A 56,133-nucleotide genomic window follows, 5' to 3' on the forward strand; every position below is an offset into this window, starting at 1 on the left:
CCCCCCCCCCCCCCCCCCCCCCCCCCCCCCCCGCCGCCCGCGCCCGCCCCCCGCCCCCCCCCCACCCCCCGCCCCCCCCCCCCCCCCCCCCCCCCCCACGGTGAGCCAGGACGACGAACGGCCCGGCACCCTCAGCGGGTGCCGGGCCGTGTGCGTGCGGCGGGACGGCGGTCGAGTCGGGGCGCCGCCCAGGAGCCGGGAGCGGCGCTCAGACGACCTGGTGCAGCCAGGTCACCGGGGCGGCGTCGCCGGCGTACCGGTAGGCCTCGAGGTCGGCGTCCCAGGCCGCACCGAGCAGCTGGTCGACGCCGTGGCGGAAGGCCTCGACCGAGGTGGCGGTGGCCGCGAGGTGCCGGAGCTGCTGCTCGCTGATGACCAGGTCGCCGTTGGCGCTGACCGGCGCGCGGTGCACCCCGTGTCCGGGCACGTAGGACATGCGCTCGCCGTCGTTGCCGTGGCTGGCTTCCTCGGTCACCTCGAAGCGCAGCATCGGCCACTGCTTGAGGGCAGCCACCAGCTTGGCTCCGGTGCCGGGAGCGCCCGTCCAGGCGATCTCGGCACGGTAGGAGCCGTGCGCCACGGGCTGGTCAGCCCACGTCAAAGACACCGGCGCGCCGATGACGCGCTCGAGCGCCCATTCGACGTGCTGGCACAACGCCTTCGGGCACGCGTGCACGAAGACGACACCCTGGGTTGACCGTCGCTGCACGGCGCACCTCCATCGACTCGACTGGTTCGTCTTCCCCAACGGACCTGTCGTGCTCGGTGGCACTGCGTTCGCACTACGGCGGCTCCAGGAGCAACCGGTCGTCAGTCTGCCCGACCGATCACGCACCGCGCCAGTGCGATCTGAGGCGAACGAGACGCCTGGGGCCTGATGTGTCCAGTGGGACGAGTGAGGTGGGCGACGACCACGGCTTTTGCAGCGCGAAGTGGACGATCAGGGCAGAAAGTGTCCATCCCACGATGTGGACACTGCCGCACGTCCGGGGCGCTGGGAGGCCCTGCGAGGAGTCTGCCGGTCAGGCCCGGTGCCGCGCCAGGGCCTGCGCCTGGGCACGCCGGTTCAACCGGGTCTGCACGGTCAGCGCGAGGGCGACGAGCAGACCGGCACCGAGGGCCAGCGCGGCCATGGCGAGGGCCCCGTCGTCGGGCGACAGCAGCGCGCGCTCCTCGGTCTGCCACGGCCACAGGGCGCGCAGCGAGCCGACCATCAGGCCGGTCATCAGCGCCAGCGTCAGGGCGTGGTGGGAGCGCAGCGCCGCCTGGAGTGCCTTGACGAACAGCCCGAGCCCGAGCGCGGCACCGAGGGCGAAGGCGCCCACGTAGCCGAGGTCGCGGGAGTTGACCGCCGCCAGGGTGGGGCCGTACAGGCCGATGGTCAGCAGGATGAACGAGCCGGAGATGCCAGGCAGCACGAGGGCGCAGATCGCGACGGCGGCGGCGAGCACCACCACCGGCAGCGGTGGGTCCGCCTCACCGCCGGGCGGCAGGCCGGTGAGCAGGAAGGCGGCGACGGCGGCCAGCACGGCCACGACGACGTCGCGGGTGGCCCAGCGCCCGACCATCCGGGCCGGGGCGACGATGGAGAACAGCACCATGCCGAAGAACACCGCCCGCGCACCCACGGGGTGGTCCTCGATCAGCGGCTCCAGCACCCGGGCGCCGACCAGGACGGCGACGGCCATGCCCGCCAGCAGCGGCAGGATGGTCCACCAGTGGGCGCGCCCGATCTCCGCCCGTGCGTCGGCGACCCGGCCGGTGACGGCGAACCGCAGCGCGGTGACCACGTGGCCGGCGCCGTCGATCAGCCGCTCGTAGACCCCGAGGACCAGGGCGACGGTCCCGCCGCTGACGCCCGGCACCACCTCCGCGGCACCCATCACGAGGCCGCGGGCCACGTGACCGGGCGCGGTGCGGAGGCCTCCGTCGGGGACGGGGACCGTGGAACTGCCTGACTCCTCTGGACGCACCTGGCCCAGGCTAGTGGCGGCCCGACAGCCCGATCGGGATTGCGGCGAGCGTTCGAGTTGCGCGGTCCTGAGATCCTCCAGAGATGCACCGCGGACGCCGCCGGCCGATCGCAGCGGGAGCGTGCCTCGCACTGCTGCTGACCTCCTGCGGCGGCGGTGAGGAGGCAACCCCGGAAGCGGCGGCGAGCACCGGTCCGGCGCTGGAGTTCGTGAGCCAGCCCGACCTCGTCGCCCCCGACCTGGAGATCGACCAGCGCGGGCCGACCCGCTCCCCCGACGGGTCCCTGGTGTTCCTGGGGCCCAAGAGCGAGGGCGCACCGCTCACCGGGGTGCTGGTCGTCGACGACGCCGGGGAGCCGGTGTGGGTCCACCCCACCGACGGGCGCGCCTACGACGTCCGGGTCCAGGACCTGCGCGGCGAGCCGGTGCTCACCTGGTGGCGCGGCGAGAGCCCCGTCGTCGGCCTGGGGGCCGGGGAGTTCGTGCTCGTCGACGAGTCCTACGAGGAGATCGGCACGGTCACGACCGGCGGCGACCTCGATCCCGGCCAGGCCGACTTCCACGAGGGCCGGCTGACCGACCGGGGGACGATGCTGCTGACCGCCTACGTCAAGCAGGAGCACGACCTCAGGCCGGTGGGCGGCCCGGAGGACGGCTGGATCTGGGACGGCGTCGTCCAGGAGGTCGACGTCGCCACCGGCGAGGTCGTCTTCGAGTGGCGCGCCCTGGACCACGTGCCGCTGGAGCAGACCAGGAGCGAGCTGCCGGAGGACGGCGGCACCGAGGAGAAGCCCTTCGACTGGTTCCACGTCAACTCGGTCGCCGAGGACGCCGACGGGTCGCTGCTGGTCTCCGCGCGCAACACCTGGGCGGTCTACGACGTCGCGCGCGGCACCGGCGAGGTCCAGTGGACCCTCGGCGGCGAGGCGAGCGACTTCGATCTCGCCGACGGCGTGGAGTTCGCCTGGCAGCACGACGCCGAACGCCAGGCCGACGGCACGCTCACCCTGTTCGACAACCAGTCCGAGCCGGACGTCGGCCCGATGTCCCGCGGACTGCGGCTGGCCCTCGACGAGGAGGCGATGACCGCCACCGTGGTCACCGAGTACCTGCCGCCCGACCCCGACCGGCTGGCCGGCAGCCAGGGCAGCTTCCAGCAGCTGCCGGACGGCGACGTCCTCATCGGGTGGGGTTCGCGGCCGTTCTACTCGGAGTTCGCCGCGGACGGCACGCTGCGCTACGACGCGGCACTGGGCGGCGGCGACAACTACCGGACCTACCGGGCGGAGTGGACCGGCCGCCCGACCACCTCCCCGGACGCGGTGCTCGCCGACGGACGCGTGCACGTCAGCTGGAACGGCGCCACGGAGGTGGCGTCGTGGCGGCTGGTGACCGGGGACGACGAGGCGAGCGCGGTGGCCGGCGACCCGGTGCGGCGTACCGGCTTCGAGACGGCGATCCCGGTGGACGGCGACCCGGGGTACCTGGCCGTGGAGGCCCTCGACGCCGAGGGGACCGTGCTGGGCAGCACCGTGCTGGGCGGCTGAGGGCGACCGCTAGCGTGAACGCCCTGGGGCGGTAGCTCAGCCGGTCAGAGCATGGGACTCATAATCCCTGGGTCGTGGGTTCGAGCCCCACCCGCCCCACCACGAATCACCAGGTCAGCGGCCCTGCTGCCAGCCACCGCACCGGTGGTTCGATGCCCTGGGCCAACGCTTAGGCCAAGACGTGGCCGCAGCCGGGCGCTCAGACCCGATCTGTCCATCGCTGCCCCTCCCTGCTGGCTCTTGCTGCCCGGGTGGTCCGTGGGTCAGGATGGGTGCACCGCTGTCCCGTACGGACTGCACCGCTGCGCGAACGCTGCTCGAGACTGACTTGGTCGAAACCGCGCCGCTGGTGATTGATCGCGAGGGCGAACAGCGGCCGGGCATTTCGGCGGGTCCTCGACGCCTTACCCCTGGCCGGTCAGTGGCACATCCGACAAGCGTCGGTGTGTGCCCGACCGGCCTTCGCTGTCTCTAGGGCACTGCACCGGCACTCCGCCAAGGAGCAGCCATGCCCACCACTTCCACCAAGCCCCGCGCCGACGACCCGTTGTGGTCCGACGAGCGAGCCGCCGAGTACCTCGGGGTCTCTCGCGTGACCGTCCGCCGCATGCGTGCGGCCGGCGACCTGCCCACGGTCAAGGTGCGCGGCGCCGCCCGCACCCCGCGTAGTGCCGTCCTCGCCTACGTGGCGCGCCAGATCGGCTGAGCCCCGCCTGTCACCCGCGCTGCCGCCTCCACACGGCAGCGCGGGTGACGAGCATCCCAGGATTCGTCTCTCAATACGCGGTCGCACGGTGGACGGAAGTGCTCGCGGAGTTTTCCTGCCCAGTAAAGCCATCCCTCTGTGTACTGGGTTAACCGGACAACAAACCATCCGGGCACAACCAGGGAGGCATTCGATGATTCGACCCAAGGGAAGACCACCCCAGGCGAATGCGGCGATCAAAATCATCCTCACCGACTACGACCGCCGCCGAGTCGACCAGTTCTGCCGACTGATGAACGTCGGCTACTCGGAGTTCTTCCGCCTCCTCCTGGCGGGCGCGTTTTCACTGGCGCAGCAGGAAGACGAGCAAGCCGATGGACCGATGGAGGCCGTCAAGTGACGTACACGCCGAATCTCCGTGCACTGGAAGCAGAGCTGACTCGACTCCGCGATGCGCTGACGGCAACGGACGACGAACTGCTGGTTCTGCGTGACCGCGAGAAGCGCTTGGCCGCTCTCGACGAAGAAGGCACCGCAGACCTGGCCGCCGAGTACGGATTGGACCGCTGACATGCCGAACCGAACCCCCGCCCAAGCCCGGGTCGCAATCGACCAGCAGCTCTTCCTGAACAGCGCTCAGGAGCGAGCGGCACGGATGGAACTGGAGCGACTGATCGCCGAGGTCACAACCCCGATCGCCCGTGGGGCGGACAAGAACATGCGGGCGCTCAACGAGGAAGCCGGCGAACTGGCGGTGGCCGCCACCCAACACGTGGATTCGGTCGGCAACCTGCTCGCCCGGATGCGGCGGCGTGAGATGACCACCAAGGAAGCGCGCCAGGAACGGGACAAGCTGCGCCGCGAGGAGATGCGGCTCAGTCAGCTGTTGGTGTCGATCACGAAGACGTACGAGTCGGAGCTCTACGTCAGGGACCACCCCGAGGACGTCTTGAACGTTCTCTACGACCGCTACCCGACGCTGCTACCGCCGCATTTCCCGATCTGACAGACCAGACGAAGAGCCGGGCAGCGGCAGTTTCACGGCTCCTGCTGCCCGGCTCTTTGCGCCAACCAAGGAGGCGTCCCGATGGCAACAAGAACGCTACCGCAAGCACATGCGCTGGCCCAGCCCGGTTCTGCGGTCACCCGACGAGAAATCTTGCTGGTGCGCGGATCTCATGAGATCGCGCCAGCACCTTTCAGCGCACCGTCGACCATTCGTGATCTCGTTGCACGCTGGGTCGAGATAACGCACGATCGCTCGATGCCAATCGACCTTCTCCGCGAGGAAGCGCGCCTGGCGATCTACGGCGAAGCGGACAACCGCGCGGAGCGCATTCAGTGGCAGCGGTGGGCCGACGAAGACATCGCGGCCACCGTGAACGACGGCGCGGTACGGATCGTGCGCCAGCCCAAGCGAGACCGCCGATGACCGCCGCTCAGGCGGTGCCCTTGCGCCTGCAGCAGTTCCTCGACCGGCTGGACGGCGTCACGGGTTGGTATCCGCAGTGGAGCGCTCGCTGCCCGGCCCACAGCGACCAGCACGCATCGCTCAGCGTGGGTGTCGGCGATGACGGGCTGGCGGTGGTCACGTGCCACGGCGGCGCAGATGGTGGCTGCGACTGGTCGGCCCTGCGCCCCGCCCTGCTGGCCCGCCGGGTGCCCGAGAAAGTAGTGCGTGGCAGCAACCCGCCTGCGCCCGCTTCTGGCGACCAAAGGCCCGAGCAGACCCGGCCGCTGGCGAGCCGGCGAAGGCAGAGCAGGCGACTCGTCGCTGTGCCGGATCAGGACGCCGTTGACCGCTTCGTCTGGGCCATCAGCGAGGAGCAGATCCAAGACGTCAGCCAGTGGCGTGGCATCGGTGAAGCCACGCTGATTCAGGCGGACCTGGGGTATGACGCACATCGGGAGCGGTACACGCTGCCGATCCGCGACCTCCGCACTGGCGAGCTGGTGGACGTCGAGTTCTGTCCAGCAACGGGGTCACATCGGAAGTGGCTGCAACGGCCAGGGGGTCGAGGCCGTCTGTTCGCGCCTCTCGGTCTGCGCGACGACATCCGGGTCGTGCTGTGTGAAGGCGAATGGGACGCCCTGGTGGCGGCCGAGCGCGGCTTTAACGCGGTGGCGACAACGGGCGGGGCGGGCCAGCCACCGGCCGCAGAACTGCTCGAACCGTTGCGCGGCCGAGAAGTCGTCATCGCGTTCGACTGCGACGACTCGGGCCGAGCCGGGGCAGTGAAGCTCGCGACCGCGCTGGCTGCGGTGGGCTGCCGGGTGGCTGTCGCGGATCTCGGCCTCGCAGACAAGGAGGACATCAGCGACTTCTTCGTCAAGTACGGCAAGACCGCCGCGGACTTCGCGGCGGCGCTGGACCGGGCAGACCCGTGGGTCGAGCAGGCCACGGACGAAGAGGCAGAGCAACTGCCGGGTGGCATTCAGTCGGTCGACTGGGCCGACTTCTGGGCTACCGAGCCCACGCCCATCCGCTACCTCGTCGACCCGCTGATTGCCGACGGCGAAGTTACGCGCGTCTACGCCCAAGCCAAGGTCGGCAAGAGCTTGCTGATGCTCGAGTGCGCGGCGGGTCTTGCCACCGGCCGTGGGGCGCTCGGAAAGGTGACCGGCGAATCGGTTTCAGTCGTCTACGTCGACCAGGAGAACACCCCGGACGACTGGAGGACGCGGCTCTCGGACATGGGCTACGGCCCGGACGATGACTGGTCGTCCCTGCACTGGTTCAGCTTGCAATCGTGGCCGCCGCTCGACACGGCAGCCGGTGGCGCTGAGCTGTTGCGCGTCGTTCAGGAACGCGGTGCCCGGCTCGTCGTGCTGGACACGCAGTCGAAGCTTCTGGAAGGCGAGGAAGACAAGTCCTTCACCGGGGCCGCGTTCTACCGGCACACCCTCCTGCCGCTCAAGCGCCTCGGCGTGGCTGTGGTGGTGATCGACCACGCGGGCAAGGACGGCAGCAGCCCGCGTGGGTCGTCCACGAAGCAGGACGACGTGGACACGATCTGGCGGGTCGAGAAGGCGGGCAGCGGCCGCGTACGTCTCGTCCGAACCCACGGCCGCAAGCGGCATGCGGTGGACGACCTACGCCTGGTGCGGGAGGCAGACCCGCTCAGGCACATCCCGCAGAGGCCGAGCCAGCCCGCACCCGTCTCGGGTGGCGATCTTGCGTCTAGCGCCACTCATCTGGACGAGAAGGTCCGCGACTGCGTGGCTGCCTTCCACGGCTTGGAGCCGGCAATCGACCCGGCGAAGACGAGCCAGCGCCAGGCCCTCGACCGTCTCCGAGCGGACGGCTTCAAGTGTCGAGCAGCCGACGCGCGAGCGGCTTGGAAGGTCTTCGTGGCCGAAGCGAATCAGTCGTGATGCCGCTTTGGCGAGCGCCCATATCGGGTCCCGTGGATGGGTCCCGGGCGGTGGCAGCAAGTGGGTCCGGGACTCTGGTCCCAGGTGGGTCCCGCCGAGGCCGGCCCAGCGGACTCGGGTCCCGTGGCCCCTGCAGCGGGGGTGGGTCCCCCCGCCCCCGTCCCTTTAGGGGCGGGGACCCACCACGCGGGCCGGACTCAGTAGTGCAACGGACCAGGCACGGACTTCACGAGAGAGGGACCTCATGAGTAAGGGCAATCGAACGCGGCGGAAGGAACTTGGGCTGTTGCCCGAGCCGGGGAAGTGCGTAGCAAGGAACCGCCACGGGAACCCGTGTCGGCTCGCACCCGTGAAGGGCGCTGCGGTCTGTCACAAGCACGGCGGGTCCGCTCCACAGGTGCGTCGTAAGGCCGCTGAGCGCATCGCCAACGCCAGCGACATCGCGGTGCTCCAGATCCTGCGGCTGATGCAGGAGGAGAACACGCCTGCCCCGGTCAAGCTCGCCGCCGCGAAGGACCTGCTCGACCGCGCCGACGTGAAGGGCAAGACCACGGTCGAACTGGAAGTGAAGCCATGGGAGCAGTTGCTCGACGGCGTCGTTGGTGAGGTGCCTGCCGACACTCCCTATGCGCCGTTCGCGGACCTGCACGAAGCTGACCCGCTGGTGGTGGAAGCACACCGCGTAGACGCCGAGCGCGCGTTGGAGAACCACGCCCCGGACGACAAAGACTGGTCTGCCCCTTGGGCGAGCGGCGCTGAGCCGCCCCCGCCTCCCATCGCCAAGCGAGAGCCGGCGAAGCGGGTGCTCGACGGCGATGACGGGCCTCCCCCAGCGCGCTACTCCCCCACGCCTCCACCACCCAAGCGAGGACGAGCAGGTCGGCTGCATCGCTGAGCCGAAACGGACGGTTCGACCTCGGCCCACTTCGGCGTCACCCCACCGGCCCCTTCGAGTGGCTGCCGCCGAAGGTCTGAACTTCGGCGTCGCCGCTCTACAGGCTGAAGGTCCACTGCCCAGGAGCCCCAGGAGGCCCAGTGCACCGCCACGCCACATCACCCGCCGCCGCCCGTGCCGACGCGCGCCCGACCATCCCGACCCAGACGGCCCAGAACGCCTCGGCTGGTGACCCAGTCGGCACTGCTGGTCTGGCTGACGCAGGCAGCCGACGGTGGCGCGCTCTGCTGGGCTGCGGTCACCACGTCGATGTAGTGGACCTCGGCCCCGGCCCGGCTGAGGCGCAGACGTCGGTCGAGTGCCCGCGCTGCGGCGAGCGGCAGCCGGTGGACATCTACCCGCTGACCGCTCTCAGCGACCCGGACAACGTTGGTTGGGTCGTTGTCGAGGACGAGCAGTGAACGTCGTCGCCTACCTACGCGTATCGACAGATGAACAAGTCGCCAGCGGCCTCGGCCTCGACGCCCAGCGCACCGCCGTTGAGGACGAGGCCACCCGACGTGGCTGGCAGGTCCGATACGAGGTCGATGAAGGCGTCAGCGGCAAGCTGCGGAACCGCCCTGCCCTCGACCGCGCGCTCGCCCGGCTGAAAGCCGGCGAGGCGCAGGCGCTCGTCGTCGCGAGGATGGACCGGCTCGGCCGAAGCGTCATTCAGGCCAGCGACGTACTCGAGACGGCCCGCCGCCAGAAGTGGGACCTCATCGTCTTGGACCTGGGGATGGATCTGACTACTCCGCACGGCAAGGCGATGGCCCAGATGCTCGCCGTCTTCGCTGAACTGGAACGCGAGATGATCAGCGCTCGGACGAAGGCCGCTCTCAGTGCCGCCAAGGCCAGAGGTACCCGGCTCGGCCGCCCACGCCAGATCGACCCAGCACTGCTGGCCCGAATCGTTGCCATGCACGCGGCCGGGTCGAGCTACCGGCGGATCGCCGCAGCTCTCACCGACGAAGGCGTGTCGACGCCCACCGGCCGCGCCAGGTGGAACCCCGGCAGCATCGGCGGCTACTTGGCCAGCGCCGCCCTCGACCCCGTCGAACCCACCCCTTCGACTGTGGAGGTGGCCTGAGATGGTCCAGCGCATCCCCACCCGCACTCCCGGCGTCTACAAGGTCCACCGGGGCAAGGGCACGGTCTACGTGGCCCGCTGGCGCGAGGTGCACCCGACCACTGGGAAGGCCCGCGTCCGCAGCAAGACGTTCGAAACGGAGGTCGCCGCGCGCCAGTTCCGAGCGAGCGTCACCCACGCCCAGGCAACCGGCACCTACGTCGATCCGCAGGCCGGGCGGGTGACGTTCTCCGACGTCGCAGAGCAGTGGCTCGCCAGTGCCGCCACCAGCGGGATCCGTGCACAGACGGTCGACAAGTACCGGAGCAACCTCGCGAACTACGCGTTGCCGGTGTTCGCCAGTCGCCGCCTGGACAGCATCACGAGCCGGGATATCGAGCTCTGGCTGCGCGGGCTCCGCACCACCCACGGCGAAGCGCTGATGCCGGCGACGGTGCGTCGAGCGTTCTTCCCGCTACAAGCGACCTTCCGATACGCGCGGCGGCACAACGTCATCGTGAGCAACCCCTGCGAAGCCGTGATGGTGCCGAAGGTGCTGCCCACCGGCCGGGAGAAGGTTGAGGGGCACTTCCTCAGCCGCGCTCAGGTCGCCGCCCTGGCCGCGCAGGTCGCGGAGACGGACCCGGTCTACGGGCTGTTGGTCCGTTTCGCTGCTGGGGTCGGCCTGCGAACGAGCGAGATAGCCGGGCTGCGCCTGCGTGATCTGCGACTGGCCCGCCGAGAGGTGAGCGTCGAGCGAACTGCGAAGAACCTGCCTGGCACCGGCTGGGTCTTCGAGGAACCGAAGAGCACTCGGAGCCGGCGACGGGTGCCGATCCTCGATGACGAGCTGCTACACGACCTGAGCCAGCACCTCGCCGCTCACCCACGGCGGGATGAACTCGACGCCCCGCTGTGGCCCGGCCGGGGTCGTGGCGGCATGGACTATGGCTCGGCAGGCGCAGACCACCTCTGGAACGCCCAAGCGTTCTACCGCAACGTCTACCGCCCGGCGGTGGCCGCCGTGGGCCTGCCTGCCGACGCCCACACCGGGGTGCGCTTCCACGACCTGCGGCAGCCAGTGGCTCGCAGACGGGCACGACATGTTCAGCGTGAGCCGGTGGCTGGGGCACAGCTCCATCGCCTTCACGGACGCCGTGTACGCGCACGTCGCCCAGGCTCCGGACTACACGGCCGCCGTCGAGCGGACCCGGAGGGCGCGTGGGCTGTAGACGTGAGCGAGACGATCTAGTTGACGAACCAGCCGATGACCCGGCCAGTCAGCACGAGCAGGCAAAGGAGGGAGAAGCCCAGGAAGAGGACCTGCCCCCAGCTCCCTACCCTGCTGAGGTGCCGCTGCAAGAGACGCCACTGATGCCCCAACACTGGCAGCACTACTCCTAGCAGGCCGCCCACGAGGCCGAGCCAGGTGAGAGCAGAAGCCAGATCGCTGGCCGCGTCGCGATACAGCGCGGTCAGGGCCGCCAGCTCGCCACACGCCATGAGAGCGACGAAGTACAGCATCCCGATGATTTGGGTGGCGTTCCACCGAGCCGGGTCATCGGGGTCCGCCCCAGGGTCGTATGAAGTGGGCAGCCGCAGGAGCGCCCGGCTCTCGAACGCCATCGCTAGAAATAGGGTTGGGATGACCTGGGCAGCGGTGGCGTAGAAGTCCACGACGCGGATCCTTGGGTCAGTCCCGCGCCGCGAAGGTGAGGCCGGTGCGGTCGGGCGTGAAGTCGTAGGGCACGCGGTCCGCGAACGCGTCCAGGTGCGCCTGGCAGACGAGGATCGGCGGGTGGGTGGCACCGAGGATGCCGGTCACAGCCTCGGCCTGGCAGCCGGTCACTCGGCATGTGTGGATGATGGTCATGCCTCGATGGTCGCCCGCCGATCCCCGACCGCTCTGACGACGCGCCCACGGAGTCCACGCCGCGTAGTCGCCGTCCCCAACGTCGATGCGTTGGCTTCGGCACCGCTGAGATGTCAGTCCGTGCATCTACTCTGACGGCAACCTAGTTCGAGGGGGAGCGTCTTTGCTCTACAGCCGACGCAAGCGCCAAGAAGCCTTAGCCCGCGAAGAGGCGGCCGGGGCGTCGTTCTGGACGGCGAAGTTCGAGGAGCCCGCGCGCGTAAAGCTGTGGCACGCGTTCTCGGACACATCCGATGAGTGGATCATCGAGACTGCGTCGCATGCCCGGAACCTGATTTGTCGCGAAGAGGGGCGCTTCTACCTCACCGACGCGCGCCGGGTGGCTAGCGAAGACTTCGCTCAATACCTCTTGACGTGCCCCGACGAGATGGTTCCAACATGCATCGAAGCGATGCGGCAAGCTTTGCTTGAGCGAGCAAAGGGATCCTGGCAGTTTCAGGACAGTTTGACAGCCTTCTCGGATGGGGTCAAGGTGATCCTAAGAGAGCACCGCATCAGCTTCGATCTGATCGAAGGCCAGATGGTCGAATTCGCTTCTCAGGAGATACATAACGCGGTCGTTGAGCCGACGCTGCGACTACTTTCCGGCCGCCGAGGCTTCGAGGGTGCAGAGAAGGCGTACAAAGAAGCGCTCGAGGAAATCAGTCACGGCAAGCCTGCCGACGCGATCACCGACGCGGGCACTGCTCTTCAGGAGACGCTTACATCGCTCGGTTGTGAGGGCAACGCCCTCGGCCCGCTGACGAAGTCGGCGCGGAAGAAGGGCCTACTTGCCCCTCACGACGGACCGATGACTGAGGCAGTCGAGAAGTTGATGCACTGGGTATCGGCCGACCGCAGCACGACGGGTGACGCGCACGGAGCAACATCACCCAGCACCGAGGACGCGTGGTTGATCGTTCACCTCGTCGGAGCGCTTGTCCTTCGCTTGGCTGCGGGCCTGCCTCGGTAGCCACTTTCCGCACGAGGTCTGGCAGGGCTCTGCACCGTGGGCTGTACCGCCACGGAAGGGAGCCTCAGCCATGCGACGTCGTCGACCGGGCACGCGCTCAACGCCTCGACAGCTGACCGACGAGGACGGGCAGCCGGTCACCTTCGCCACGGCTGGCGACCCCACGCTGGAGGAGCGTCGCCGGTACGCGCTGGCCGTGCAGCGGGCGACCACCCCGGTGCCCCTCTCCGCCGAGCAACGAGCCGAGGTCGACGCGATCGTGCGGCGCCGCCGCCAGCTGCTCGGCGAACTTGGCGTCTACGTGCCCGACTGACCGGCCACCGCTGCCCGTCTAGGCCGTCTAGGCCGTCTATGCGGCTTGCCCGGTGCTGCATGCACGCAGCGTCGCCTACGACGGGCCCTGAGGAGTGGGGCGGCGGCTTGACCACTCGAACCCGCACGGCCAGGCGCTACTCGAGCCAGCCAATAAGCTTCTCGACTGCAAAGGACAGCCTGTATGCCGTGTTCCGATCAACCCTTCGGCCCGTGTGAACGATCTGATTCCTCAAGTCTGTCAGCTCCCTAAGCTGCCGATACAAATCTGGATCCTCCACCTTCAAAGATCGCTCAATGGATGCCTTGGCAATATCGGAGACGAGATCCGGAACATTTGACTTCGTCTTGAGTAGCAGCTCAACGACAGCACGCTTCTCGGCTGGGGTTTGTCGGAGTATCGCCTTCTTCGTCGCGATCTCGGCGGCCATGGCTGCGGACAGCACCGCACGCTGACCGTCCACCAGGTCCGATTCGCGAGCAAAAAACCGGGCATCCGCGAAAAGCTCCAACTCAGGCGGCACGTCCTCGTCCGCGTCCAGCCTGCAACGAATGCGCTCTAGATTCTCAATGCTGGCGCCAATCTCACCATGACGCATCGTGATCGACTGCTCCTCACCAAAGGCGATAAGGAGACCGCCTTGCTCCAGATCGCGGAGGTAGCTGCGACCGTACTGCATTGAGGGCTCGTCGCCTGTACCCAGCCAGGACTGCGCCGTCTCCACGCGCAACCACGACATGAATCGAGTGATCTCGCGGTTCGATATTTCGGCACCGCGGTACCACGACTTTTCAACCTCGTCGCGGATGTCTTCGAACGGTAGAGTTTCCTTGTCATGCATGGATCCGAAGCCCGGAATGTCGACGACTACTAGCATGATATTCAAGGCCCAGATTCGCGGCGTGCCCTCAAGTCGAGGTTGCTCCGGAGACAACGCGGGAACGTACGGCGTCTCAGACTCCCGTGATTCATAGAAATCTCGAGGAGTTCGCGGGAACCTCAGCGTGACCGTTGCATCGCCCCGGCTGAACGTGTAGCTGGTGCCGAGCGCCTCCTCTTGGATCAACGGTCCGGGTAGCGCGTACCTCGTTTCGACTCGATGCGTCGTGGCCTCCAGCTGCGTCTCGGGCACGTCTGGAGCCTAGAGATGGAGATGGCGGACGTTCCCGCTGTCCCGCCAGACTCGGAACCGGCGTGAACCGGTGTCGAACGCTGCAAAGCTGCGGTGCACCATGAGGCGTGACCCAACGTTTGACCCAATGAGCTACGGCGATCAGGGATAATCAGGCACTCCCTGCCTGCGCGTCGAACCAGGCCGTTTCCGCAGGTGACAGGCCGAATCCCCAGGCCAGCGGCGTGCCGGCCAGGCCGCCTGAGCGCCCTCATAATCCCTGGGTCGTGGGTTCGAGCCCCACCCGCCCCACCACGAATCACCAGGTCAGCGGCTCATCCGGCCGGCCGGCTGCACGTCACACGCCGCGGGCACCCAGCAGCCGCGAGATCTCGGCAGCGGCGGCCATGGCCTGCGGGGCGAGCCCTTCGATCGACGTCCCGGGGTGCTCGAGGGCGATCGACGAGATCGACAGTCCGTGCGTGGCACGGCCCGTGCTGTCGCGGATCGCCGCCGCCACGCACACGGTGCCGTCCTCGTTCTCGCCCAGGTCGACGGCGAAGCCCCGCTCACGCACGACGTCGAGCACGCTGCGGAGCGAGGCAGCGTCCCGGACTGTCGCGGCCGTGCGCGAGGGCAGCCCGGTGCGCTCGGCGTAGTCGTTCACCTGGTCGTCGGTCCAGGTGGCCATCACGGCTTTCCCCATGCCGGTCGAGTGCATCGGGATCGCCAGGCCGACGCGTGAGCGCATGCGGTAGGGCTTCGACGAGTCGGTGCGGATGACGTAGATCATCTCGTCGCCCGCCCGGACCCCGACGTGCACCGTGCAGTCCACTTCGGCGACGAGGCGGTCGACCACGGGCTGGGCGACGCGGGTGATGTCGGTCTCGGTGAGCACGCGGCCCGCCAACGACATGAACCGCCTGCCCGCCCGGTACCCCTGCTCGGCGTCCCCGGAGATGAACCCCTCCTCCACGAGCGTCGCCACGAGACGGTGCACCGTCGACTTGGGCAGGCCCGTGTGGTCGACGATGTCGGTGAAGCGCTCCCGCACCAGCGCCGCCTCGAGCACCTGGAGCAGCTTGTGCGAGGCGTTCGAGGGTGACTCCCGCCGATCGCTCAGCAGCTCCACCCTGGCTTCTCCGCTTGCGCTCATCTCGTGTACCCGCTCGCTCGTCAGGTCAGCTCGGTGATCTGCACGTGGTCCATGTCGTCGAACGACTGGTTCTCGCCGGCCATGGCCCAGACGAAGGCGTAGGCCTGCGAGCCGACGCCCGAGTGGATCGACCAGCTCGGCGACATGATCGCCTGCTCGTTGGCGACGAGCATATGGCGCGACTCGCTCGGCTCGCCCATCAAGTGCAGCACGCGCGCCTCTTCGGGCACGTCGAAGTACAGGTAGAACTCGGTACGGCGCTCGTGCGTGTGCGCCGGCATCGTGTTCCACATGTTGCCCGGGTGCAGGCGCGTGACGCCCATGACGATCTGGCAGCTGCGGATGCCGTTCTCGTGGATGACCTGGCGCAGCGACCGGCGGTTGGAGGTCAGCTGGTCGCCGAGCTCGCGCACCGTGCCCTCGCCGGGGCGACCCAGCTGGGACGGGTACTCCGCGTGCGCCGGCGCCGAGAAGCCGTAGTACTTCGCCGGGTCGTCGGCGGAGTCGGAGGCGAGGACGACGTCGCGCGTGCCACGACCGAGGTACAGCACCGCCTCGCGCTCCATCGGGTAGGTCTCACCGCCGGCCCGGATGGTGCCGGGCCCACCCACGTTCACGATGCCGATCTCGCGGTGCTCGAGGAAGTACTCCGAGCGGATCTCGGGGATGGGGGTCAGCTCGATCTCGGCGTCGGTGGGCACGACGCCGACGGCGACCACGCGGTCGTAGTGCGTGGGGATGGTGACCTGCCGGCCGGCGACCAGCAGGTCCTCGATCAGGAACCGGTCCCGCAGGTCCTGCTGCGAGAAACCAGGGATCTGCTCCGCGGCGGCCGGGCCGCGCATCGACGAAGGCACTGCGTCTCCTTGAGGGGTTGTCGGACGAACGGACGGTGCGTCACTCGACGAGGCCGGCCAGGCGAGGCAGCCACAGCGACACGTCGGGGACGAAGACGACGATGAACAACATGACGATCAGCACGACGAGGAACGGCACCATCCGCTTGATGACCGGCTCGAGCCTCGTCTTGGCCACCTGCGTGCCGACGAACAGCACCGGTGCAGACGGTGGCGAGATCACGGCGATCGACAGGTTGAAGACCATCATGATCCCGAAGTGCACGGGATCGACGCCGTAGGAGACGGCGATCGGCAGGAAGATCGGCACGAAGATCAGCAGCGCCGGCGTCGGGTCGAGCGGGATGCCGATGACCAGGAGCACCAGCATCATGATCAGCAGCACGACGACCTTGGAGTCGGTCCACCCGAACAGCGACTCGGCGATCAGCTGGGGCAGCCGCGCGTACGTGAGGATGTAGCCCATGATCGACGACACCGCGATCAGGAAGATCACGATGGCGCTCGTGCGGCAGGCGTCGTAGAGGATCCGGTCGAGGTCGCGCACCTTGATGGTGCGGTAGATGAACGACAGCACGAGCGCGTAGACGACCGCGATCGCCGAGCCCTCGGTCGGGGTGAAGAAGCCGGCGACGATGCCGCCGATGGCCACCACGATGAGCCCGAGCGAGGGCAGCGCCTGCAGCACGGTGGCGAAGAAGACGCCCCAGCCGGGGAACGGCTGGCCCTTCAACTCCGGGTGACGGCGCGCGTAGAAGTAGACGACGCCCGCGCACGACAGCGCCCACAGGGCACCGGGGAGGTAGCCGGCGAGGAACAGCGCCCCCACCGAGGTCCCACCGGCGGCCAGCGAGTAGATGATCAGCGTGTTGCTGGGCGGGATCAGCATGCCCGCCGGTGCGGAGCTGACGTTCGTCGCGGCCGACATCGCGGGGTCGTAGCCGCTGCGCCGGAGCATCGGCGTCATGGTCGAGCCGACCGCGGCCGCGGTGGCCACCGCCGAACCGGACACGGTGCCGAAGATCGTGTTGGCGATCACGTTGCTCTGCATGAGCGAAGCCGGTGCGCGCCCGACGAGCACGCGGGCGAGGTTCACCAGCCTCTCGGCTATCCCGCCGGTGTTCATGATGACGCCGGCCAGCACGAAGAAGGGGATGGCCAGCAGGGCGAACGAGTTGGCGCCGCGGAGCATCTGCTGGGCGGAGGTGATGGCGCCGTTGTCGAAGCCCGCCACCAGCATGAGGCAGACGGTCGAGGGCAGACCGATCGCGATCGAGACCGGGGCCCCGAGAGCGAGCAGGACGACGAGGCCGACGATGAGGATCAGCCCGATGACGAGTGGATCGATCATGCGGTCGCTGCCCCCGGGTCCTCGTGGAAGCCCTCGCGTCCGGTGAAGTCACGGGACAGGGCGTGGGCGATGTGCAGGAACAGGTAGAAGGTGATCAACGCTCCCGAGATGGGCAACGCGAGCGAGAGCTGGCCCTGCGTGAAGGGCAGCAGCGGGTTGGTCTGCGCCCAGGCGGTCCTCGACTGCTCGATGCCGCCGAAGATCATCACGTAGCCGACGAAGGCGAGCACCGCGAGGTAGGCGAGGACGTCGACGATCCGCTGCCAGAGGACCGGCAGCTTCTCCACGAGGAAGTCCATGACGACGTCCGCCTTCTCACCGATCGCGATGGAAATGCCGATCAGGCTGACCCAGACGAAGGTGTAGCGCGCTGCCTCCTCGCTCCACGCACTCGGTGCGCTCAGGACGAGGCGGGTGAAGACCTGCCAGACCACGAGCAGCACGAGCACGGCGAACAGGACGACGCAGACGGCTCGCAGGGTGCGGTCGAGCCAGCGGCGGACGACAGTCATGGACTTCCCACTGGTGGAGGGGACGGACGGGGTCAGCCGCGCGCGGCTTCGATGGCGTCGTAGACCTGCTGCTGACGCTCGGTCGTCACCAGCTCGTCGTGGAGCGGGAGCACCGCTTCACGGAAGGCGTCGGCATCCGCCTCGACGAACGTCGCGCCGGCCTCCTCGGCCTCGGTCTTCGCGGTCTCGACCGCGTCGTCGAAAGCGGCGAGCTCGGTGTCGATCGACTCGGCGAGCAGGTCCTCGAAGATCCCCCTGGTCTCGTCGTCCAGCGAGTTCCACGTGTTGGGGCTCGCGATGAGGTAGTCGGGCATCATCAGGTGCTCGGTGTAGGAGTAGTACGGCGCGACCTCGTCGTGCGAGAGCGACGAGTAGATGAGCTCGTTGTTCTCGCCGCCGTCGATGACGCCGGACTGGATCGCGGTGTACACCTCGTCCTGGGCCATCGGCGTGCCGACGCCGCCCATGAGCTCCATCATGCGGACGTTCGTGTCCGAGCCGATCACCCGGATCTTGAGACCGGCGAGGTCGTCGGGCGTCTCGACCGGCTTGTCCGTGTACACGTTGCGCACACCACCGTGGTAGGCGGCGAGCACCTCGATGTTGTCCTGCGAGAGCGAGTCGTACAGCTCGCCGACGATCTCCTGGTCGTTGAGCACCTCGAGCTGGTGCTCGGGCGACTCGTAGACGTACGGCAGGTTGACCACCGAGAAGTCGGGCTCGAGGCTCTCGAGCAGCGAGCCGGCCACGAAGGCGAAGTCGATCGTGCCCGACTGGACCTGCTCGATGGTGGCCTCCTGCGCGCCCAGCGTGCCGTCCGGGAAGAGCTCGAGCCGGTAGCGGCCGTCGGTCTGCTCCTCGAGCTTGTCGGAGAGCTCGAGGATCGCCTGGGCCTGGGGGTGGGCCTCGTTCTGGTTGAACGCCACGCGGAACACCTGGGTGTCCCCGCCGCCGCCCTCACCGGAGTCGGAGCCGCAGCCGGCCAGGGTGAGGGTGAGAACCGCTCCAGTCGCGACGACGCTCGCGATGCGCTTGTGCGCAAGCATGTGGACTCCTCTTCGAGTTGACACCGGGCACCTTTGCGCCGGCGCTTCGACCTCGGGTCACTCTACGCAGACGGAACAGCGTTTCGCGAGATGGAACTTTTGACGGAACTGTGTTCCACTTTTCCGAGCGGCAGCGTGCAGCGCGTGTGTCGACGGCGCTCGGAGAGGGGACCTGGTGGGAGCTGGCGAGTACACGGGCGGAGGGCGATCCGCCGCCTACACGGGTGCGGGTCGCATCGAGGTGATGCACAACGCCGTCACGGGACCGCAGCCAGGCCAGGTGCAGATCCGCGTGGCGTACTGCGGCATCTGCGGCACCGACCTGCACGTCCTGCACGGCGACATGGACCACCGGGTGAGCCCGCCGCAGGCCATCGGTCACGAGATGAGCGGCACCGTCGAGGCCGTCGGCGACGGGGTCCAGCGCGTGCGCCCGGGTGACTCCGTCACCGTCATGCCCCTGGACTGGTGCGGCGAGTGCCCCGCCTGCCGCGCGGGCCACCAGCACATCTGCCACCGCCTCGCCTTCGTCGGCATCGAGACCACCGGCGCGATGCAGGAGCTGTGGACGGTGCCCGAGTCGATCGTCGTCCCCCTGCCCGGCGAGGTGTCGCTGAAGCACGCCGCTCTCGTCGAGCCGCTCGCGGTCGCCTCGCACGACGTGCGCCGCTCGCGCCTGGCGGAGGGCGAGACCGCGCTCGTCATCGGCGGCGGGCCGATCGGACAGCTGATCGCCCTGGTCGCCGCCCAGGCCGGCGCGCGTGTCGTGCTGAGCGAGCCCAACGCCGACCGTCGCGCCTTCGCCGCCCGGCACGGCGCGACCGTCATCGACCCGGTCACCGAGGACCTCGCCTCCCGCGTGCAGGAACTCACGGCCGATGCGGGAGCCGACGTGGTGTTCGAGGTCGCCGGCGTCGCCGCGACGGCACTCGAGGCCACCGCGCACGCCCGCACCCGGGGCCGGGTCGTCATGGTCGCGATCCACCCACGCCCCGTGCCGATCGACCTGCACCGGGTCTTCTGGCGCGAGCTCGAGCTGATCGGCGCACGCGTGTACGAGCGCGAGGACTTCGAGCACGCGATCACCCTGATCGCACGGGGGGCGATTCCCGCCGACGAGCTGATCAGCGCAACCGTGCCGCTCGACCGCACGGCCGAAGCGTTCGAGAGCCTCACCCGCGCCGAGTCGATGAAGGTCCTCATCGATGTCCAGCACTGACCGCTTCCCACCGACCGACCCCCAGACGGGAGCACCAGCATGACCGCGATGTTCGACCTCACCGGCACCACCGCCGTCGTCACCGGAGCGCGCCGCGGCATCGGCTTCGCCATGGCCGAAGCACTCGCGGTCGCGGGTGCCGACATCATCGCGGCCTCCGCCGGCCAGGAGGAGGACGGCGGCGAGATCGGCCGCCGCGTGCGCGAACTCGGCCGCGAGTTCGAAGGGCACCGCGTCGACTTCCGCGACCGCGAGGCCGTCACCGCCTTTGGCGCGGCCGTGGCCGGGCGCACCGACATCCTCGTCAACAACGCGGGGACCATCCGCCGCTCCCCCGCTGCCGAGCACCCCGTCGAGTGGTGGGACGAGGTGCTCGACGTGAACCTGAACAGCCAGTTCGTGCTCACGCAGCAGATCGGCAGGTCGATGATCGAGCGCGGACGCGGCAAGGTCATCTTCACCGCGAGCCTGCTCAGCTTCCAGGGCGGGATCAACGTCCCCGGCTACGCCGCGGCCAAGTCGGGCATCTCCGGACTCACCAAGGCGCTCGCCAACGAGTGGGCGCCGCTCGGCGTGACGGTGAACGCGATCGCCCCCGGTTACATCTCCACCGACAACACCGAGGCGCTGCGCGGCGACCCCGACCGCGCGCAGGCGATCCTCGCTCGCATCCCCGCCGCCCGCTGGGGCCAGGCCAGCGACCTCGGTGGCGCGACGGTGTTCCTCGCCTCGGCCGCCTCGGACTACGTCACCGGGGTGATCCTCCCGGTCGACGGCGGGTGGCTCGGGCGATGAGTGGCGACCACCCGCTGTTCACCCACCGAGTGGTGCCGCTGGCCTCCGTCGCGCACCCCGACACGATCGAGGCCATCGGCGAGGGTCTCGTCGCCGGCGGGCTGCCCGTCGTCGAGGTGGCGCTGCGGGGTGAGTTCGGCATGACGGCGGTGCGGCGCCTCGCCGAGCGCGACGACCTGCTCGTCGGCGCGGGCACGGTGCTCTCGGTCGAGCAGGCCCGCGCGGCCGTCGACGCGGGCGCTCGGTTCCTCGTGAGCCCCGGCCTGGACCTCGAGGTCGTCGCCTTCGCGAGTGAGGCCGGCGTGCCGATGGTGCCTGGGGTGATCACACCCACCGAGGTGCAGCGCGCCCGCGCCGCGGGTCTCACGCGACTGAAGCTGTTCCCGGCCGGGGTGTTCGGCGGGCTGTCGCTGATCGACGCCTACGCGTCGGTGTTCCGCGACATCCGGTTCATGCCGTCGGGCGGCGTCTCCCCCGGCAACCTCACCGACTACCTCTCCCGCGCCAGCGTCTTCGCGGTGAGCGGCAGCTGGATCACGCAGGCCGCGGCCGAGGGTGGCGAGGCTGTCGCCGCACGCGCCCGCGAGGCCGTCGAGGTGGCCGGGTGAGCACCTCCCCCGCCGATGTCGTCGTCGTCGGTGAGAGCCTCGGCCTGCTCGTCGGCGAGCAGACAGGGCGCCTCTCGCGCGGCGACCGGATGCGGCTCACCTTCGGTGGTGCGGAGAGCAACGTCGCGATCGGGGTGTCCCGACTGGGCGGCTCGGCCGCCTGGATCGGTCGCCTGGGCACCGATGCGGTCGGCGCGATGATCGCGCGTGAACTGCGCGCCGAGGGCGTCGCCGTGCATGCGGCGACCGAGTCGGCAGCGGCGACCGCGCTCATGCTCAAGGAGCGCGTGCGTCCCGGCGCCAGCCGCATCACCTACTACCGGCGCGGGCAGGCGGGCAGTCGGCTGTCACCGGCCGACGTCCCGACCGACGTCGTGACCTCGGCGAAGGTGCTGCACGTGACCGGGATATCGGTGGCGTTGGGTGCGGGGCCGCGGGATGCCGCGACGCACGCCGCGGATCTGGCCCGCGAGAGCGGCACGCTCGTGTCGTTCGACGTGAACCACCGCGCGACGCTCGTCGATGACATCGAGCAGACGCGACGCGGCTACCTCGCGCTCGCCGGACGCGCCGATCTGCTCTTCGCCGGCAACGACGAGGCGGAGCTCCTCACCGGGGAGAGCGACCCGGAACGGCAGCTCGACGCGATGCTCGCGCTCGGCGCTCGACAGGCCGTGGTCAAGCTCGGCGAGGACGGCGCGATCGCGGCGACCGCGAACGGCGACCGCCTGCGCCAGGCCGCGTTCCCGGTGGCAGCCGTCGACACGGTCGGCGCGGGCGACGCGTTCGTCGCGGGCTGGCTCGCCTCGTTGGTCGATGGCGGCGACCTCGACGCTCGGCTCGACACCGCCATCCGCTGCGGAGCGCTGGCCTGCCTGACCGAGGGCGACTGGGAAGCCGCACCGACGCGGGCCGACCTCACCTCGCTGGACGCGAGCGACCTCGACCCCGTCTCACGTTGAGGAGCTCCCTGGGGGCGTTCACCGCTGTCCGGGGGGTCCATCCGGCTGGACCACCGACCGCGGGAACGGGCTGTCCTCGACGGTGAACTGCCCGAACGTCGCGAACAGCATCAGGCCCGCAACGGCGCCGACGGTGAGCAGCGACGCCCCCACCCGCCTCGGCTGGCTGAGCGACGGCATCGGGCGGTCCTGGGGGCTGGTCACCCGTGGATCTCATCCGCTGACCGTCACGCGCGGTAGCCGCAGCCGCCGAGTTCCCCCGTCCCGGCGTCACCCCACCGGGTCCGGGCCGCGGTCGAGCCGACCGGAACCGTCGGTGGGAGCGGGCAGGCTTGCGCGCATGGTCGCCTTCTTCGTCCCCCGCTCCGCCGACGCCGAGCAGGCCGAGCGCCTCTACGACGCGCTGGCCGAGTTCGCCGGCGTCGAGGCCGCTCCGGCCGCCGAACGGGTCCGGGCGATCACCTTCCGCCAGGACGACGCCGTCTGGCACGCCGAGGTCGGCGAGGAGCTCCGCGGCGAGCGGACCACCCGCCTGCTCCGCCGCGGTGAGGTGCTCGAGCACACCGAGACGCTGACGTCGGCCTCCCGCGTCCTGGCGATCTACCCCGGCTCCCCGTTCAGCGTGGTCACCGACGCCCAGCCGATCACCGGCGCGCCGTCCGAGTGGGCCAACCCGTTCACCGCCGTCCCCGACCAGGTCACCCGGTTCGACCGGCGGTGAGCGCGCCTCAGCCGGTGGCCGGCACCGCCCGCGCCCCGCGGGCCTCCCGGCTGAGCAGCGGCACCACCGCCAGCGCCAGCAGGCCGTAGAAGGCGGCCAGCTGCCACCCGATCGGCCAGACGAGCAGGAAGAAGGTGCCCAGGAACAGCAGGTGCAGCGTCACCAGGACCACCCAGGCCACCCGGCTCCCCCGCCAGGCCAGCACCGCCAGGAGGGCGTCGACGGCCAGCCAGGACAGCGGGACGTCCCCGCTCGGGTCGCCGGGCAGCTGCGCCACCAGCAACGCGGCGGCGTAGAGACCGGCGAACCAGGCGTAGGGCGCACGCAGCGGAGGCACGCGCCCACCTTGGCCTGCGGCGACCTGGACGGCAATCACCCGGTCAGGCGTGCCCGGCCTCCCGCAGGGTGGCCACACAGGCGCGGTGCAGCGCCCGCTGCCGCCGCACCCGGGTCAGCAGCCCCGGCGTCGGCTCCAGCTCACGGGTCGCCGCCGGCACCACGTCCACCAGTGCCCCACCGGCCAGCCGCCCGGTCGTCACGTGCACCGTCCACCGCTCGGCGTCGGGCACCGAGACCTCCTGCCCCACCAGCGTCGCCGGGCCGGAGACGGGTGGGGCGCCGTCGACCACCAGCGGGTCGGCGGCCCACTCCCCCACCCGGACCGTGCCCACGCGCAGCCCGCCGTCGTCGACGGCCAGGACGACGTCCGCCGGCCCGTCCCGGCGTCTCGTCGGGGCGACCCGGACGTCGTCCAGCAGCAGGACGAGCCGCGGCAGGTACCACCAGTGCTCCCGGCGGAGCATCGCGGAGTCGGCCAGCGCCCGGGACGGCGGGTGCTTGCGCAGCTCCTGCGGCAGCAGGTCCTCGGTGAACAGGCTGCCGTCGCCGTCCTCGACCAGGGTGCACCGGCCGTGCAGGACGAGCGGCTCCCAGCCGGGCCCGGTGAGCCGCGGATCGGAGAGCACCAGGGCGACCGCGTCCGCGGCGGCGACGCTGCGGGCGGCCGCGACCTGCGCCCACGGAAGGGCAACGGCCGGTCGCTCGCCGAGCAGCAGCGGCACCACCCCGAGCGCGCCCGGCGGACCACCGGGGCGCCGCCAGACCAGCTCGGCCAGTCCGGCGGCACGGATCGTCCGCGTGGGTGTTGTGTGCGCCGTCACATCCGCTGTCTACTCTCTCTTCCTGCGGCCGCTCGGGCCGCCCTGCGCTGGAGGTCGTCGTGCCCGCAGTCGTCGTGGCCGCCGTGGTCGGGGTGCTGTTCTTCCTGGGGTACCGGTACTACTCCCGCTACCTGGCCCGGAAGGTGTACGTGCTCGACCCGGCGTTCGTCACGCCGGCGCACGAGTTCAACGACGGCAACGACTACGTGCCCACCAACAAGCACGTCCTGTTCGGCCACCACTTCACCTCCGTCGCCGGCGCCGCGCCCATCGTCGGCCCGGCGATCGCGGTCTTCTGGGGGTGGGGACCGGCGCTGACCTGGATCGTGCTCGGCACCATCTTCGCCGCCGGCGTGCACGACTTCGGCGCGCTGGTCGTCTCGGTGCGGCACAAGGCCCGCAGCATCGGCACCCTCGCCGGGGAGGTCGTCAACGGCCGGGCCCGGGGCCTGTTCCTGGCGATCATCTTCTTCCTGCTGACCCTGGTGAACGCGGTGTTCGCCGTGGTCATCGGCAACCTCTTCGTCGCCAACCCCGGCGCGGTCATCCCGATCGTGGTGGAGATCCCGGTGGCGATGGTCATCGGCCAGTACATCTACCGGACCCGGTCCTCCGCGCTGATCCCCTCGATCGTCGGGGTGGTGCTGCTCTACGCGCTGATCCTGGTCGGCAACGCCGTCCCGGTGTCCCTCGACGGCCTGGCCGAGACACTGGGCTTCGAGCAGACCCGGAACCTGTGGGTCATCCTGCTGTTCGTCTACACCTGGGTGGCCTCGCGCATCCCGGTCTGGGTGCTGCTGCAGCCGCGCGACTACATCAACAGCCACCAGTTGTTCATCGCCCTGGGCGTCATCTCCCTCGGTGTGATCATCGGGCTCAACACCATCCAGGCGCCGCTGGTCAACGACGTCCCCGAGGGCTCGCCGAGCTTCTTCCCGTTCCTGTTCATCACCATCGCCTGCGGCGCCATCTCCGGCTTCCACTCCCTCGTGGCCTCGGGGACGACGTCCAAGCAGCTGGACCGGGAGACCGACGCGCGCTACGTCGGCTACATGGGCGCGGTCGGTGAGGGGTCGTTGGCCACCGGCGCGGTGCTCGCCGCCACCGCCGGCGTCGCCGCCTCCCAGGCCGACTGGCAGGCGCTCTACCCCGACTTCGCCACCGCGTCGGGCGGCGCCACCGGCAACTTCGTCAACGGCGTCGCGGTCTTCGCCAACAACATCGGCATCCCGCTGGACCTCGCCACGATCTTCGCCGCGGTGGTCGTGATCAGCTTCGCCGCCACCACGATGGACACCGGCGTCCGGCTGCAGCGCTACGTCGTCCAGGAGATCGGCGAGCTCACCGGCATCCGGGTGCTGGCCCGCAACCTCAGCCTGGCCACCACCATCGCCGTCCTGATCCCGCTGGCCATGGCGCTGCTGCCGGGTGGCGGGGAGGCCGGTTACACCTTCGGCGTGCTGTGGCAGCTGTTCGGCACCACCAACCAGCTCACCGCCGGCCTGGCGCTGGCCGTCATCGCCGTCTGGGTCACCCGCCGGGGGCGCAGCCCGATCGCGGTCCTGGTCCCGCTGGTGTTCCTGCTGGCGATGACGTCGTGGGCGCTGCTGGTCAACCTGCGCAACTTCGTCCGCGACGACCAGTGGGTGCTGGCCCCGCTGGACGCCGCCATCTTCCTGCTCGCGCTGTGGCTGATCGTCGAGGCCGCCCTGGCGCTGCGCGCCGCCTTCCGCGACCGGCCGACGACGACCGGCGCCGAGGACCGGTCCGCGGTCTCCCGGGAGGAGCCGCGGTGAGCTCCCGGGTCGTGCTCGTCCGCAGTGCCCGGGGCGCGGCCGGGGGCGGGTGCTGCAGCGGGGACGTGCGTCCCTTCGACGCCGGCGGGCACGCCCACGCGGCCCGCAACGACGACCCGGTCGGCGCGGTCTACCGCGCACTGCGCGACGGACTGCCCGAGGACGTCGCGGTCGAGGTCGTCGCCCCGTCCAACTGGTTGTGGCTGGTTCCCGCGCTGGTGGGCGACGGACGGCGCCGGGGACTGCGCGGGGCCGCACTGCGGCGCTCGGTGCGCGCCGGGCTGGCCGTGGAGTCCCTGATCGCCGACGGCGCCGTGCTCGCCTCCGGCGGGCTGCCACCGCCGGACGCCGCACTCGCCGCCGTCCGGACCGAACTGGGCCTGCCCGCGGCGGGCCGGGGTCGGCTGGACGGCGCAGGATGGGGGCGTGCCGATCGCCCATGACGCCAGCTACCCCGCCAGCCCCGACGCGCTCCTGGCGGTGCTCACCGACGAGGCGTTCCTCCGCGAGCGGGCCGCAGCGCTCGGCGCCGAGGTGCAGGAGCTGACCGTCACCGCCGACGGCGACCGGCCCGCGACCGAGGTGCGGCTGTCGGCGCCGACCACCGGGATCCCGCCGGTGTTCGCCCGCTTCGTCGGCGACCGGGTCTCCGTGCGGGAGCGGACCGCCTGGGCGCCGGACGGTGCCGGAGGGCACCACAGCGACCTGGAGGTGCAGGCGGAGGTGTTCGGCCGCCCCGTGCGGGTCACCGGTGAGCGGCGCCTGCTGCCCGATCCCGCCGGTGCGCGCGCCACGGTGAGCGGCGAGGCCACGGTGGACGCGCCGCTGATCGGTCGGCAGGCGGAGTCCGCCGTCCGGGAACTGGTGGGCGTCGTGCTGCGCCGCGAGGAGGAGGTGCTGCGCCGGCGGCTGGGCGCCGGCTCGTGACCGACCGCGCCGGTCGACGCGACGCGGGCAACGATTCCGGATCGGATGCGACCGGAGGGATTGACGAGCGCCCCGGTCAGGGCTCAGGTTGCTCCATGCGCCCTCCGCTGGTCGACGACCTCGCTCCGTTCGAGGACTGGACCGGCGCCGTCCGCGCGTCGCTCACCCACCTGCACCGCACCATCGGCCTCGACGTCTGGATGCTGACGGAGGTGACCGGGGATGAGCAGGTCGTGCTGCACGCCCACCCCCGCGAGGCGGTCCCCGCGGGCACCGCCTTCCCGTGGGCGCGGACGTTCTGCCGGGCGATGGTCAGCGGCACCGGCCCCCGGGTCGCGACCGTCACCGCCGCCGTCCCGGTGTACTCCCAGCTGCTGGCCGGCCACCCCGAACGGATCGCCGCCTACATCGGGGTGCCGCTGGTGACCCGCTCCGGCGAGCTCTTCGGCACCCTGTGCGGCTTCTCCGCACGGGCCCAGCCGCGCAGCATGGCCCGGTTCCTGCCGACGGTGGAGCACACCGCCCGGCTGCTCAGCACGCTGATGCCCGCCGGGCAGGACGGCGGCCAGGACGGCGGCCCGGTCAGCGGCTGAGCAGCTCCCGGGCCTCGATCCGCCGTCGCCCGATGTAGTACAGCGTCGTCCCCTCGGCGACCGGGGTGTCCCACGGCGGGCTGACCGCCAGCTCCCCGCCGTCGCGCAGCGCCAGCACGGTCGCGCCGAACTCCCGGCCCAGGTGCACCTGGCAGTCGCCGAAGGCGGCGAACCGGTGGCCGGCCGGCAGGCGCACCGAGTAGGTGTTGCCGTGCCCGCCGTGGCTCATGACGTCGGTGTAGACGTCGGTGATGCCCGGGTCCAGCGCCTCCTCGGTGAGCAGGTAGGGCATGTGCCACTGCACGCAGGCGATCCGCGGGTCGACGTAGCGCAGGTTGTCCCGGCGCCCCAGGTCGCGCAGGGCGGTGACCATGTGCGCGTCGGGGTTGGCGTGGTTGGCCGCCAGCGCGATCGCCAGCGTCTCGTTGTCGTCGCGGCCGTCGACGATCACGGTGCGCGCGCGGGCGACGCACGCCCGGGTCATCACGTCGATGCCGGTGAGGTCGCCGCGGACGAAGGAGACCGTGGGCTGCTCGGGCACCGGGTGCTCGTGCACGTCCTCCCAGGCGCACAGCACGATCTCCCCGCAGCCCTCGGTCACCAGCTCGGTGAGGATCCGCTCGGTGCGCCCCGGGGTGTACCCCAGGACGACGACGTGGTCGGTCAGGTCCAGTGCCACGACACCCCTCAAACGCTTGCCGCGGAGCGACGACAGGTAGTCGGCCAACCGCGTGAACAGCAGTGTCAGCGTGACGATCCCGCCGACGATGACGTAGGCCCCGACGACGTGCCCGCCGTTCGAGACCGGGAACAGGTCCCCGTAGCCCACCGTCGCCGCGGTGACCACGAAGTACCACCAGTAGTTGCCCGGCGCGGCGATCTCGCTGTCGGCCGGCTCGACCAGGGCCATCGCCAGCCAGCTGGTGAGGAAGACGGCGACGATGACCACCAGCGGCAGCCGCCAGCCGCGCAGCCGGCTGCCCACCACACGGGTCAGCCGGGAGATGAAGTGGAACACGGGCCTCCTGCCGGGTCGGACGCTCGGAGCAACCTAGCGCCCGGCCACCCGGTCAGTCGGTGGGCGCCACCTCGCACGGCACCATCGGGAGGTCCGGCAGCTCACCGAGGACCGCGAGGAGTTCGGCAGCATCGGCGCCGAGGACCACGGTGAGCTGCGGGACGTCGGCCTCGCGCACCCGCTCGCCCAGGCCCAGGGCCTCGGCGAGCACCCGGGCCTCGTCCTCCCGTCCGGCCGGGAACTCGACGGCGGACTCCGTCCGGCCCTCGGCCCGCGTCACCGTCCCGACGACGGAGCCGTGCTCCGTCAGCTGCGCGGTGAGGCCTTCGCCGGCAGCCGGGTCACCCGAGGCGTCGAGGACGTCGAGCGTCCAGACCTCGGGGTCGCACGGCACCGGCTCGGGCGTGGGCTCAGGCGTGGGCGTCGGCTCAGGCGTGGGCGTCGGCTCTGGCGTCGGCGTCGGCGTCGGCTCAGGAGTCGGCGTGGGCGTGGGCGTTGGCTCAGGCGTCGGCGTCGGCGTCGGCTCAGGCGTCGGCTCCGGGGTCGGCTTCGGCTCAGGAGTCGGCTTCGGCTCGGGTGTCGGCTCCGGCTCAGGCGATGGCGTCGGCTCCGGAGTCGGCTTTGGCTCAGGAGTCGGCTTCGGCTCGGGCGTCGGCTCCGGCTGCGGCTCCGGGGTGGTCGCCGGCGCGGGCGGCTCGGGCGTCGGCTCCGGCGTCGGTTCCGGAACCGCAGGCGGGGCCGGCGCGGGCTCGGCGGCCAGCAGCACGGCCGGCGGCTCGGGCTGCGGATCCGGCGTCGGCCGGGTGGACGGCGGAGGGGCCACCGACGCAGGAGCGGGCCCGGGTGCCGGCGTCCCCGCGTACGTGGCGGCCAGCCCCAGCACCGAGGCGACGTACTCGCTGGAGTGGTTGTAGGCGAACACCGCCCGGCTCTGCCCGGCGGTGGTCGACAGGTCGCCTCCCGCGGCGCACAGGTAGCGCGCGGCCGCGGCTGCGGCGTCGTCGAGGTCGAAGGGGTCGCTGCGGCCGTCACCGTCGCCGTCGGCCGCGAACCGTGCCCACGTCGAGGGGATGAACTGCATCGGCCCGACGGCCCGGTCGTAGGTCGCGTCGCCGTCCAGCCGGCCCTGGTCGGTGTCCCGGATCTCCGCCGTCGCACCGGCGCCGGTCAGTGCGATCCCCACGATCCGCGGGACCGACGTGCCGTCGGGCTGCAGCACCGCGCCGGCGAACCGGCCGTGGTTGGACTCGACCCGGCCGATCGCCGCGACCAGCTCCCACGTGACCCCGCACGCCGCAGGCGCCGCCTCCGCCGCCCGGGTGTAGGCCGTGTGCGCCACCGCCGGGATGCCGCTGGTGGCCAGCGGCGAGCTCCCCTGCACCTGGGCGACGGTGCGGATGCCCGCGGTGGACGCCGGGGCGGGCGCGGCCTCGGCCGGCGGCTGCGGGGCGGGCGTGGACCCGGGACGCCGAGGGGGCACGTCCTCGCTCGCCGAGCCGCTCACCCGGGTGATCGAGGCGGCCCAGGGCAGCCCGTCGTCCGCGGCCCCCGGGACGACCGAGCCGGTGCTAGCCACGCCGTCCGGCTGCCCCATGGCGACCAGCAGAGCAGCGGCCAGCCCGGCCGCGACCACGCCGCTGGTGCCGCTGCGGCGCTCCCGGGGGGCGGCGTGCCGTGGCCCGTCCGGACGCCCCGGACCCTGGCCTTCGATCATCGGTGCACGTCCCCCTGTGCCGACCCGAACGCGACGAGGGTCACTCAACGACGACCGGGACAGAGCCGCAAGCCCGTCGTGCGCGGCTCCGGCGCGTCCCACGCGACCCGCCGGTGCCGAGGACCGGTTGACGCCGCCCGTTCACCGGGTAGTCGGCAGGCATGCTGAGCCGTGACCTGCTGCTGACCGCGTTCGACAACGTCGACGGTGCCGTCCGGGGTGTGCTCGACGGCCTGGACCCGGCGCTGCTGAACGAGCGGATCGACCCGGAGGCCAACACCATCGCCTGGCTGGTGTGGCACCTCGTCCGGGTGCAGGACGACCACGTGGCCGAGGTGGCCGGCCGGGAGCAGGCGTGGACCGAGGCCGGCTGGGCCGACCGGTTCGGCCTCCCCTTCGACCCCGGCGCCATCGGCTACGGCTTCAGCAGCGACGACGTCGCCGCCACCCGGGTCACCGACCCGGAGCTGCTGGCCGGGTACTCCGCCGAGGTGCACCGCCGGACGACGGAGTTCGTCCGCGGCCTGACCGACGACGACCTCGACCGCGTCGTCGACGAGCGCTGGGACCCGCCGGTGACGCTCGGCGTCCGGCTGGTCAGCGTGATCACCGACGACCTGCAGCACGCCGGGCAGGCCGCGTTCCTGCGCGGGACCCTCGAGCGCCGCTGACCCGGGGCGCGCGTAGCGTCCGCCGGGTGAGCAGCGCTGCCACCACCCCCGCCGGCACCGACTTCTACGTCCTCGAGGACCTGCTGGAACCGGCGGAGATCGAGGTCCGCGACCGGGTCCGGGAGTTCTGCGCCCGCGAGGTCACCCCGGTGATCAACGACTACTGGGAGCGCGCGGAGTTCCCCCACTCCCTGCTGCCGGGCATCGCCGGGCTGGGCATCGCGGGCGGCACCGTGCAGGGGTACGGCTCCCCCGGGATGAGCGCGGTCGCCGCCGGCCTGGTGGCCCGGGAGTGGGCCCGCGCCGACGGCAGCCTGGGCACGTTCTACGGCGTGCACAGCTTCCTGGCGATGCAGTCGATCGCCATGCTCGGCAACGACGAGCAGAAGGAGCGCTGGCTGCCGGCGATGGCCCGGCTGGAGACGATCGGCGCGTTCGGGCTCACCGAGCCGCAGCACGGCTCGGACGCCGTCGCGCTGGAGACCCGGGCGGTGCGCGACGGCGACGAGTACGTGCTCACCGGGGCGAAGAAGTGGATCGGCAACGGCACCATCGCCGACCTCGTGCTGATCTGGGCCCGCGACGAGGACGGCGCCGTCGGCGGCTTCGTCGTCCCGAAGGGGTCGACCGGCTGGACCGCGACCCGGATGACCGGCAAGACCGCGCTGCGCGCGGTGTGGCAGGCCGAGATCACCCTCGACGGGGTGCGGGTGCCGGCGGAGAACCGGCTGGCGGAGTGCCGGTCGTTCAAGGACGTCGCGAAGGTGCTCGACCGCACCCGGTACACGGTGGCCTGGCGGGCGCTCGGTGTGGCGGAGGCCGCCTACGAGCTGGCGCTGGCGCACACCCTGCGGCGGGAGCAGTTCGGCCAGCCGATCGCCGGCTACCAGCTGGTGCAGGAGAAGCTGGCCCGGATGCTCGCGGAGATCACCAGCATGCAGCTGCTGTGCTGGCGGCTGTCGGTGCTGGCCGACGAGGGCCGGATGACCGCGGCGATGGCGTCGCTGGCGAAGATGAACAACGCGAAGAAGGCCCGGGCGATCGTGGCCGACGCGCGGGACCTGCTCGGCGGCGACGGGATCCTGCTGGAGCACCACGTGGCCCGGCACCACGCCGACATCGAGGCGATCTACACCTTCGAGGGCACCGACCACGTGCAGGCGCTGATCGTCGGCCGGGAGGTCACCGGCATCTCCGCGATCACCGGCCGCCGGTCCGCGCCGCGGACCGCTCCCGAGCCGCCGCAGTCGATCTGAGTCAGCTCACCCGCTGCAGCTCCTGCGCCGTCCGCCGCCGGCACTCCGCGCAGCTGGACCGTCCGGCGCCGACCCGCTCCCACCGCTGCGTCCCCCAGACCTGCACGATCGCACCGCACACGGCGAGTTCCACCTCCCCGTCGAGCTCGTCGGCCGGGCGGTGGGCCTCCACCGCGTGCCAGGACATGGGCTGGTCTGCCGGCTGGGCCCAGGACCGGCGGTCTGGTCGGGCGAAGCCGACGGCGTAGCTGCTCACACACCTGCTGTGCCCCAGGCCACAACCGGTCAATCATCACTGCCACCCGGGGCCGGACGGCGCTACCGTCGGAGGCGAGTCGAGGAGGTGGCCGGTGGACCCGCTGAGCCTGCTGGTGGGCGCTGCGTTGCTGGGGCTGGGCTTCGGCGCCGGGCGGCTGGGCCGGCGACGGAACGCGGCACCGGCGCTGCCGCAGGCGGTGTGCGCCTGCGGGCACCCGCTGAGCCAGCACGACCCGGAGCGGGGCACCTGCCACTCCGAGGTGGCCCGCGACGCCTACACCAAGCGCGGCAAGTGGGCCGGGCACACCTGGGTGGCGTGCAGCTGCCGGCAGTACATCGGCCCGCGGCCGATCGACGAGGTCTTCGCCCCCCGCCTGCTGCCGCCCACCGCCTGACCGGTCACCGGATCAGCCCTCGGGCTGGGCGTCCCGGTCGTGGGCGTAGCGGCGCCGGACGAACTCGCGGGCCAGCAGCCCCCCGCCGGCCAGCAGCAGGAAGTTCACCGCGGCGAGTTCCCAGCCGCTGAGCACCAGGCCCACCACTGCGCCCAGGCACCCCCACGCCAGCTGGACGACGAGGTACTGACCGAACGGACGCCGGCGGAGGAAGGCGCGCGCCTCGTCGCCGGACCGCTGCCGATCCCGCTCGGCGGCCCGTTCCCAGCGGTTGAGCGGTGGCTCCCCCGGCGCGCTCACGCGCCCGTCTCCCTGTCGACCATGCGGATGATCATGATGGCGGCGACCGACGCCCGCCTCCCGGGCCGTCGCGCCGAGTTTGCCGGCGCTGCCGGTCGCGCACACCCACGGCGACCGAGACGACGCAGGGAAGCGGAGGACAGACGTGACCGATGCGCAGGAGTCGACCACCGGGCGGGTGGTGGTGGTGACCGGCGCCAGCGGTGGGATCGGCCGCGCCACCGCCGTCGCCTTCGGCCGCCGCGGTGACCGGGTGGCCCTGCTGGCCCGCGGGGAGACCGGGCTCGCGGCCGCCGCCGACGACGTCCGGGCGGCCGGGGGGACGCCGCTGGTCATCCCCGTCGACGTCTCCGACGCCGCGGCCGTCGACGCCGCCGCCGACCGGGTGGAGGCCGAACTCGGCCCGATCGACGTGTGGTGCAACGTCGCGTTCAGCACGGCGTTCGCCCCCTTCGACCAGATCACCGCCGAGGAGTGGGCGCGGGTCACCGAGGTGACCTACCTGGGGTTCGTGCACGGCACGATGTCGGCGCTGCGCCGGATGCGCCCCCGCGACCGCGGCGTGATCGTGCAGACCGGGTCGGCGCTGGCCTACCGGGGCATCCCGCTGCAGAGCGTGTACTGCGGGGCGAAGCACGCCATCAAGGGCTTCACCGAGTCACTGCTGACCGAGCTCAAGCACGACGGCAGCAACGTGCGGGTGACGATGGTCAACCTGCCCGGCGTGAACACCCCGCAGTTCGACTGGGTGCTCAACCGCCTCCCGGAGCGCCCGCAGCCGGTGCCGCCGATCTACGCCGTCGCGCCGATGGCGGAGGCCCTGGTACACGCCAGCGAGCACCCGCAGCGGCGCGCGTGGTGGGTCGGGACGCCGACGGTGTACACGATCCTGGGCAACAAGGTGTGGCCGCAGTTCCTCGACTGGTACCTCGCCCGCACCGGCTACGACGGCCAGCAGCGGGGCGAGAAGGCGTCGGCGGACGACCCGGTGAACCTGTGGGAGCCCGCCGACGGCGCGGGCGGGCGGGACTTCGGTGCGCAGGGCAGCTTCCCGCACCAGGCGCGCCGCTGGGACCCGCAGATCTGGGCGAGCCGGCACCACGGGGCCCTCGCCGCCGTCGGCACCGGGGTACTGGCGTCTGCGCTCGCGGTCTGGCGCCGCGCTCGCTGACCGCACGGCCGGGGGCCCGGGCGCGGGTTCGCGCCCGGGTCCCCGGACCGGTCAGCGGACGGTGGAGCGGTCCGCGTCGGTGGCCTTCTTGCTCGGCCACATCTTGGCGCCGATCACCCCACCGACGGCGGCTGCGGCGATCGAGAGCCCCAGGCCCAGGGCGGCCCAGCCGGCGCTCGTCCGGGCGACGTCCGCCGCCTGAGCGGCCTGGACGTCGGGCAGGTTGGCCTGCTGGATGCCGGCGACGTCGGTCACCAGGCCGGCGAGGGAGCCGAACAGGGCGCCACCGCCGAACAGCGTCAGGAACACCAGGGAGACCACGGTGAGCGCCCACACCAGGATGCCGTGCAGCAGCCCCTCGGCGAACCCGCGCCACAGCGCGGTCGCCCCCGCGGTCAGCCCACCCAGGAACAGGGCGATCAGCCCGTTGACGCCGCTGAGCCAGTCGGCGTTGCTCCCGCCGTCGTTGGCGCCGACGTCCCACCAGCCGAGGGCCAGGGTGGCCACCTGCAGCAGCAGGAAGGTCGGCACGGCCACGATCAGGCCGGCCCACACCGGGCCCCAGCGCACCCGGTCGCGGCGGGACGCCGCCGGGAGCTCGGGCCGCACCTCGTGGGCGCCACCGACGCCGGGACCGGCGACGTCGGTGCGCGTCGTCGCCCCCTCCCCGCTGACGCCGGCGGGCTCGGCCACGGCGCTATCGCGGACGTTCGTCTCCGTCCGCGGACGACTCTCCGTCATCTCGATTCCTCGTTCCGCTCGGGGTCGTTGACGTCTCAGATGTGCCCCCTGGGTCCGGAGCCGACCACCTGGCACCGAGCTGTCACCGGATCGTCATCCGCGCGGGGAACTCCGTTGCGGCTCGGCGTGGAGGAGGCGGTCGGCTGGTCAGCCGACGCGGAAGAAGTCGAAGACGACGCCGTCCGGGTGGGGCACCCCGGAGCCGACGAAGACCGACGAGGTGAGCACGGCCAGCCGCGCACCCGGGGCGGCGGTCACGGGTCCTCCGGTCGATCGGGGACCCGATGCTCGCAGAGCCGGTGCTGGACGTCCGCGTCGGATGACTCGCGTGCACCGCGACCGGACGGCAGCCGGGGGTGGTCATCCGCGTGACGCGGAGCACAGCGCTGCTGCCTAGCGTTGCCGTGCGCACCGCCACCCGAGGAGAGGTCTGCCATGTCCGACGAGTCCGTGTCCGCCGCCATCGCCCGCGTCGGCAGCCCCCTGGAGCTGCTGCGGAACCGCGCCACCCGGGCGCACACCTTCCCGGTGGCGCCGGAGTTCACCAACTGGCGCACCGAGCAGCGGGCGTGGGTGGAGAGCTGCGCGCTGCTGGACCAGTCCCACCACATGACCGACCTGTTCCTGTCCGGTCCCGACGCGGTGCGGCTGCTCTCCGGCCTGGCGGTCAACTCCTTCGCCACCTTCGGCCCCGGCAAGGCCAAGCAGTACGTCGCGGTCTCCCCCGACGGGCACCTGATCGGCGACGCCATCCTGTTCCACCTCGACGAGGGGCAGTTCGACCTGGTGGGGCACCCGATGGTGATCGACTGGGTGCAGTTCCACCTCGCCACCGGCGACTTCGACGTGACCGCCGAGCGCGACGACAACTCCGCCGTCCGCGCCTCCGGCCCGCCGAAGCTCTACCGCTACGAGCTGCAGGGCCCCACCGCGCTCCCGCTGATCGAGCAGGTCACCGGCGCCCCGGTGCCGCAGACGCGGTTCTTCTCGATGGCCCGGCTGACCATCGCCGGGCACCAGGTGTGGGCGTTGCGGCACGGCATGGCCGGCCAGCCCGGCTTCGAGCTGTTCGGCCCCTGGGACGACGGCGCCGACGTCCTGGCCGCGCTGCTCTCGGCCGGTGCGGACCACGGGCTGGTCCGCGCCGGGGCCAAGGCCTACTCCACCGCCAACCTGGAGTCCGGGTGGGCGCCCGCCCCGCTGCCGGCGATCTTCGGCGACGACCCGCTGCTGGCCGCCTACCGGGACTGGCTGCCGGTGGAGGCCCTCGGGTCGATCGGCGGCAGCCAGGACTCCGACGACATCACCGACTACTACCTCTCCCCCCATGACCTGGGGTACGGCAGGACGATCAAGTTCGACCACGACTTCGTCGGCCGCGCCGCCCTGGAGGCCATGGCGGACCAGCCCCGGCGCACCAAGGTCACCCTCGTCTGGAACGCCGAGGACGTCACCGCGGCGATGGGGTCGCTGGTCGGCGAGGGCCCCGGCGCGAAGTACATGGACCTGCCCAAGATCCGGTACGCCCTCCACCAGGAGGACAAGGTGCTGGTCGGCGGTCAGCAGGTGGGTGTCTCGCTGGACTGCGGCTACGTCGCCAACGAGCGCGAGGTCCTCTCGCTGGCGACCATCGACGCCGCCCACGCCGAGCCGGGCACCCAGGTGACCGTGCTGTGGGGCGAGCAGCCCAACTCGGCCAAGCCGCAGGTCGAGGAGCACGTACAGGTCGAGATCCGGGCGACCGTCGCCCCGGCGCCCTACGTGCAGTTCGCCCGGGACGCGTACCGCGCCCGCTGAGCCTCCCGCCGTCCGGCCCTCGAGGCCGGACGGCGGCGGTCAGCCGGGGTCGACCAGCCCCTCCTTGACGGCGACGAGCGCAGCCTGGGTGCGGGACGTGAGCCCCAGCTTCATCAGCAGGTGGCTCACGTGGCTGCGCGCCGTCCGCTCGCTGATCGCGAGCTCGTCGGCGACCTCCTGGTTGGACCGGCCCCGGGCGACGAGGACCAGCACCTCCCTCTCCCGGGCGGTCAGGACGCCCAGGCCGGTCTGCGGTCCGCGCATCCCCCGCGCCAGGCGACCGGCGACGGCTGCGTCGAGGAAGACCTCGTCCCGGACGGCGGCCCGCAGCGCCGCGTCGACCTCGGCCGGCCCGGCGTCCTTGAGGAGGAAGCCGGAGGCACCGTGCTGCAGTGCGGTCTGGACGCGCTCGGTCTCCCCGAAGCTGGTCAGGACGACGACCTTGACGCCGGGGAACCGGCGGACGACCTCCCCGGTCGCGGTGACGCCGTCCATCTGCGGCATCTGCAGGTCCATCAGGACGACGTCCGGCAGCTCGCCGTGGGCGGCGGCCCGGGCCAGCCGGTCGAGCGCCACCTGCCCGTTCTCGGCCTCCCCCACCACGACCACGTCCTCCAGCGCCTCGAGGTAGGCCACCACCCCGCGGCGCAGGACCGCGTGGTCGTCGACGACGAGCACGCCGATCTCTCCTGGCCGGGTCACGGGACGGCCGGCAGGGACGCGGGCACCGGGAGGGAGAGCTGCACGCTGGTGCCGCCGGTGGGGACCTCCCGCACCGCGACGGTGCCGCCCCAGCGGGCTGCGCGCTCCCGCATCGTCGTCATGCCGAACCCGCTCGATGCTGCGGCGGGGTGCTCCGGCGCGGCAGCGTCCACGCCCCGGCCGTCGTCGGTGACCTCCGCCTCGATGCGTCGGCCGTCGGTGGTCATGGTGAGCAGGACCTGGATGCCGGTGGCGTCCGCGTGCTTGACGGTGTTGTGCACCGCCTCGGCGAGGACCCGGTAGACGTCCTCGACGAGGTCGGGGTCGAGCGTCGCGTACTCGTCCGCCGCGGGCGCCACCCGCAGGCTGACGGCCAGCCCGGTGCGCGCCGCCGTGGCGTCCAGCAGGGACCGCAGGGCAGGCACCAGCCCGGAACCGGCGGTGGTCGCCGAGCGCCGCTCGACCACCATGCCGCGCAGGTCGGCGAGCACGTCCGCGGCGACACCGCTGAGCTCGTCGGCCACCTGGGCCACCTGCTCCGGCGCCGGGGGCAGGCCCCGGCCCACCAGCACGGCCAGCGACCGGGCCTGCATCATCATCGAGAAGACCTGCTGGACCACCGAGTCGTGCAGGTCGACCGCCAGCTTCTGGCGTTCCTCGGTGCGCGCCGCCTCTCGCTCCCGTTCCAGCAGCGACGCGTGGTCCACCGCCATCGCGGCCTGCTCGGCCATGGCCAGCAGGAAGTCGAGCTCGGCCTCCCCGACGACCTGACCGGGGGCGAAGAAGGCGTTGAGGACACCCACGGGTGCGCCGCGGGCCAGGAGCGGGAGGCTGACGAACGACTCCCACCGGGGGTGGCGCAGGTAGTCGTGCAGCGGCGCCCACGCCGGGTCCTGCAGGACCCGGGCGTAGCGATCCGGCAGCACGACGGGCTCCCGCATCGCCAGGGACTCCAGCATCAGGAGCTCGGCACCCGCGGCCCGGCACTCGAGCAGCTTGTCGAAGAAGTCGTGCTCGCGGCCGAAGCCCGCCGCGCCCATCATGTGCAGCCGGTCGCCCGACGAGTTGACGGTGAGGATCTGGACGCCGGCGAGCGAGTCGGTGCGCGCGACCTCCTGGGCGAGCGCTTCGAGGGTCCCGGTGAGCGAGCGTTCCGTGGCGACGCTGGAGGCGACGGTGGCGATCGCCGCGAGCCGGCGCTGCTGCAGCCGGCTCACCGTGACGTCGCGGAAGGAGACGACCCAGCGATCGGTGTCCGGGATGGGGCGAAGGCTGTATGCCAGCTCCCGGCGGGAGCCGAGGACCGGCTCGCAGCTGACGGTCAGCTCGCCGGTGGGGGCCACGCTCGACGACGGCGGGAACGGGGAGCGGGCTCCGACGAGGGTCGACGGGGTCAGCCCGCAGAGCTCGGCGGCGGCGGGGTTGCCGTTGACGAAGACGCCGTCGGCGTCGATGACGGCCAGCCCGTCCGGGGAGTGCGTCACCGCGTCGGGGTGCCGGACGGCCACTGTCGGTGGTCCGAGGTCCACGTTGCCTCCTCCATCGTCCCGGCCGTCGATCGTGGCACCGATGAGATCGTCCGCGTCCACCGGTCTCAGCTCCGGGACCGAGTCGTCGACCAGGAGGAGGCATGCGGACGATCGTCGTGCAGATGATGTGTCGGTGGACGGGTGCTTCGAGGGGCCGGACCGCGACCTGAGCTGGCACATGGTGGACGACGAGCTGCACGCACACGTCAACGAGCAGCTCGCGACCATGAGCGCCTTCCTGGAGGGCCGGGTCAGCTACGAGCTCATGGAGGCAGTCTGACCGCCCGCCGACGAGGACCCGGACGACCCGGCGGTGATGCGGGAGTTCGCCGGCATCTGGCGGTCAGTGCCGAAGTTCGGTGTTCTCCCGGACGCTGCAGGAGGTCGGCCCCGACGCGTCGCTGCGGGCGGAGGTGGACGCGACGAGATGCGGGCGCTGAAACAGCAGCCCGGCGGTTCGGCAACGGCGTCGTCCTGCTGCGCTACGCCGTCCGCCGGCCCTGACCCCCGTCGCGAAGGCAGATCCGGACACGAGAAAGGCCCCCGACCAGCATCGCGCTGATCAGGGGCGTGGAGGCTCCCCCGACTGGACTTGAACCAGTAACCCTGCGATTTGATCTTGACCTAGTTGATCAGTGGCGACCATTGATGAGACAGCCCGTTGACCAGCACTTCCCGGGTTGGATCGCGTTGGGTGAATCTGCTCGTCCTAGCACGTTTTCGATGAGTAAACGATGCCTAGCCGACAGAATCAATCGCATCATGCGGCGTCCACGCCCAGCGGCGTTGACGCCCTGAGTCGGCGCGCAGCCCATCGGCTCGCGGCGAGCACTCGGAGGCTCCTTGACTACGTCGGACTCGGCCAACTGCCCCCTTTGACTCCAGCATCACGCAGCAGCAGGCCGCCAGGCGGGCCACGGAAGTCAGGGACGAGCCGACGGTGTCCTGCCTAACCACGAGCACCCCGGCTTCGAACACCGCGCCCTGCGAGGCTCAACCTCTGACCCGTCACCAACTCAGCCGTCCACCGCGGCACCCTCAACGGTCCCCTGACCGCTCGCCAGAGCCGCGGCCCGCCACATGACCGTCGCAAGCGAGGTAACGACCAACCCTGAAGCCGCCCCGGGGTGGGACAAGGCTCAGGTTTGGCGTCTCCCGCCTGGGACCTGACCACTCCCGCAACGGCGGCCAAACAGGTGGCTGCAATGCCTCACCCGGCGCCCTCGCGGGCCACTGACCTGACGACTCCGCAAGCATCACGCACCGGGCGAATGACTCGTCGACGACGCATCCCTCGGGCACGATCCTTCGAGGCACGCGAGCGCCAGCCAACCGGAGCGACGTAGGCACATCGGCTCGGGCGAAGACACGCCTGCCAACACGGTTCATGTTCGGTCACATCCGCTCCGCACTAGGCTCACAGCATGCGCCTCAGTCGGCTCGTCATAAAGAACTTTCGCAACCTGGTGGACGTCGACATTTCCATGCGCGACGGCGCTGTCATTGTCGGCGAGAACAGCGCGGGAAAGAGCAACATGCTGCACGCCCTCCGTCTCGTTCTAGACCCCCACCTGTCCAGCTACGACCGCCGGCTCTCCGCGGCCGACTTCTCTGACTACTTGGGTTCCGATCCTATGGGCACGGGTGCCACAGTCACGATCGCAGTAGAAGTAGAAGAGTTTGAAGACGACGAGGGTCTTCTAGCCACACTGCACTCATCCCTCATAGCCGGCGATCCGATGCGCGCCCGCCTCACGTTCCTATACCGCCCGAGAGCAGCAGAGTCGTCGGCCGAAGGTCGACCTTACGAGTGGATCATTTTTGGGGGGCAGGACGATCAGAACGTCGTCGGCGGAGAATTGCGGTCCTTCCTACACCACACACACATGCACGCTCTGCGCGACGTGGAGTCCGATCTTGCGTCCTGGCGACGGTCGCCGCTGCGCCCGATCATCGACGAGATCGCAACGAGCGTTCCTGCAGACGCCATGGAGACCGTCGAAGATGCGCTGGCGGCGGCGAACGATGCAATTCGGGATCTATCCCAAGTTCAGGACGCGGCAGTGCGGATCAAAGCGCAAACGGAACTGTTGGTCGGATCAATCCACGCACTCGAGCCGTCACTCGATCTCACCCCGGTCGATCCCACGCGGACTCTGCGCAATCTTCGACTCTTCCTTGACGGGGCCGCCCAGCGCGATCTGAACAGCGCCAGTCTGGGATCCCTCAATGTGTTGTACATAGCGCTTCTTCGACTCGATTTGGCTCGCCAGATAAAAAGCGGTGAGATCGAGCACGCCCTCACAACCATCGAAGAGCCCGAAGCCCACCTGCATCCACATCTGCAGCGTCGAATGTTTGCCGGGCTACTGTCGCAGACGTCTCCCAAGATCAGCACTATTGTTACTACCCACAGTCCTCATATCGTGTCCGTTACTCCACCTCAGAGTTTGGTCCTCCTGAGGCCCGACACAGGAGGCACGCGCGCCTACTCGGCAAGCGCGGCGGACTTGAGTGAGGTTGAATGGAATGACCTGCAACGTTACCTTGACGCGACGCGGTCAGAAATGGTTTTCGCTAAGCGCGTGATGCTTGTAGAAGGTTTCGCTGAACAAGTCCTAGTTCCACTCTTGGCCGGGGGACCGCGCCGCTTGGACGAGGAAGGCATAACAGTGTGTTCAGTGCATGGGACGCACTTCGCCTCCTATATCCGATTCCTTCGTGCGATCGGCACCCCATACGCCGTGATAACCGACGGAGATCCCACTGCTGGACCCGGGAAGACTGGACCGGAACGCGTCGCGCGACTGGCCAGACTAAGCGGAGTCGAGGCGTCGCAAGCGGAGGAGGTTGGACTATTCATGGGCACCGTTACGCTTGAGGCAGATTTGTTCGATACGTCGGCGGCAAACGCCTCTGCGATGGCCGCAGCGGCGGCGAGCTTCGCGACAACGACGACCAAGTCCAGCGAGAACGAGTCCAAGCTACTCAACGGAGACGGGACCGCCTTCGTTAAGGGCATGGGGGTCTCCAAAGGCAGGTTTGCCCAACGACTTGCCTCACGTGCCCCGTCATTAGACACGCCCCCATATATCGAGCGCGCGCTCCACTGGCTCAACAAGTGACTAGGCTCGACGAGGTCAAGCAGCTTCTTCAAAGCAACCCGCAGCAGTGGGAAGCGTTTGAAGAGCCTGGACACTGTGTGGTTCTCGCCCCACCAGGCAGCGGCAAGACTCAGCTACTGACAGCAAAGCTGGCAGATTCGGTCGCTCGACAGCGCGTGAGACCGCCTCGTGGTGTCGCCTGTATCACGATGACCAACGAAGCCGCCGGCGAGTTGCGCAGGCGTCTTGCTTCACTTGGCCTCCAGACGCGCTCCACGATGTTCGTGGGCACAGTACACGGCTTCGCTTTCAGCAGGATTGTTTCACCATTCGCCGCGCTCGCTGGGTTCGAGTCTATAAAAGAGCGCCGACTGGCGACCCCTCAAGAAGACCGCGCCTGCCGGGAGCTAGCACTTGAGGCTGCGGGATTTCGAGGTGGTGACCGAAGAAACGCCTTGTCGACGATGAACGTCGTCCGCCAGCGCTTGGATTTGAGCGGAAATCCGCTCCTAGGTGGGCCGCGGATTGCAGCGCTCGCCGAAGCGTTCGAGACGACCCTCGCCACCCAGGGGGTGTACGACTACAACACCATCATTGCCACAGCAGTGTCGCTGGTAGAGGACAATCAGTGGATCGCGCGCGCCGTAGGTGCAGCGTTCGCCGAAATGTATGTCGATGAGTATCAGGACTTGGCACCTGGCCTGGACCGAATAGTTCGCGCAATAACCTTGCGCAAAGGCTCCAAGACTCGTCTCTTTGCGGTAGGCGACCCGGACCAGGCGATCTACGCCTTCTCGGGGGCCCACCCTGAACTACTAAACCGCCTGGCCGCCGAGGAAGGCATCCATCGAGTCGTTCTCGAACGGAACTATCGTAACGGCCAGGGAATTATCGACAGCGCCCTCGCAGTACTCGGTCAGCAGCGGGTCATTCAAGGAACGGGCGCGGGTGGAGCGGTCGTAGTACATGCGCAGCAAGCTACGGTCGACGCTCAGGTTGGATACACCGTGGAGCTGGTCCGTAGGGCAATCAAGGAGGGGACTTCGGCGGACCAGATCGCTGTCGTTTCCCCGTGGGGCAGCGACCGAGACGCCCTGGCTGCGGCACTGCGGAACGCCGCAATCCCTGTGTTTGCCCGTTCGGACGAGAACTGGCGCACGACACCCTTGACATCTCTGGTGGAGACCGCCTCAGCTTGGATTAGCCAGCGGCACGTCCGCAGCCTACTACTCTCGGATATCGTTCCTTTATTCCGTCAATTCATCTCGGGCGGCGATCGGTCGGAGCGGCACACTAAGCTGCGCACACTCATCGGCACTTTAATCCGGCACGATTCAACGTCACTCGCTTGGGATTTCGTGCAGGACCTAACTGGGCTGCTAGTAGATGGTGGTCGCGGACTGGGCGACGACGACGTAAGCGAATACGAGCGGCTACGCTTTGCCATCTCCCCCGGCGGACCACTCGCTCACATGACGGTAGAGGACATGGGCAAGCGCGCGCGGGCAGTTGGTCATGTTCTAGCGTCAACGATCCACGCCTCGAAAGGCTTAGAGTTCGACGTCGTCATCATCTCCGGAGCGGACAATGCCGCCTTACCCGGATTCAATCCGACATCCGAAGAGGTCGCCGAAGGGCGCAGGAAGTTGTACGTCTCGATCACAAGGGCCCGTAAGCACGTTGACATCGTCTACTGCGCAAGTCGGATAAGCTCCAAAGGGAACCCTTACCGAGTCGAGGCGAGTCCTCTGATTCGCGCGCTGGCTAGTCAGCAGCCAGGTAACCTAACGTCGTAGGGCCAGAGATGAAAGTTGCCCATCGCCGGGACCCGGCATTAGCGTCACCACAGCCCGCCGGCTACCTTTCGTGACTAGAAAATGTCCCACATTGGGACTGGACTCGGACAATGCCGTCCGCAGTTCAGCGTGGCCATTCCACGTCCCGAGCGTGACTTCAGTATGAGGCCTGCCTCAGTGGGCCCTCCGTTGGCCCGCCCGATCACCCTCAACTCGTCCAAAGATCGGGACAGCCGCCTCCCATGGATGGCGACGCGGACTCCATCGCCGCCACCCCGCTGGCCGTCTACAGATCTAAAGGGCCTGACCCAGGTTGTAGGCAGGAGCGCCTGGACCCGGTGCGCCGGCTTCGCGAAAGGGATGGGGCGCACTCGGGCGAACGTTGTCACCGCCCGAATAACCAGCCCGGCCTCCACTCGAACGAGGGCTGAAGTGCGGCCTCACCCCCGGTCGGCGACTGATGGGACGTCACGCGAACGGCCCGTAGTCCGGAAACGGACCCTTTCTCTCACGCTGGCGAATGAGGAGATACGAGGACCCGCGCCGCTAGCGCCAGGGGCCAGCCCACAGCAACGATTGCTCCTTAGCGGATGACAAGGCCGGCTGGCCCCGCCCACTACCATCAAGATCGCGATCGACACACCTCCTGCACCCGGGCCTGTTGTTGCGTCGTGATGCATCGGGGTGACGTCGACTGAGACATCCATCCGGACAGTGGCCAGCATGGGCAGGCGCCGGAATGCACCGATGCGGTTTGAGGCGCAGCGCCGAGCAACCGGGCTGCGGGAGCGGCGACCGAGCGCTTCACAGACCGGTGATCCAGCAGCAGATCCAACGCAGGCCGTCGAGTCTGTTGCGCAAGCCCGGCGGCGCGCCGAGTCGACGTGCGGTTGGTGCGGCGGCCCGATCACCGTCAAGGCCACGGGGCGGCTCCCGAAGTGGTGCTCGGCGTCGTGCCGGCAGCGAGCCTGGGAGCAGGCTCGTGCGGCCTCGTCCGGGCTCTCGGCGGTGCAGGTCGTCGAACGACGCGTGGAGTCCCCTGTAACCACCCCGCCGACCCGCCACGACTGGCCCCGCCTGCTCGATGAGCTCATCACCCAGCTCGACACCGGCCGCATCTACAACCGGGACCTGGACGATTTGTCCGTCGCCCTGACCGCGATCGGCGTTTCGATGACCCGCCGGCTCTACATCCGCAGCCGGACAGCACCCCGCCCGCGCTGATCACGACGCCGGGGTGACGTGCCAGTCAGCCGGGGGTGACGTCGACTAGTTCGATGTCACCCCAACGCTGCTGGCAGCAACCGCACAAGGCCGGCGCCTCCTCGAATCGACCAGCTTCACTCGTGTCTTCCCGAGGAGATGCCATGACTGTTCGTCTGCTGACCACCGAGGAGGTCGCCGTCCGGTTCCGCACCAGCCCGGCCACCGTCCGCTACTGGCGGCACGTCGGTAGCGGCCCCGCCGGGATCAAGGTCGGTCGTCGGGTGCTCTACGACGAGGCGGAGTGCGACCGGTGGTGGTCGACCAAGGTCGCTGCATCGCTGCACGGCACCCGCTGAGCCGATCGAGCCTCCGCAGGCACATACCCGACTGCGAAAGGCAATGCCAGCTGGGCTGGGCTGCCGTAGGCGAGCGACGCACGTAGCCCAAACTCGAAGTCAGACGGTCAGACGGTCAGTCGGGCCGCTTCCTCTTGACTGGGTTGTCACGCCAGTCGGGGTAGGGCCCCTCATTCGTGAGTGGCCAGAATTGCTCGCCGCAATCGCAGAAGTAGACGGTCCCGTTTTCGCCAGACCAGATCATCTTCTCGCGCCACCACGACCGGTGCCCGGTGCGCCAAACGTGCCACAACAGTTGGATCATGAGCACTCCTCTTCGTGGGTGCCGTCACCGACAGCCTCCCGCATAGTCGCTACGTTTCCTTGAATGGGTCGCTCAGGGAGACAGCCCAGTAGGCGGCTTAAGGGACAGGGGCAGCCCGAACGAGGCCTTAGCGGTAGAGCTCGCGGACCAGGGCCTCCCGAAGTAGCGGTCCGAGGGAGGCATCTTCGGCTGTCTGCTCCACGGTTAGCCGGAAGGTACGAACGCCGCAGCGCTCCCAATGAAGGTCCTTCGTTCGATCGTCGGCGTAACGGCGACTGTTGCCGTGATGAGGCCCATCTACCTCAATCACAAGCGCCCGGCCGTTGCCAACGATCAGGAAGTCCGGGGTCCGCTGGCCCATGCGCTGCAGCCGCACGGTAGGCAGAGGAACGATGGCGAATGCTCGTGCCTCATGGGCCGCCTGCTGTAGCGTGACCAGCGACTTGTATACGGCGATCTCGGCGAGGCTGCCGAATGTCAGCCCATCGTAAACCGGGTTGGCGGCGTCTCGCCGCTCCCGGCGAGCATGGTTGGTAGCTCGTTCGGCAGTGAAATCTCGCTCGCCCCTGTCACGCCAGTCAACAGGAACCTCTGGCAGGGCCTCCTGCACGGCTATTTCGTCGGCGGATCGGTGATGACGCCGAAGGACGTAGCCCAGTTTGGCCCAGATCCGCTCGCGCACCTCCGGCGTGAACCTTTCGACTAGGTAAGGCTCAACGTCCAGTACGGCGCCGATTACGGATCGCGCGCCAAAGACTGAGGTCGAGTCAGGCTCACTTCTTAAGAAGTCCAATCGCAGGCTCTCCACATCGAGCACCAGCAGCGCCGCTTGCTCGTCGCCACTATCGCGAAGCAATTGGTATGTCATTCCCAGCAGGACGTCTAGCGAGACGCCGTCCTCGTCCTCATCCTCGAACCCCAAGGTGCTCCTCCCTTTGGCCGACACACGTCACCAGCCCAGTGTTCAGCCCCGCAGGAGCGCAGCGTCGTTAGGAGGGTCACGAAGCATGACCGTGTCCCATGGTGGGCCGCTTTGGGACACCCGGCGTCTCCGCCCGTCCTGCCGCAGCCGACCAACGGTGGAGGTCACGCCAGTAGTAGGCGTCGATTGGGTCGCGTGCCCGACGCAGCAGACGACCCGATCAACGGCCGAGCACGCGGGCCGCCTCGGCACTGACCACTTGGCGGCCGAAGTAGACGTCCAGCGTCATCGAGGGGTTGGCGTGGCCGAGCTGGTCGGCCACCTGGCGCGGGGTGAAGCCGGCTTCGTCCAATCGAGTCGCCACGGTGTTGCGGAAGGTGTGCGAGGTGACCCACGACCACGGCCCCTCGGCGCAGCGGACCGGGCGGCCAGCTGCCGTCCGGCTCGGGCCCCGCTGGAAGCCAGTGCCGCCGCAGGCGTCGCACTCGAAGCCGTCCAGCAGCTGGCGGAGGTCGGTGGAGACGTTCGTCGGGTCGCGCAGCGTCCCGGACAACGGGGTCGGGAACACCAGTTCGGTGTCCGGCCGCAGCAGTGACGCCAGCCGGCGGCGCACCATCTCCACCGCGAAGTCCGGTACCGCAATGAACCGCCAGCCGCGGCGGTCTTGGTCCGCGGCTGGACGACCATCCCCTGCTTAGGCACCCGCACCGCGGTGGCGTTGACCTCCCAGGTGCCGGCGTCCAGGTCCAGCAGCGGCCGGCCTGCGGTCTCACCAGTCCGCAGCGCCACCGCCTCCCCGATCCGGGCGCCGGTGGCCAGCATCCAGTCGACCAGGTCGACGACGTCCAGCTCGTTCGCCCTGGCAGTCCCGCGGAACAGCTCAACCAGCCGGGTGGTCTGCTCAGCGGTCAGCGCCCGCGGTGCCTTCTTGGCGGTGGTGTCGATTCGGACGCTGGCGTCGCGCACGGGGTTGGCAGTGATGGCGCCGTCGTCGATGGCGAGGGAGAACATGCCGGACAGGCAGGCCCGGGCGGTCTTGGCCGCACCCGGCCCGCTGGTCTTGGCGATCGCGGTGAGCGCCCGGCCGACCCGGCCCGGGGTGACCCTCTGCAGCGTCAGCTGGCCGAAAGCGGGGAGCACCGAGGTGCGGATCACCGAGCGGTAGGTGCGTTCTGTGCCGGTGGACCAGCCGTGGTCGGCGGCGAGCCACCCCTCCACGAGCGCGGATACCCGGGAGCTGGCGGTGATCACCCCGGCTCCACCGGGGCCGCGGCGGGCGGCCAGCTCGGTCTTCAGCGCCCGCCCGGCGGCGGCGCGGGAAGCGCCGGTCTTGGAGACCAGCCGGGTGCGGCCGTCGTCGAAGTCGCGGAAGCGGGCGCGGGCCTGGGTCTCGCCGCTGGGCAGGAGCAGGAAGCCGATCTTGCCGGACGTGCCCACCGGCAGCGGTGGTCGTCCCATGCGGCACCTGCGCTCATCGGTTTCCGATAAGTTGATGACGCCTGGTTGGAAGCCCCAGAGCCATGAACCCTGGTCAGAGCTCCCCCGACTGGACTTGAACCAGTAACCCTGCGATTAACAGTCGCATGCTCTGCCAATTGAGCTACGGGGGAACGTACGGGTTGTCGCCCGTGCGCCTGGAAGAGACTACCCCACCCCGGCGCCTCGGCCGGGAGGGGGTTCTCGGCGGGTCGCGCGGCGCGCCGGCCGGTAGCGTCCTCACGACCGTCCCGATCACTGGAGGAACCCCGTGGCCAAGCTGTCCTTCCTCGCCGGCTTCGGTGCCGGCTACGTCCTCGGCGCCCGGGCCGGTCGTGAGCGCTACGAGCAGATCCGCCGCGCCTACAACCACGCCAAGGACGACCCGCGCCTGCAGAGCGTCGCGGGCATGGCCCAGGCCCAGGCCGACGTCGCGGTGAAGTCGGTCAAGGCCAGCCTCAGCGGGCAGGACACCGGCCAGCGCTGACCCCTACCCGGCCCGCGGTCAGCGGGTCGGGTCGTCGCCGTCCACCGCGGCGGCCAGCCGGTCCCGGGCGATCTGCCGGGCCTGCGGGTCGTCGCGGTCGGCGTCGTCGTCGAACACCACGCTCCACTCCCGCGCCGCCTGACCGGGCACCCGCCGGGCCACCAGCAGCACCGCTCCCCCACCGGGCAGCGGGTGCCGCTGGCTGGTCACCACCGTCCGGTCGACCCGGCTGCGCACCTCCGCCGGCAGCTCCCCCGCCTCGGTCAGCACGTACCGCTGCTGCGGCCCCCGGGCCTGCACCCCGGGCTCGACCTGGCTGAGCGGCGTGACCAGGAAGCTGCCCCCGGCGCCCGCCGCGGTCCACCGCGCCGTCCCCACCTCGTGCCAGCGCAGCACCGGCACCGCCGCGGCGTCGGGCAGCGCCAGGTCGGCCGGCACCACCCGCAGCCCTCGGGACGTGGCCACCAGCCAGCCGCCGGCCACCAGCGCACCCCAGGCGAGCACCCGCTCGTCCGGGTCCGGCGAGGCGGCGACCACCGCCCGCACCGGCTCCGGCGGGCGGGCCCACCGGGCGCGCAGCGCGCCGAGCAGCGTCACGGCGTGAGGCCGCCGGCCGCCCGCTTGCGCAGCGAGATCGCCAGCTGCTCGAGGTCCATCAGCTGCTTGAACGCCTTCATGTACTCGTCCGCCGCCTCGACCGGGTTCATCCGCTGCAGCTTGCCCTTGAGCGCGGCCACCTGGCGGACGGTGGTGATCTCCTGCAGCCGGGCCATCAGCGCGTTGACGTAGCTGACGTCGTTCTCCCCCACCGACCGCAGCGGCTCGACCGCCAGCGCGGTCAGCATCGCCCGCGCCGTCTCCCGGTCGCAGTGCTCCCCCACCTGGTCGATCCAGGCGGCGCCGCTGACCGTGGCCCCGGCCGCTCCCCCGGCCGCGGCGATCGCGGCGGCCACGGCGGCGTAGTCGGGGTTGGTGAAGTCCTCGGCGCGCACGGTGTCGAACTCGGGGCCGGCGATCTCCGGGCACTGCAGCGCCGCCTTCACCGCCTCCCGCTCGACCTCGACCGCGACGTCGTCCGGGCTCTTGCGCGGGGTGCGCACCCGGCCGCGCTCGGGGGCGGCGCCGCCGTCGGCCAGGCGGCGCACCCGGGCCACCACCTCGGTCTCGTCGGGCAGGCCGAGCAGCCCGGCGAGCCGGCGGGCGTAGGCCGGCCGCAGCGCGTGGTCCTTGATCTGGGCCAGCAGCGGGGCGGTCTTGTCCAGCGCGGCGACCCGGCCCTCGACCGTGTCCAGGTCGTACTCGGCCAGATGCGTGCGCAGCACGAACTCGATCAGCGGGGTGCGCCGGGCGATGAGGTCGCGCACCGCGGCGTCCCCGTGCGCCTGGCGCAGCTCGCAGGGGTCGCGGCCCTCCTGCTCGACGGCGACGAAGGTCTGCGCGACGAAGCGCTGGTCCTCCTTGAACGACTTCATCGCCGCCGCCTGACCGGCCGCGTCGCCGTCGAAGGTGTAGACGACCTCCCCGCGGAACTCGTCCTGGTCCATCAGCAGCCGGCGCAGCACGTTGATGTGCTCCGGGCCGAACGCCGTCCCGCAGGAGGCGACCGCGGTGGTGACGCCGGCGACGTGGCAGGCCATCACGTCGGTGTAGCCCTCGACGACGACGGCCTGGTGGTTGCGGGCGATGTCCCGCTTGGCCCGCTCCACGCCGTAGAGGACCGAGCTCTTCTTGTACAGCGGCGTCTCGGGGGTGTTCAGGTACTTCGGCCCCGGGTCGTCGTCCATCAGCTTGCGCGCGCCGAACCCGATGACGTCGTTGGTGAGGTCGCGGATCGGCCAGATCAGCCGGCGGTGGAACCGGTCGATCAGGGTGCCGCGGGAAGACTCCTTGGCCAGCCCCGCGGTGACCAGCTCGCCCTGCGAGTACCCCAGGCCGCGCAGGTGCCGGGTGAGGGTGTCCCAGCCGCCGGGGGCGTAGCCGCAGCCGAAGTCCAGGGCGACCTGCCGGTCGAAGCCGCGCTCGGCGAGGAACTGCCGGGCCGGCGCCGCCTCCGGGGTCATCAGCTGCTCCGCGTACCACCGCGCCGCCTCGGCGTTGGCCGACACCAGCCGGGCCCGCTGCCCGGCCGCGGCCCGGTCGGGCCCACCGGTGGGCCGGCCGCCGTCGTCCTCGTAGTGCAGCTCCACGTTGGCCCGGCCGGCCAGCAGCTCGACGGCCTCGGTGAAGGAGAGGTGGTCGATGTCCTGGATGAACCGGATGACGTCGCCGCCCGCCCCGCACCCGAAGCAGTGGAACAGGTTCCGCGACGGGGTCACGTGGAAGGACGGCGACTTCTCGTCGTGGAACGGGCACAGCCCCTTCAGGCTGCCGCCGCCGGCGCGCTTGAGCTGCAGGTGCTCGCCGACGATCTCGTCGATCTTCGCCCGCTCCCGGACCAGCGCGATGTCGGCGGCCCGGATGCGTCCGCGACCGGCCATGGCTCGTCCTCCCTCTCAGCCGATGCCCGGGGCGCCGGCGACGCTCTCACCGGTCGCGCGGTAGAGCAGGTACGCGGCGGTCTCCCGGAGGATGTAACGGAACTGGGTGGTGCGGGTCTGCACGGCCGGACCCTGGCGGGTGGGCGAGCTCGTGGCGTCCAGGCCGGCGTCCTCGGCCATCCGCTCGGCGCGCATGGCGTGCCACGGATCGCTGACCAGCACGGCGTTCCCCCAGCCTCGGTCGGCGAACTCCGCGGCGACCGCCCGGACGCTCTGCAGCGTGTCGACGCCCTCCTGCACGGCCAGCAGCGCGTCCCGCGGGACGCCGTTCTCGGCCAGGTAGTCGCGACCGGCCTCGGCCTCGGAGAACTCGTCGCCCTCGGCGCGGCCGCCCACGGTCACGATCACCGGGGCCACGCCCTCCTCGTAGAGCTCACGGGCGTGCTCCAGCCGCGCTTCGAAGATCGAGGACGGGACGCCGTTGTACTGCGCCGAGCCGAGCACCACGATCGCGTCCGACGCCGGCCGGGCGTCCTGCCGGGCGGTCCACCAGATCGCCAGCGCCGTCGAGCCCACCAGCAGCACCGAGGCGGCGACCGCAGCCCCGATCACCCGGACGGCCAGCCGGCCCGCGAACGCTGCCACCCGTCATGGGTACCACGCGGCGCTGACAGGCAGCCGACCGGACGGCGACGTGCCCGCTCAGTCCAGCGTCCGGGTGCCGCACACCTTCGTGCCGCCCTCGGGGACGACGGTGAGCTGGGTCCGGGAGACCGCGCCGTCGTCGTCCCAGCGGACGTCGACCAGCTGCACCGGGTCGCCGTCGACCACGTCCGCGGTGGCCCCGGTGACCTCCGGGGTGCCGGGCCGCAGGTACGTGTCGGCGAGGTCGGGGGCGAGCACCCGGGCCCGCACGTCGTCGCAGACCAGGTCGTAGGCGGTGGGGAGGTCGCCGGCGTCCAGCGCGCGGATGAAGACCGTGGCGACCTCGGTGGCCTGCTCGTCCGGCGAGCCCTTGAACACGCCCATCGCCGCGACCATCGCGACGGCCACCAGCACGGTGCCGACCAGCAGGCCCAGCAGCAGGCCGGTGCGCCGGCGCGGCGTGCCGGTGTGCAGCGGCGCCGGGCCGTCGTCGTAGAGGAAGGGACCGGTGGTCATCCGCCGCTCACCGTCAGCTCCGCGCCGGACGGCGGGGTCGGGTCGTCCCGGTCGGCCAGCCAGCCCTCCGGCAGCGCCACCGGCCGCGGCGGGGTGGTGCGCCCGCGCGGGGCGCCGAGCACCGCCTGCGGGTAGGGCTGGTCGGGGATCCGGCCGAGCAGCTCGGCCAGCTCGTCCAGGCTCGACACCATCGCCAGCGCACGGCGGACGTCGGAGCCCACGCTGAACCCCTTGAGGTACCAGGCGACGTGCTTGCGGAAGTCGGTGCAGCCCCACAGCTCGCCCTGGTCGGCCGCCAGCAGGGTGGCGTGCCGGTGCATGACCGCGGCCACCTCCCGCAGCGTGGGCAGCGCGCGCTGCGGGGAGCCAGCGAAGGCCGCGGCCAGGTCGCCGAACAGCCACGGGCGCCCCAGGCAGCCGCGCCCGACGACGACGCCGGCGCACCCGGTCTCGGCGACCATGCGCAGCGCGTCGTCGGCCTCCCAGAGGTCGCCGTTGCCGAGCACCGGGATGTCGAGGGTCTGCACCAGCCGGGCGATCGGCGCCCAGTCGGCGGTGCCGCTGTAGAGCTGGTCGGCGGTGCGCCCGTGCAGGGTGATCCCGGCGGCGCCCTCGTCCTGGGCGATCCGCCCGGCGTCGAGGTAGGTGACGTGGTCGGCGTCGATCCCGATCCGGGTCTTCACCGTCACCGGCACGTCGCCGGCGGCTGTGACGGCGGCCCGGACGATGTTCCGGAGCAGGGTGCGGCGCCACGGCAGCGCGGAGCCGCCGCCCTTGCGGGTCACCTTGGGCACCGGGCAGCCGAAGTTGAGGTCGATGTGCGCCGGGCGGGCGCCGGCGACGTGCTCGTCGACCAGCATCTCCACCGCGCGGCCGACCGTCGCCGGGTCGACGCCGTAGAGCTGGACGCTGAACGCATCGGTCTCACCGGGCGCCGCCTGGACCATCTGCAGCGTCTTCGCACTGCGCTCGACCAGCGCCCGCGTGGTGATCATCTCGCAGACGTAGAGGCCCGCCCCGAACTCGCGGCACAGCGTGCGGAACGCCGGGTTGGTGATGCCGGCCATCGGCGCCAGCACCACGGCGGGGTCGACGGTCAGCGGGCCCAGCCGCAGCGGCGGCAGCGCCGTCGTCCGCTCGAGCGTCCCGCTGGTCACGACGTCCAGGGTAGGTGCACCGGCTGTGTGCCCGTGCTCACGACTCGACAACGACGCCGCGGGTTGAGCCGGGCCACCTGACGTCCAGCCGTGCCACGGCACGGCTCAGCGTCAGGCCGGCCGGCTCAACCCGGTCCACGGACAGCGTTAGCACCCAGCCGCGTACGGGAGGCGCCGCCGTCCCCGGCCGAGGGGCCGATCCACAGCCGCCCCGTTCCCCTCCCCCGGCCGGTGACCACCGGGCACGGTCGGCCCGTGGCCGTCCCCCTCTCCGTCCCCCGGGCCGTCGACGAACCCGCGCGCCGCCGGCTGGGCATCTTCACGACGGCGGAGCTGGCCGAGCAGGGTGTGGGTGAACGCGAGATCCGCACCGCCGTCCGCACGGGCACGTGGGTGCGCCTGCGGACAGGGGTCTTCGTCACCGCCGCCGACCTCGCGGAGATCGAGCGGACCGGGCGCCGGCCCGGACTGGACGCGCTGGCGGTCACCACCGGCCTGGCGCGCCCCTCTGCTGTCCTCAGCGGGGCGACGGCAGCCTGGGTGTGGGGCCTGCCCCGGCCCAGGGCGACCCCACCCACGGTGCACCTGACCGATCCGCACCGGTGGCGCCGCGGACAGGGCTGGCTGATGACCCACGCCGCCCTCCCGGACGACGAGATCACCTCTCGCGGGGCCTACCGGGTGACCACCGCGGCACGCACCGTCGTCGACCTCGCCCGGTCGTGGCCGGAGGTGCACGCGGTCGCCGCGGTCGATGCCGCGCTGGTGCGCGGGCTGACCGACCGCATCGAGCTGACCCGCGTGCTGGACCACCAGCTGTGCGTTCCCGGGTCCCCTCGCTCGGTCCGTGCGGTGGCGCTCGCGGACGGCCGGGCGGAGTCGTGGCTCGAGACCCACGGACGGCTGAGCTTCGCCGCGCTCCGGTTGCCCCCGTTCGTGCCGCAGGTGGAGCTGTGGGTCGAGGGCCGCCTGCTGAAGGTCGTGGACGGCTGGTACCCGGACGCCGCCGTCGCGGTGGAGTTCGACGGGCGGGTCAAGTACCGGTCACCGGGCTACGGCCGCACCCCCGAGGAGGAGCTGTGGCGGGAGAAGCGGTGCGAGGACCTGCTGCGTGCGCTGGGCATCCGGTTCCTCCGGGTCGTCATGGACGACCTCGGCGCCGGACGGGAGGACCTCGCCACCCGGACGCGACGGCTGCTCGCGAGCGACGGTCCGCGCACCCGCGGGTTCACCGCGGTGCCGCGCGCGGAGGGACGGGTCCGCGGCGAGCTCGCCGTCGAGGACGGGTGGTTGGCCCGTATCGACGACCGCCTCGATGCGAGTTGAGCCGGCCGACCTGACGTCCAGCCGTGCCGTGGCGCGGCTGGACGTCAGGTGGACCGGCTCAACCCGGGAGACCGACCTGGAGCTCAGCAGCCGGGGAGGCGGGCGCCGAGGTAGGAGACGACCTGGTCCAGCGCCACCCGCTCCTGGGTCATCGCGTCGCGCTCCCGGATGGTCACCGCGTCGTCCTCCAGGGTGTCGAAGTCGACGGTGATGCAGAACGGGGTGCCGACCTCGTCCTGCCGGCGGTAGCGGCGGCCGATGGCGCCGGCGTCGTCGAAGTCGACGTTCCAGTTCTTCCGCAGCTCGGCGGCGAGGTCGCGCGCCTTGGGCGAGAGGTCGGCGTTGCGCGACAGCGGCAGGACGGCGGCCTTCACCGGCGCCAGCCGCGGGTCGAGCTTGAGCACCGTGCGAGTGTCGATGCCGCCCTTGGCGTTGGGCGCCTCGTCCTCGGTGTAGGCGTCGACCAGGAACGCCATCAGCGAGCGCGTCAGGCCGGCGGCCGGCTCGATGACGTACGGCGTCCAGCGCTCGTTGGCGGCCTGGTCGAAGTAGGACAGGTCCGAGCCGGAGTGCTCCGAGTGGGTCTTCAGGTCGAAGTCGGTGCGGTTGGCGATCCCCTCCAGCTCGCCCCACTCCGAGCCCTGGAAGCCGAACCGGTACTCGATGTCGACGGTGCGCGTCGAGTAGTGGCTCAGCTTCTCCTTCGGGTGCTCGTAGTGCCGCAGGTTGTCCGGGGAGATGCCCAGGTCGGTGTACCAGCGGGTGCGCTCGTCGATCCAGTACTGGTGCCACTCGGCGTCGGTGCCGGGCTGGACGAAGAACTCCATCTCCATCTGCTCGAACTCACGGGTCCGGAAGATGAAGTTGCCCGGGGTGATCTCGTTGCGGAAGGACTTGCCGATCTGGCCGATGCCGAACGGCGGCTTCTTCCGCGCCGCGCCCATGACGTTGGCGAAGCTGACGAAGATGCCCTGCGCGGTCTCCGGGCGCAGGTAGTGCAGCCCCGACTCGTCCTCGACCGGGCCGAGGTGCGTCTTCAGCATCATGTTGAAGTCGCGCGGCTCGGTCCAGGAACCGGTGACGCCGCAGTTCGGGCAGGTGATGTCGGCCAGGCCGTTCGCCGGCAGCCGGCCCTTCTTCTCCTCGTAGGCCTCTTCGAGGTGGTCGGCGCGGAACCGCTTGTGGCAGTTCTG

General features: G+C 70.7%; 61 protein-coding genes, 2 tRNA genes and 1 pseudogene (1 of these 64 only partly in view). 34 read left to right on the top strand and 30 right to left on the bottom strand.

Annotated features, from left to right (window positions below):
• Positions 1–208: 208 nt before the first annotated feature.
• Both ACI795_RS14155 and ACI795_RS14160 read right to left on the bottom strand, forming a co-directional pair.
• Positions 209–709 (bottom strand): DUF3145 domain-containing protein, encoded by a 501-nt coding sequence (locus ACI795_RS14155; protein ID WP_457076176.1) that lies wholly within the window; start codon positions 707–709, stop codon positions 209–211.
• Positions 710–1,022: 313 nt separating this feature from the next.
• The gene (locus tag ACI795_RS14160) at positions 1,023–1,901 is read right to left on the bottom strand and encodes a DUF368 domain-containing protein (RefSeq protein WP_457076177.1); all 879 of its coding nucleotides are present in this window, start codon (positions 1,899–1,901) and stop codon (positions 1,023–1,025) included.
• Between the two features lie 155 nt (positions 1,902–2,056).
• On the opposite strand from ACI795_RS14160, the gene ACI795_RS14165 reads away from it, so the two are divergent.
• The 11 genes from ACI795_RS14165 (at position 2,057) to ACI795_RS14215 (ending at position 10,856) form a co-directional block, all read left to right on the top strand.
• Entirely contained in the window at positions 2,057–3,520 is a 1,464-nt protein-coding gene (locus ACI795_RS14165; protein WP_457076178.1) for an arylsulfotransferase family protein, read from the top strand.
• Positions 3,521–3,545: 25 nt separating this feature from the next.
• Positions 3,546–3,622: transfer RNA gene (locus ACI795_RS14170), tRNA-Ile, on the top strand.
• Between the two features lie 406 nt (positions 3,623–4,028).
• Positions 4,029–4,226: a helix-turn-helix domain-containing protein gene (locus tag ACI795_RS14175; protein ID WP_457076179.1), complete on the top strand. Its 198-nt coding sequence runs from the start codon at positions 4,029–4,031 to the stop codon at positions 4,224–4,226.
• Positions 4,227–4,419: 193 nt separating this feature from the next.
• A complete protein-coding gene (locus ACI795_RS14180) occupies positions 4,420–4,626 on the top strand; it encodes a hypothetical protein (RefSeq protein WP_457076180.1) in 207 nt (68 codons plus the stop codon).
• Positions 4,623–4,796 carry a hypothetical protein gene (locus ACI795_RS14185; protein WP_457076181.1) on the top strand — a complete coding sequence of 58 codons (174 nt, stop codon included), beginning with the start codon at positions 4,623–4,625 and terminating at the stop codon, positions 4,794–4,796. The genes ACI795_RS14180 and ACI795_RS14185 overlap by 4 nt, the downstream gene beginning before the upstream one ends.
• A gap of 1 nt (position 4,797) precedes the next feature.
• Complete coding sequence (locus ACI795_RS14190; RefSeq protein WP_457076182.1) at positions 4,798–5,232, top strand: hypothetical protein; 435 nt, start codon at positions 4,798–4,800, stop codon at positions 5,230–5,232.
• 81 nt (positions 5,233–5,313) lie between these two features.
• The gene (locus ACI795_RS14195; RefSeq protein WP_457076183.1) at positions 5,314–5,658 is read left to right on the top strand and encodes a hypothetical protein; all 345 of its coding nucleotides are present in this window, start codon (positions 5,314–5,316) and stop codon (positions 5,656–5,658) included.
• Positions 5,655–7,601, top strand: a complete 1,947-nt coding sequence (locus tag ACI795_RS14200) for an AAA family ATPase (protein WP_457076184.1) — start codon at positions 5,655–5,657, stop codon at positions 7,599–7,601. Before ACI795_RS14195 ends, ACI795_RS14200 begins: the two co-directional genes overlap by 4 nt.
• A gap of 349 nt (positions 7,602–7,950) precedes the next feature.
• Positions 7,951–8,496 (top strand): hypothetical protein, encoded by a 546-nt coding sequence (locus ACI795_RS14205; protein WP_457076185.1) that lies wholly within the window; start codon positions 7,951–7,953, stop codon positions 8,494–8,496.
• A 457-nt stretch (positions 8,497–8,953) separates the two neighbouring features.
• Positions 8,954–9,625 carry a recombinase family protein gene (locus ACI795_RS14210; protein WP_457076186.1) on the top strand — a complete coding sequence of 224 codons (672 nt, stop codon included), beginning with the start codon at positions 8,954–8,956 and terminating at the stop codon, positions 9,623–9,625.
• Between the two features lies 1 nt (position 9,626).
• Positions 9,627–10,856, top strand: a complete 1,230-nt coding sequence (locus tag ACI795_RS14215) for a tyrosine-type recombinase/integrase (RefSeq protein WP_457076187.1) — start codon at positions 9,627–9,629, stop codon at positions 10,854–10,856.
• On the opposite strand, the gene ACI795_RS14220 is transcribed toward ACI795_RS14215, so the two are convergent.
• Entirely contained in the window at positions 10,853–11,281 is a 429-nt protein-coding gene (locus ACI795_RS14220) for a hypothetical protein (protein WP_457076188.1), read from the bottom strand. The two genes, ACI795_RS14215 and ACI795_RS14220, sit on opposite strands and share 4 nt — an antisense overlap.
• Before the next feature lie 16 nt (positions 11,282–11,297).
• Positions 11,298–11,477 (bottom strand): hypothetical protein, encoded by a 180-nt coding sequence (locus ACI795_RS14225; RefSeq protein WP_457076189.1) that lies wholly within the window; start codon positions 11,475–11,477, stop codon positions 11,298–11,300.
• Positions 11,478–11,640: 163 nt separating this feature from the next.
• Here ACI795_RS14225 and ACI795_RS14230 point away from each other — a divergent pair, with 163 nt between their 5' ends.
• Positions 11,641–12,489, top strand: a complete 849-nt coding sequence (locus ACI795_RS14230; RefSeq protein ID WP_457076190.1) for a hypothetical protein — start codon at positions 11,641–11,643, stop codon at positions 12,487–12,489.
• Positions 12,490–12,559: 70 nt separating this feature from the next.
• Positions 12,560–12,802: a hypothetical protein gene (locus tag ACI795_RS14235; protein ID WP_457076191.1), complete on the top strand. Its 243-nt coding sequence runs from the start codon at positions 12,560–12,562 to the stop codon at positions 12,800–12,802.
• Between the two features lie 136 nt (positions 12,803–12,938).
• On the opposite strand, the gene ACI795_RS14240 is transcribed toward ACI795_RS14235, so the two are convergent.
• From ACI795_RS14240 to ACI795_RS14265, 6 genes are all read right to left on the bottom strand, one after another.
• A complete protein-coding gene (locus ACI795_RS14240) occupies positions 12,939–13,934 on the bottom strand; it encodes a hypothetical protein (RefSeq protein ID WP_457076192.1) in 996 nt (331 codons plus the stop codon).
• A gap of 337 nt (positions 13,935–14,271) precedes the next feature.
• Entirely contained in the window at positions 14,272–15,045 is a 774-nt protein-coding gene (locus ACI795_RS14245; protein WP_457076193.1) for an IclR family transcriptional regulator, read from the bottom strand.
• Positions 15,046–15,089: 44 nt separating this feature from the next.
• Entirely contained in the window at positions 15,090–15,926 is an 837-nt protein-coding gene (kduI, locus tag ACI795_RS14250) for a 5-dehydro-4-deoxy-D-glucuronate isomerase (RefSeq protein ID WP_457076194.1), read from the bottom strand.
• Positions 15,927–15,966: 40 nt separating this feature from the next.
• Positions 15,967–17,277: a TRAP transporter large permease gene (locus ACI795_RS14255; RefSeq protein ID WP_457076195.1), complete on the bottom strand. Its 1,311-nt coding sequence runs from the start codon at positions 17,275–17,277 to the stop codon at positions 15,967–15,969.
• Positions 17,274–17,789: a TRAP transporter small permease gene (locus ACI795_RS14260; protein ID WP_457076196.1), complete on the bottom strand. Its 516-nt coding sequence runs from the start codon at positions 17,787–17,789 to the stop codon at positions 17,274–17,276. Before ACI795_RS14260 ends, ACI795_RS14255 begins: the two co-directional genes overlap by 4 nt.
• 32 nt (positions 17,790–17,821) lie before the next feature.
• Complete coding sequence (locus ACI795_RS14265; protein ID WP_457076197.1) at positions 17,822–18,835, bottom strand: TRAP transporter substrate-binding protein; 1,014 nt, start codon at positions 18,833–18,835, stop codon at positions 17,822–17,824.
• A 280-nt stretch (positions 18,836–19,115) separates the two neighbouring features.
• On the opposite strand from ACI795_RS14265, the gene ACI795_RS14270 reads away from it, so the two are divergent.
• The 4 genes from ACI795_RS14270 to ACI795_RS14285 are packed head-to-tail and all read left to right on the top strand — an operon-like array spanning position 19,116 to position 22,419.
• Complete coding sequence (locus ACI795_RS14270) at positions 19,116–20,054, top strand: zinc-dependent alcohol dehydrogenase (protein ID WP_457076198.1); 939 nt, start codon at positions 19,116–19,118, stop codon at positions 20,052–20,054.
• A 39-nt stretch (positions 20,055–20,093) separates the two neighbouring features.
• Positions 20,094–20,849, top strand: a complete 756-nt coding sequence (locus ACI795_RS14275) for an SDR family oxidoreductase (protein WP_457076199.1) — start codon at positions 20,094–20,096, stop codon at positions 20,847–20,849.
• Positions 20,846–21,457 carry a bifunctional 4-hydroxy-2-oxoglutarate aldolase/2-dehydro-3-deoxy-phosphogluconate aldolase gene (locus tag ACI795_RS14280; protein ID WP_457076200.1) on the top strand — a complete coding sequence of 204 codons (612 nt, stop codon included), beginning with the start codon at positions 20,846–20,848 and terminating at the stop codon, positions 21,455–21,457. The genes ACI795_RS14275 and ACI795_RS14280 overlap by 4 nt, the downstream gene beginning before the upstream one ends.
• Positions 21,454–22,419, top strand: coding sequence for a sugar kinase (locus tag ACI795_RS14285; RefSeq protein WP_457076201.1), 966 nt, complete (start codon positions 21,454–21,456; stop codon positions 22,417–22,419). The genes ACI795_RS14280 and ACI795_RS14285 overlap by 4 nt, the downstream gene beginning before the upstream one ends.
• An 18-nt stretch (positions 22,420–22,437) precedes the next feature.
• On the opposite strand, the gene ACI795_RS14290 is transcribed toward ACI795_RS14285, so the two are convergent.
• Positions 22,438–22,623, bottom strand: coding sequence for a hypothetical protein (locus ACI795_RS14290; protein ID WP_457076202.1), 186 nt, complete (start codon positions 22,621–22,623; stop codon positions 22,438–22,440).
• A 136-nt stretch (positions 22,624–22,759) separates the two neighbouring features.
• On the opposite strand from ACI795_RS14290, the gene ACI795_RS14295 reads away from it, so the two are divergent.
• Complete coding sequence (locus tag ACI795_RS14295; RefSeq protein WP_457076203.1) at positions 22,760–23,140, top strand: hypothetical protein; 381 nt, start codon at positions 22,760–22,762, stop codon at positions 23,138–23,140.
• Positions 23,141–23,147: 7 nt separating this feature from the next.
• Here ACI795_RS14295 and ACI795_RS14300 read toward each other — a convergent pair whose 3' ends face one another.
• Both ACI795_RS14300 and ACI795_RS14305 read right to left on the bottom strand, forming a co-directional pair.
• Positions 23,148–23,477 (bottom strand): hypothetical protein, encoded by a 330-nt coding sequence (locus tag ACI795_RS14300; protein WP_457076204.1) that lies wholly within the window; start codon positions 23,475–23,477, stop codon positions 23,148–23,150.
• Between the two features lie 43 nt (positions 23,478–23,520).
• Positions 23,521–24,300 (bottom strand): hypothetical protein, encoded by a 780-nt coding sequence (locus ACI795_RS14305; RefSeq protein ID WP_457076205.1) that lies wholly within the window; start codon positions 24,298–24,300, stop codon positions 23,521–23,523.
• 59 nt (positions 24,301–24,359) lie between these two features.
• Between ACI795_RS14305 and ACI795_RS14310 the strand changes: the two genes are divergently transcribed.
• The 4 genes from ACI795_RS14310 to ACI795_RS14325 all read left to right on the top strand — a co-directional run bounded on the left by ACI795_RS14310 (position 24,360) and on the right by ACI795_RS14325 (position 27,616).
• On the top strand, positions 24,360–26,096 hold the full coding sequence (locus ACI795_RS14310; RefSeq protein WP_457076206.1) for a carbon starvation CstA family protein: 1,737 nt from the start codon (positions 24,360–24,362) through the stop codon (positions 26,094–26,096).
• Positions 26,093–26,539, top strand: a complete 447-nt coding sequence (locus ACI795_RS14315; RefSeq protein WP_457076207.1) for a hypothetical protein — start codon at positions 26,093–26,095, stop codon at positions 26,537–26,539. The genes ACI795_RS14310 and ACI795_RS14315 overlap by 4 nt, the downstream gene beginning before the upstream one ends.
• The gene (locus ACI795_RS14320) at positions 26,523–27,023 is read left to right on the top strand and encodes a DUF2505 domain-containing protein (RefSeq protein WP_457076208.1); all 501 of its coding nucleotides are present in this window, start codon (positions 26,523–26,525) and stop codon (positions 27,021–27,023) included. Before ACI795_RS14315 ends, ACI795_RS14320 begins: the two co-directional genes overlap by 17 nt.
• A gap of 95 nt (positions 27,024–27,118) precedes the next feature.
• Entirely contained in the window at positions 27,119–27,616 is a 498-nt protein-coding gene (locus tag ACI795_RS14325) for a GAF domain-containing protein (RefSeq protein ID WP_457076209.1), read from the top strand.
• On the opposite strand, the gene ACI795_RS14330 is transcribed toward ACI795_RS14325, so the two are convergent.
• Both ACI795_RS14330 and ACI795_RS14335 read right to left on the bottom strand, forming a co-directional pair.
• Positions 27,606–28,634 (bottom strand): ion channel, encoded by a 1,029-nt coding sequence (locus ACI795_RS14330; protein ID WP_457076210.1) that lies wholly within the window; start codon positions 28,632–28,634, stop codon positions 27,606–27,608. The two genes, ACI795_RS14325 and ACI795_RS14330, sit on opposite strands and share 11 nt — an antisense overlap.
• Positions 28,635–28,686: 52 nt before the next feature.
• Positions 28,687–30,348, bottom strand: coding sequence for a lytic murein transglycosylase (locus ACI795_RS14335; RefSeq protein ID WP_457076211.1), 1,662 nt, complete (start codon positions 30,346–30,348; stop codon positions 28,687–28,689).
• A gap of 161 nt (positions 30,349–30,509) precedes the next feature.
• On the opposite strand from ACI795_RS14335, the gene ACI795_RS14340 reads away from it, so the two are divergent.
• Positions 30,510–31,019 (top strand): mycothiol transferase, encoded by a 510-nt coding sequence (locus ACI795_RS14340; RefSeq protein WP_457076212.1) that lies wholly within the window; start codon positions 30,510–30,512, stop codon positions 31,017–31,019.
• A 26-nt stretch (positions 31,020–31,045) separates the two neighbouring features.
• Positions 31,046–32,275 (top strand): acyl-CoA dehydrogenase family protein, encoded by a 1,230-nt coding sequence (locus ACI795_RS14345; RefSeq protein WP_457076213.1) that lies wholly within the window; start codon positions 31,046–31,048, stop codon positions 32,273–32,275.
• Position 32,276: 1 nt separating this feature from the next.
• Here the strand turns inward: ACI795_RS14345 and ACI795_RS14350 are convergent, their stop codons facing one another.
• The gene (locus ACI795_RS14350; protein ID WP_457076214.1) at positions 32,277–32,531 is read right to left on the bottom strand and encodes a hypothetical protein; all 255 of its coding nucleotides are present in this window, start codon (positions 32,529–32,531) and stop codon (positions 32,277–32,279) included.
• A 94-nt stretch (positions 32,532–32,625) separates the two neighbouring features.
• On the opposite strand from ACI795_RS14350, the gene ACI795_RS14355 reads away from it, so the two are divergent.
• Positions 32,626–32,928, top strand: a complete 303-nt coding sequence (locus ACI795_RS14355) for a hypothetical protein (RefSeq protein WP_457076215.1) — start codon at positions 32,626–32,628, stop codon at positions 32,926–32,928.
• Between the two features lie 12 nt (positions 32,929–32,940).
• Here ACI795_RS14355 and ACI795_RS14360 read toward each other — a convergent pair whose 3' ends face one another.
• Positions 32,941–33,228, bottom strand: coding sequence for a hypothetical protein (locus ACI795_RS14360; protein ID WP_457076216.1), 288 nt, complete (start codon positions 33,226–33,228; stop codon positions 32,941–32,943).
• A gap of 145 nt (positions 33,229–33,373) precedes the next feature.
• Between ACI795_RS14360 and ACI795_RS14365 the strand changes: the two genes are divergently transcribed.
• Complete coding sequence (locus ACI795_RS14365; RefSeq protein ID WP_457076217.1) at positions 33,374–34,399, top strand: SDR family oxidoreductase; 1,026 nt, start codon at positions 33,374–33,376, stop codon at positions 34,397–34,399.
• 51 nt (positions 34,400–34,450) lie between these two features.
• Here the strand turns inward: ACI795_RS14365 and ACI795_RS14370 are convergent, their stop codons facing one another.
• Positions 34,451–35,140, bottom strand: a complete 690-nt coding sequence (locus ACI795_RS14370) for a permease (protein WP_457076218.1) — start codon at positions 35,138–35,140, stop codon at positions 34,451–34,453.
• A gap of 435 nt (positions 35,141–35,575) precedes the next feature.
• Between ACI795_RS14370 and ACI795_RS14375 the strand changes: the two genes are divergently transcribed.
• Positions 35,576–36,937: an aminomethyl transferase family protein gene (locus ACI795_RS14375; RefSeq protein WP_457076219.1), complete on the top strand. Its 1,362-nt coding sequence runs from the start codon at positions 35,576–35,578 to the stop codon at positions 36,935–36,937.
• A gap of 39 nt (positions 36,938–36,976) precedes the next feature.
• Here ACI795_RS14375 and ACI795_RS14380 read toward each other — a convergent pair whose 3' ends face one another.
• Positions 36,977–37,639 carry a response regulator gene (locus ACI795_RS14380; RefSeq protein WP_457076220.1) on the bottom strand — a complete coding sequence of 221 codons (663 nt, stop codon included), beginning with the start codon at positions 37,637–37,639 and terminating at the stop codon, positions 36,977–36,979.
• Positions 37,636–39,228 carry a GAF domain-containing protein gene (locus ACI795_RS14385; protein ID WP_457076221.1) on the bottom strand — a complete coding sequence of 531 codons (1,593 nt, stop codon included), beginning with the start codon at positions 39,226–39,228 and terminating at the stop codon, positions 37,636–37,638. The genes ACI795_RS14380 and ACI795_RS14385 overlap by 4 nt, the downstream gene beginning before the upstream one ends.
• A gap of 73 nt (positions 39,229–39,301) precedes the next feature.
• Between ACI795_RS14385 and ACI795_RS14390 the strand changes: the two genes are divergently transcribed.
• The 5 genes from ACI795_RS14390 to ACI795_RS14410 all read left to right on the top strand — a co-directional run bounded on the left by ACI795_RS14390 (position 39,302) and on the right by ACI795_RS14410 (position 45,630).
• The gene (locus ACI795_RS14390; RefSeq protein ID WP_457076222.1) at positions 39,302–39,448 is read left to right on the top strand and encodes a hypothetical protein; all 147 of its coding nucleotides are present in this window, start codon (positions 39,302–39,304) and stop codon (positions 39,446–39,448) included.
• 1,144 nt (positions 39,449–40,592) lie between these two features.
• The gene (locus ACI795_RS14395; protein ID WP_457076223.1) at positions 40,593–42,293 is read left to right on the top strand and encodes an ATP-dependent nuclease; all 1,701 of its coding nucleotides are present in this window, start codon (positions 40,593–40,595) and stop codon (positions 42,291–42,293) included.
• Positions 42,290–44,068: a UvrD-helicase domain-containing protein gene (locus tag ACI795_RS14400; protein WP_457076224.1), complete on the top strand. Its 1,779-nt coding sequence runs from the start codon at positions 42,290–42,292 to the stop codon at positions 44,066–44,068. The genes ACI795_RS14395 and ACI795_RS14400 overlap by 4 nt, the downstream gene beginning before the upstream one ends.
• A gap of 1,008 nt (positions 44,069–45,076) precedes the next feature.
• Entirely contained in the window at positions 45,077–45,292 is a 216-nt protein-coding gene (locus ACI795_RS14405; RefSeq protein ID WP_457076225.1) for a hypothetical protein, read from the top strand.
• Positions 45,293–45,435: 143 nt separating this feature from the next.
• On the top strand, positions 45,436–45,630 hold the full coding sequence (locus ACI795_RS14410; protein WP_457076226.1) for a helix-turn-helix transcriptional regulator: 195 nt from the start codon (positions 45,436–45,438) through the stop codon (positions 45,628–45,630).
• 431 nt (positions 45,631–46,061) lie between these two features.
• Here ACI795_RS14410 and ACI795_RS14415 read toward each other — a convergent pair whose 3' ends face one another.
• The 4 genes and pseudogenes from ACI795_RS14415 to ACI795_RS14430 form a co-directional block, all read right to left on the bottom strand.
• On the bottom strand, positions 46,062–46,856 hold the full coding sequence (locus tag ACI795_RS14415; protein WP_457076227.1) for a hypothetical protein: 795 nt from the start codon (positions 46,854–46,856) through the stop codon (positions 46,062–46,064).
• A gap of 220 nt (positions 46,857–47,076) precedes the next feature.
• On the bottom strand, positions 47,077–47,472 hold the full coding sequence (locus ACI795_RS14420; RefSeq protein ID WP_457076285.1) for a tyrosine-type recombinase/integrase: 396 nt from the start codon (positions 47,470–47,472) through the stop codon (positions 47,077–47,079).
• 353 nt (positions 47,473–47,825) lie between these two features.
• Positions 47,826–48,314: pseudogene (locus ACI795_RS14425) on the bottom strand (phage integrase central domain-containing protein); the annotation flags it as partial.
• Positions 48,315–48,393: 79 nt separating this feature from the next.
• Positions 48,394–48,466: transfer RNA gene (locus tag ACI795_RS14430), tRNA-Asn, on the bottom strand.
• Between the two features lie 137 nt (positions 48,467–48,603).
• On the opposite strand from ACI795_RS14430, the gene ACI795_RS14435 reads away from it, so the two are divergent.
• Positions 48,604–48,819 (top strand): hypothetical protein, encoded by a 216-nt coding sequence (locus tag ACI795_RS14435; RefSeq protein ID WP_457076228.1) that lies wholly within the window; start codon positions 48,604–48,606, stop codon positions 48,817–48,819.
• A gap of 18 nt (positions 48,820–48,837) precedes the next feature.
• Here ACI795_RS14435 and ACI795_RS14440 read toward each other — a convergent pair whose 3' ends face one another.
• The 5 genes from ACI795_RS14440 to dusB are packed head-to-tail and all read right to left on the bottom strand — an operon-like array spanning position 48,838 to position 53,614.
• On the bottom strand, positions 48,838–49,416 hold the full coding sequence (locus ACI795_RS14440) for a hypothetical protein (RefSeq protein ID WP_457076229.1): 579 nt from the start codon (positions 49,414–49,416) through the stop codon (positions 48,838–48,840).
• Positions 49,413–51,296: a DNA primase gene (gene dnaG, locus ACI795_RS14445; RefSeq protein WP_457076230.1), complete on the bottom strand. Its 1,884-nt coding sequence runs from the start codon at positions 51,294–51,296 to the stop codon at positions 49,413–49,415. Before dnaG ends, ACI795_RS14440 begins: the two co-directional genes overlap by 4 nt.
• A 15-nt stretch (positions 51,297–51,311) precedes the next feature.
• Positions 51,312–51,941 (bottom strand): YdcF family protein, encoded by a 630-nt coding sequence (locus tag ACI795_RS14450; protein ID WP_457076231.1) that lies wholly within the window; start codon positions 51,939–51,941, stop codon positions 51,312–51,314.
• Positions 51,942–51,998: 57 nt separating this feature from the next.
• Positions 51,999–52,457: an Rv0361 family membrane protein gene (locus ACI795_RS14455; RefSeq protein WP_457076233.1), complete on the bottom strand. Its 459-nt coding sequence runs from the start codon at positions 52,455–52,457 to the stop codon at positions 51,999–52,001.
• Positions 52,454–53,614: a tRNA dihydrouridine synthase DusB gene (gene dusB, locus ACI795_RS14460; protein ID WP_457076234.1), complete on the bottom strand. Its 1,161-nt coding sequence runs from the start codon at positions 53,612–53,614 to the stop codon at positions 52,454–52,456. Before dusB ends, ACI795_RS14455 begins: the two co-directional genes overlap by 4 nt.
• Before the next feature lie 255 nt (positions 53,615–53,869).
• On the opposite strand from dusB, the gene ACI795_RS14465 reads away from it, so the two are divergent.
• Complete coding sequence (locus ACI795_RS14465) at positions 53,870–54,940, top strand: type IV toxin-antitoxin system AbiEi family antitoxin domain-containing protein (RefSeq protein ID WP_457076235.1); 1,071 nt, start codon at positions 53,870–53,872, stop codon at positions 54,938–54,940.
• Between the two features lie 83 nt (positions 54,941–55,023).
• Here the strand turns inward: ACI795_RS14465 and ACI795_RS14470 are convergent, their stop codons facing one another.
• Positions 55,024–56,133: the 3' portion of a glycine--tRNA ligase gene (locus ACI795_RS14470; RefSeq protein WP_457076236.1), read on the bottom strand. 303 nt of this gene lie beyond the right edge of the window; only the last 1,110 of its 1,413 coding nucleotides appear in the window; its start codon lies beyond the right edge, outside the window; it ends in the stop codon at positions 55,024–55,026.

The organism is Modestobacter sp. SYSU DS0290 (assembly GCF_054050955.1).

Bases quoted from the DNA above. Each gene is read 5' to 3' on its own strand.
- ACI795_RS14165 (WP_457076178.1), top strand. From the start codon at position 2,057: ATGCACCGCGGACGCCGCCGGCCGATCGCAGCGGGAGCGTGCCTCGCA.
- ACI795_RS14175 (WP_457076179.1), top strand. From the start codon at position 4,029: ATGCCCACCACTTCCACCAAGCCCCGCGCCGACGACCCGTTGTGGTCC.
- ACI795_RS14180 (WP_457076180.1), top strand. From the start codon at position 4,420: ATGATTCGACCCAAGGGAAGACCACCCCAGGCGAATGCGGCGATCAAA.
- ACI795_RS14190 (WP_457076182.1), top strand. From the start codon at position 4,798: ATGCCGAACCGAACCCCCGCCCAAGCCCGGGTCGCAATCGACCAGCAG.
- ACI795_RS14195 (WP_457076183.1), top strand. From the start codon at position 5,314: ATGGCAACAAGAACGCTACCGCAAGCACATGCGCTGGCCCAGCCCGGT.
- ACI795_RS14200 (WP_457076184.1), top strand. From the start codon at position 5,655: ATGACCGCCGCTCAGGCGGTGCCCTTGCGCCTGCAGCAGTTCCTCGAC.
- ACI795_RS14215 (WP_457076187.1), top strand. From the start codon at position 9,627: ATGGTCCAGCGCATCCCCACCCGCACTCCCGGCGTCTACAAGGTCCAC.
- ACI795_RS14225 (WP_457076189.1), bottom strand. From the start codon at position 11,477: ATGACCATCATCCACACATGCCGAGTGACCGGCTGCCAGGCCGAGGCT.
- ACI795_RS14235 (WP_457076191.1), top strand. From the start codon at position 12,560: ATGCGACGTCGTCGACCGGGCACGCGCTCAACGCCTCGACAGCTGACC.
- ACI795_RS14255 (WP_457076195.1), bottom strand. From the start codon at position 17,277: ATGATCGATCCACTCGTCATCGGGCTGATCCTCATCGTCGGCCTCGTC.
- ACI795_RS14260 (WP_457076196.1), bottom strand. From the start codon at position 17,789: ATGACTGTCGTCCGCCGCTGGCTCGACCGCACCCTGCGAGCCGTCTGC.
- ACI795_RS14265 (WP_457076197.1), bottom strand. From the start codon at position 18,835: ATGCTTGCGCACAAGCGCATCGCGAGCGTCGTCGCGACTGGAGCGGTT.
- ACI795_RS14275 (WP_457076199.1), top strand. From the start codon at position 20,094: ATGACCGCGATGTTCGACCTCACCGGCACCACCGCCGTCGTCACCGGA.
- ACI795_RS14280 (WP_457076200.1), top strand. From the start codon at position 20,846: ATGAGTGGCGACCACCCGCTGTTCACCCACCGAGTGGTGCCGCTGGCC.
- ACI795_RS14295 (WP_457076203.1), top strand. From the start codon at position 22,760: ATGGTCGCCTTCTTCGTCCCCCGCTCCGCCGACGCCGAGCAGGCCGAG.
- ACI795_RS14325 (WP_457076209.1), top strand. From the start codon at position 27,119: ATGCGCCCTCCGCTGGTCGACGACCTCGCTCCGTTCGAGGACTGGACC.
- ACI795_RS14335 (WP_457076211.1), bottom strand. From the start codon at position 30,348: ATGATCGAAGGCCAGGGTCCGGGGCGTCCGGACGGGCCACGGCACGCC.
- ACI795_RS14340 (WP_457076212.1), top strand. From the start codon at position 30,510: ATGCTGAGCCGTGACCTGCTGCTGACCGCGTTCGACAACGTCGACGGT.
- ACI795_RS14370 (WP_457076218.1), bottom strand. From the start codon at position 35,140: ATGACGGAGAGTCGTCCGCGGACGGAGACGAACGTCCGCGATAGCGCC.
- ACI795_RS14375 (WP_457076219.1), top strand. From the start codon at position 35,576: ATGTCCGACGAGTCCGTGTCCGCCGCCATCGCCCGCGTCGGCAGCCCC.
- ACI795_RS14395 (WP_457076223.1), top strand. From the start codon at position 40,593: ATGCGCCTCAGTCGGCTCGTCATAAAGAACTTTCGCAACCTGGTGGAC.
- ACI795_RS14410 (WP_457076226.1), top strand. From the start codon at position 45,436: ATGACTGTTCGTCTGCTGACCACCGAGGAGGTCGCCGTCCGGTTCCGC.
- ACI795_RS14420 (WP_457076285.1), bottom strand. From the start codon at position 47,472: ATGGTGCGCCGCCGGCTGGCGTCACTGCTGCGGCCGGACACCGAACTG.
- dnaG (WP_457076230.1), bottom strand. From the start codon at position 51,296: ATGGCCGGTCGCGGACGCATCCGGGCCGCCGACATCGCGCTGGTCCGG.
- ACI795_RS14455 (WP_457076233.1), bottom strand. From the start codon at position 52,457: ATGACCACCGGTCCCTTCCTCTACGACGACGGCCCGGCGCCGCTGCAC.